Source organism: Streptomyces sp. NPDC040622, assembly GCF_055593965.1.
In genome coordinates this window covers 511,263-567,724 of sequence record NZ_JBVIXD010000006.1, presented here as the reverse complement: position 1 = coordinate 567,724, position 56,462 = coordinate 511,263, and the positions used below count along the sequence as shown (strand labels likewise).

The following is a 56,462-nucleotide window of genomic DNA, read 5'->3' as shown; positions in this document are numbered from 1 at the left end:
CCGTGTCCAGGGACGCCTGGTCGGGTGCGCGCGAGTCGAGCCAGCCGCGGACCAGCGAAGGGATGGCGTTGACGCCGTTCGGCTCGACGGAGATCTTGCCGAACGTGGCGAGCGCGCCCGCGAGTTCGGCCTCGCGGCGGGCGGCGAGGACCGTCTCCGCGTACGTCAGCATCGGGTCGCGGCGGTCCACGAGGCGGGTGGTGCCCGCGTGGTTGGCCTCGCCGCGGAAGTCGAAGCGCCAGCGGCCGTGCGGCCAGATGGCGCTGGCGATGCCGACGGCGTCGCCCGACAGGTCGAGGGCGCGGCCCTGCTCGACGTGCAGCTCCACGAACGCGCCGATGCGGGCGAGGCGTTCGGGGTCGGGGCCGATGCCGTACGGGTCGTAGCCCGCCGCCTCCATGGCCTGGGGCAGCGTCACGCCGTCGCCGTCGCGCAGCTTGTGCGCGGCCTCGATGGTGAGCTGTCCCGCGGTGAGCCGGGAGCCTACGCAGGCCAGGCCGAAGCGGGCGCCCTCCTCGTCGCCGAAGTTGACCAGCGCCAGGGGGCGGGTGAACTCGGCGCCCCTGGAGCGGAGTTCGTCGAGCGCGGCGAAGGAGGAGACGACGCCGAGGGGGCCGTCGAAGGCGCCGCCGTCGGGGACGGAGTCCAGGTGCGAGCCGGTGACGACGGCGTCCCCGGCCGCGGGGTCGCCGAGCCAGGCCCACTGGTTGCCGTTGCGGTCCAGTTCGTAGGTGAGGCCGCGGCTCTCCGCCTGGGCCTTGAACCAGGCGCGGCAGTCCGCGTCGGCGCGGGTCCAGGCGTAGCGCCGGTAGCCGCGGGAGTCCTTGTCCCTGCCGATGGGCTCCAGGTCCCGCCACATCTCCAGGAAGGAGGGGGGCGTGGACGACGGGGAGGGGGGCGTGGACGGGGAGGCCGGACTGCTCACGCCTCGCCACCTTCGCGCATCGGCACCCGTACGCCCTTCTCGGCCGCCACCGACTCCGCGATGTCGTAGCCCGCGTCGACGTGCCGGATGACACCCATGCCCGGGTCGTTGGTGAGGACGCGGCGGATCTTCTCGCCGGCCAGCGGCGTGCCGTCGGCGACCGAGACCTGGCCCGCGTGGATCGAGCGGCCCATGCCGACGCCGCCGCCGTGGTGGATGGAGACCCAGGAGGCGCCGGATGCGACGTTCACCATGGCGTTCAGGAGCGGCCAGTCGGCGATCGCGTCGGAGCCGTCGAGCATGGCCTCCGTCTCGCGGTACGGGGAGGCCACCGAGCCGCAGTCGAGGTGGTCGCGGCCGATGGCGAGGGGGGCGGCGAGGGTGCCGTTGCCGACCATGTCGTTGAACATGTCGCCCGCCTTGTCGCGCTCGCCCTGGCCCAGCCAGCAGATGCGGGCCGGCAGACCCTGGAAGTGGACGCGCTCGCCGGCCATCTTGATCCAGCGGTGCAGCGACTCGTTCTCCGGGAAGAGCTCCAGGAGCGCCTTGTCGGTCTTGTGGATGTCGGAGGCCTCGCCCGAGAGCGCCGCCCAGCGGAAGGGGCCCTTGCCCTCGCAGAAGAGCGGGCGGATGTAGGCGGGGACGAAGCCGGGGAAGGCGAACGCCCGCTCGTACCCGGCGAGCTGGGCCTCGCCGCGGATCGAGTTGCCGTAGTCGAAGACCTCGGCGCCCGCGTCCATGAAGCCGACCATGGCCTCGACGTGCCGGGCCATGGACTCGCGGGCGCGGGTGGTGAAGCCCGCCGGGTCCTTGGCGGCGTACGACTGCATGTCGTCGAAGTCGACGCCGGTGGGCAGGTACGCGAGCGGGTCGTGGGCCGAGGTCTGGTCGGTGACGATGTCGATCGGGGCGCCCTCGGCGAGCATCTGCGGCAGCAGGTCCGCCGCGTTGCCGAGCAGGCCGATGGAGAGCGGACGGCGTGCGTCGCGCGCCTCGACGGCGAGCTGCATCGCGTGCTGCAGCGAGTCGGCCTTCACGTCCAGGTACTTGTGCTCGATGCGGCGCTCGATCGCGCGCGGGTCGACGTCGATACAGATCGCGACGCCGTCGTTCATCGTGACCGCGAGGGGCTGGGCGCCGCCCATGCCGCCGAGCCCGGCGGTGAGGGCGATCGTGCCGGCCAGCGTGCCGTTGAACTTCTTGGCGGCGACGGCGGCGAACGTCTCGTAGGTGCCCTGGAGGATGCCCTGCGTGCCGATGTAGATCCACGAACCGGCCGTCATCTGGCCGTACATGGTGAGGCCGAGCTGCTCCAGGCGGCGGAACTCCTCCCAGTTCGCCCAGTCGCCGACGAGGTTGGAGTTGGCGATCAGGACGCGCGGGGCCCACTCGTGGGTCTGCATGACGCCGACGGGACGGCCGGACTGGACGAGCATCGTCTCGTCCTGCTTGAGGGTCTTGAGCGTGCGCACCATGGCGTCGAAGGAGCGCCAGTCGCGGGCCGCCTTGCCGGTGCCGCCGTAGACGACGAGCTTGTCGGGGTGCTCGGCGACCTCGGGGTCGAGGTTGTTCTGCAGCATGCGCAGGGCGGCTTCCTGCTGCCATCCCAGGGCGCTCAGTTCCGTACCGCGCGGTGCCCGTACGGGGCGGGGTCCTGACATGGCGGTGCCTCCTCGCGTGAAGCTGCTGTGAGCCTGTTCGACGTCGTTCTCGATGTGACGTTGTTATTCACATCCTGATGTTCTGAATAGGCCTAGTCAATAGCGAACGAATGCACGAGTACGCCAGCGGGGCAGGGCCCCGGATGATTGGCTGGATCACATGGGCCACGACGACGACACCGACCAGACGCAGGACCTCCGCACGGACGCCGACCCCACGGCCGACCCCACAACCGACCCCACAGCCGTCCTGGGCACCGTCCCGGCGGGCCCTCAGGGATCCGACGTGGCGACCCGCCGCGACCAGGCCGTCCGCGCCGCCGTCGACCAGGGCGTCGTCGGCCCCTCGGCCCCCGTCGCGGGCCTGCTCGACATCGCCGGCATCCGCGCGAGCGCCGCCGCCCTGCACGCCGCCTTCGAGGCCGTCGTCCCGTCCGGTACCCCCGTCCTGCACGCCTTCGCGGTGAAGGCGACCCCGCTCGTCCCCGTCCTGCGGCTGCTGCGCTCCGCGGGCATCGGCGCCGAGGTGGCGAGCCCCGGCGAGCTGGCGCTCGCGCGGGCCGCCGGGATCCCGCCCGCCGAGACGGTCCTCGACTCGCCCGCCAAGACCCCGGCCGAGCTGCGCGAGGCCCTGGCGCTCGGCATCGCCGTGAACGCGGACAACCCCGAGGAGCTGGCCCGCGTCGACGCGATGACCCAGTCGGCCCCGAGCGGCTCCCCCATCGGCATCCGCGTGAACCCGCAGATCGGCGGCGGCGCGATCGGCGCCCTGTCGACGGCGACGGCCACCTCCAAGTTCGGGGTGCCGCTGCGCGACGAGGGCGCCAGGGAGTGGGTCGTCAGGGCCTTCCTCGACCGGCCGTGGCTGACCCGCCTGCACGCCCACTCCGGATCGCAGGGCATGCCCCTGGAGATGATGGTGCGAGGCGTCGCGGCGACGTACGAACTCGCCGAGGAGATCAACGAACGCGCCGGGCGCCACCAGGTCGACACCATCGACATCGGCGGCGGCCTGCCCGTCAACTTCGGCTCCGACGAGGAGAGTCCGACCCACGCGCAGTACGCGCGCCGCCTCAAGGCACGGGTGCCGGGTCTGCTGGACGGGCGGTACGGCCTGGTCACCGAGTTCGGCCGCTCGCTGCTCGCCCGGCACGGCACGATCCTGGCGCGCGTGGAGTACGCGAAGCGGGCGGGCGGCAGGCCCATCGCCGTGACGCACGCGGGTGTGCAGGTGGCGACCAGGACCGTGTACGCGCCCGCGTCGTGGCCGCTGCGGATCTGCGCGTACGACGCGAAGGGCCGCACCAAGAGCGGCCCCGCCGTCGGCCAGGACATCGCGGGCCCCGCCTGCTTCGCGGGTGACCTGCTCGCCGAGAACCGCCCGCTGCCGATGCTCGAACAGGGCGACTACGTAGGGGCGTTGGACACCGGCGCCTACTACTTCGCCCAGCACTACTCGTACAACAGCCTTGCCAGGCCCGGCATCCACGGCTTCGCCGCGCACGGCGACACGGTGCGCTTCGCGGTGGTGCGCGAGCCGCAGACGCTCGACGAGATCGTGGCGGAGGCGGGCGGCGGCGCGGAGCGCGACGCGCTGCGGCACCTCTGAGCCGGGCCGGGCCGCGTACGGGCATGCTCTGAGGTTCCTCAACTCGCGCATAGTGACCTGGATCACGGGCAGACCCCACTCTCCAGGCCCGTTCCCGGGGGAGGCTCCTGTGACGACATCGGACACGCCCACCGCACCACCACCGGCCGAAGAACCCGCGCTGCACCGCGCCATCGGCCCCAAGCTGCTGATCCTCTTCGTGATCGGCGACATTCTCGGCACCGGCATCTACGCCACCACCGGCAAGGTCGCGGGAAAGGTCGGCGGCGCGCTGTGGCTGCCGTTCGCGATCGGCTTCGTGGTGGCCATCCTGACCGCGGCGTCGTACGTGGAACTCGTCGGCAAGTACCCGAAGGCCGCCGGCGCCGCGCTCTACACGCAGAAGGCGTTCAAGACGCCGTTCCTCACCTTCATCATCGCCTTCATGGTGATGTGCTCGGGGCTCTCGTCCGCGAGCGCGGCCGCCCGCGCCTTCAGCGGCGACTACCTGGGCGAGCTGACGGGTGACGCGCTGCCGCCCACCCTGATCGCGATCACCTTCATCGTGCTGCTCGCGGCGCTGAACATGCGGGGCGTCTCGGAGTCGGTGAAGACGAACGTGGTCCTCACCGTCGTCGAGCTGACCGGCCTGCTGATCATTCTCTCGATCGGCGCGTACGCGGTGCTGACCGGAGACGGCGAGCCCTCGCGGCTCACCGACTTCGAGGCGAACGGCACCGGCTACGCCCTGATGACCGGCGTGCTCGGCGCGACCGCGCTCGGCTTCTTCGCCTTCGTCGGCTTCGAGGACTCGGTCAACATGGCCGAGGAGACCAAGGACCCGGTGCGGACCTTCCCGCGGGCGATCTTCATCGGCGTCGCGGTGACCGGCACGATCTACGTCCTGGTCGCGCTGGTCTCGTCCCTCCTGGTCGACTACAAGACCCTTGAGGGATCCAGCGGACCCCTGCTCGAAGTGGTCAAGGCGGGCGGCGTCGACTTCCCGCACAAACTCTTCGCCCTGATCGCCCTGTTCGCGGTCACCAACTCGGCGCTGATCAACATCATGATGGCCTCGCGGCTCTGCTACGGCATGGCCAACGAGCGCATCCTGCCGCGCGCCATGGGCCGCGTCCTCTCCGAGCGGCGCACCCCGGTCGTCGGCATCGTCTTCGTCTCGGTGCTCGCCATCGGCCTGGTCTCCACCGGGGAGATCGAGGGGCTCGGCGACACCACGGCGTTCCTGCTGCTGTGCGTGTTCGCGGTGGTCAACGTGTCGGTCCTGGTGCTGCGCCGCGATCCCGTGGACCACCAGCACTTCCGGGCGCCGACGGTCCTTCCGGTGCTCGGCGCGGTCACCGCCCTGATCCTGGCGAGCCCGCTGGCCGACCGCCCGGCCGAGGTCTACATCCGGGCCGGGGTGCTCATCGCCATCGGGATCGGACTCTGGGCCGTGAACAAGGTGGTGCTCAAGGCGCGCGGCGAGGACCGCGAGGACTGACTCCCGCTCCGGCGCGCGCCGTCCCCACGGGCGACGGGCGCGCGCCGGGGCCGGCTGCCCCGCACGGGTGACGGCTCGATCGTCAGACCGGTGCATTCGGTCACGCTCAGACCGTCGCGGGGCAGGCTGCGCACCGATCCCGTCGGGCTCGGGCATGTTTCTCCGGAAAGCGCCCATCCCACCGAAAGCTTCACTTCCTCTGCGTACCTTCCTCACACCGGACGGCGGTGAGCCTCCGGTCGGGTGGTGGGGACCGCCCGGTGCAGCCCTGGGGAAGGGGAGCCGCGTGCCCGGTATCGACGAGTGTCTGCTCGAAGCGATGACACTGCCCGGCGCGCGCGGAGCCGCGATCGTCGACTGGACCAGCGGACTCTCGCTCGGTTCGGTCGGCGATTCCCCCAACGGCGATCACGAGGCGACCGCCGCAGAGACCGCGGAGGTGGCGCGGTCGGCGGCGGAGTACCGGGCGTTCGCGCCGCCGGAGGAGCCGGCGGATCCGTACGGGACCACCGGCGCCCGGGGCCCGGCACCCGCCCCGGACCGCAAGGGGCTCCCCGTCGAGGACCTCATGGTCACCACCCGGACCGGCTTCCATCTGATCCGGTTCCTGGAGACGACGTTCGACAGCAGCGTCTTCCTCTACCTCTGGCTCGACCGTGACCTCGGCAACCTCGCGCTCGCCCGCATCCGGCTGCGCGACCTCTCCGAGCGCCTGGTGCTCGTATGACCACCCCGCAGATCACCGCGCCCGCCACCTCCCCCATGCTGACGCGCCTGGCCGCCGAGCGGGCCACCGGCGCCTTCCTGCGCGACCAGGGCACCCTCTACCTCGTCGAGGGCCGCGTCGTGCACGCGGAGAGCCCCGCCGCCCCCGGCATCGACGTGCTCCTGACGGCGGGCGGGGCGCTGGCACCGCGGGGCTGGCAGGAAGCCCTCTCGTCGGCCGGGACGCGGCAGGCGGTGGGGCGGCACCTGATCGACAGCGGCCGGGTCACCGAGGGCGAGCTGGAGATGTGCCACCTCGGCGCCCTGTTCGACGCCGCGTTCTTCGTGCTCGGTCCCGCGAGCGGACCCACCCGGTTCCGCTACGGCGTCGCGCACTGGCTCGGCCGGGTGCGGCCGGTGGCGGCCTCGGCCCTGGAGCGGGAGACCCGGCGGCGCCGGGCGCTCCTCCACAGCATCTGGCCCTGCCAGGACCTCGACACGGCCCCCGTCGTGCCGCGCCCGCCCGCCCCCGGCCAGAGCGTCTCCGGGCGCCAGGACGCCCTGCTGCGGCTCGCCGACGGGGTCCGCACGCCCACCGCCATCGCCTGGACGCTCGGCCGCCCCACGTTCCACACCCTGATCGAGGTCAGACGGCTGGCCGCCGCCGGGCTCGTGGAGCCGCCCCGCATCCGGGACCCGACCCCGCGTCCGCTGCCCGCCGCCGTCCCGGACGACTGCCCCGAACCGGACATCGCCCTGCTGCGCCGGGTCCGCGACGCGCTGGAGGCCAGCCTGTGAAGTTCCGTGCCGTCCACCGGACCGGGCCCGCGTCCTCATGAAGTTCTTCGCGCTCCGGAAGCGCGCAGGGAGGAGAGAGCTGATGGCTGCCGAAGCCGACGTACTCGGTGAACTGAAGCGGCTGCGCACCAGGATTCCTCAGCTCAGGGGCGCCCTGACGGCCAGCGTCGACGGCCTCCTCCTCGCGCAGGACGCCACGGACGTGGAGGCGGAGGGCGTCTGCGCGCTCACCGCGGCGGCGCTCGGGGTGGCCCTGCGGCTGTCCGACGCGACGCACCAGGGCGGCTTCAGGGAACTCCTCATCCGCGGCGAAGGGGGCTACGTGGCCACCTACGCGGCCGGCTCCTCGGCCGTCCTGACGCTGCTCGCCGAGCCCCGCGTCAACGTGGGGCGGCTGCACCTGGAGGCCCGCCGTTCCAGCGTGCTCATCGGCGAACTGGTCGACGCCGCCGTCGAACGAGCGGAGGAAACCTGACCCATGTCCCCCACCCCGTCCTCGTCATCCTCAGCGTCCTCAGCACCTCGAACACCCGGCAGACGGAAAGGAAGTGCGAAGTTCATGGCCAACACGGAAACGGCACTCAAGGAAGCGACCACCTCGATCGAGGGAGTCATCGGCACGGCCCTCGTCGACTACACGAGCGGCATGGCCCTGGGCACGCTCGGCGGCGGAAAGGACCTTGACCTGTCCGTGGCCGCGGCCGGCAACACCGACGTGGTGCGCGCCAAGCTGCGCACGATGGAACTCCTGGGCCTCAAGGACGAGATCGAGGACATCCTGATCTCGCTCGGCAGCCAGTACCACCTCATCCGGCTGATCAAGGGCCGCAACAACAACGGGCTCTTCCTCTACCTGGCCCTCGACAAGGACCGCTCCAACCTGGCGATGGCCCGCCACCAGCTCAAGCGGATCGAGGAGATGCTGGACGTCTGAGCCCGGCCGGGCGGCGGCCGGGCCCCGGGGCGGTCCGGCCGCCCGACGAAGAGGGCTACTCGACGAAGAGCCCCCGCGCCGCCGCCCCCACGTCGAACTCCTCCAGGCGGGCCTGCGCGTCCGGCAGCCCGTCGCACATCGCCTCCAGGAGGACCCGGCCGAGCAGCATCGGCGCGCAGGCCGTGTCGAAGGCGAGGCCCGTGCCGACCGCGGCCGGCAGGAGCAGGTCGGAGTGGGCGGCCACCGGGGCGAACGCGGAGTCGGCGACGGTGACCACGGTCAGGCCCGCCGTGCGCGCGTGGGCCAGCGCGTCGACGACCTCGCGGGGGTGGCGGGGCAGTGCGAAGCAGAGCAGCGCGGAGGCGCCCGCACGGACCGCCGCGTCGATCCGGTCGGCCAGCATCGTGCCCCCCTCGTCGAGCAGGCGCACGTCGGGGTGGACCTTGGCCGCGAAGTACGCGAAGCCGTAGGCCTGGGAGGCGGCGGCGCGCAGGCCGAGCACGGGCAGCGGGCGGGAGGCGGCGAGGAGCTGCCCCGCGCGCTCGACCGGCGCCGGGTCGGCGAGGACCTCGGCGAGGTGGCGCAGGTTCTCGATCTCGGCCTCGACCGCCTGCTGGTACTCGTTGGCGGCGCTCTCGCCCGAGGTCTCCGCGGGTCCGACGTCCCGCAGGTGCTTGCGCAGCGCCGGGTAGCCGTCGAAGCCGAGGGCCACCGCGAAGCGGGTGACCGAGGGCTGGCTGACGCCGGCGAGTTCGGCCAGTTCCACGCTGGAGAGGAAGGGCGCGTCGGCGGCCCTGCGCACCATGCAGTGCGCGATGCGCCGCTGGGTGGGTGTGAGCCGGTGGCCCTCGAAGAGCACTTGCAGTCGCGCGGCAGGGCTGTCGCTCATGCCGTCCCCCTCAGAATGTCCGTGCCCGCGGTCGTCCCGGCGCCGAGCTCCGACCAGAGCCGGGTGAACCGGTCGAGCAGCCCGGCCGCCGCCGTCACATCATCCGTCAGCGGCCGGTCGGCGACCTCCTCCGGCAGGACGGAGTCGGCGAGTTCGAAGGCGCGGAAGAGCGGGGTGTCCGGGTCCAGCCGCAGATCTCGCTGCCTCAACGCCCTGATGGTGGCGACCAGTTCGCACCCCACCACCATGCGGTACGCCTCGCAGGCGCGCAGCGTCTGACGGGCCGCGAGCGAGGCGAAGCTGGCCTGTTCCTCGACACCTCGGGAGAGCACCGCGTGGCCGAGCGAGGCGGGCGCGGAGAAGGCCCGCAGGTCACCGAGGGCGGCTCCGGCCGCGTATTCGAGGATCATCACGCCCGACGAGGCCGCCTCGCCGTCCGCGAGGAAGGGGCGCAGACGGGTGAAGGCCGGTTCGTTCAGGGTGGAGAGACGTGAGGTGGACAGGCGGGCCGCCTGGGTCACCGCGAGCCTGAAGTGGTCGAGGGACAGGGCCAGTTGGGCGAGGTAGAAGCCGCCGTGGTGGTAGGCGGTCATGTCCTCGGGGGAGATCAGCGGGTTCTCCGCGGCGGCGTTGATCTCGACGGTGAGGACGTCCTCCAGGGCGTCCGCCGCATCGTGCGCGGGGCCGTGGATCTGCGGCACGCAGCGGAAGCCGTAGGGATCCTGGATGCGGCCGAGCGGCGGGGTGGGGCGGTCGGGGGCGCCGAGCAGGCGCCGCATGCGCTCGGCGACCGCGTACGAGCCGGGGTGGCGGCGCGCCTCGTGGACGGGCAGCGCGTACGCCTCGTAGGACCCGTCGACCGCCATCAGGGACAGGGCGGCGACCACCTGGGTGGCGCCGATCAGGCCGCGCAGTTCGTGCAGGGCGAGCGCGGCCTGTCCGAGGGTGAGGGCGTTGCTGCTGATCAGGGCGAGGGCGTCGTTGTTGTCGAGGGGCTGCGGCTCGGGGGGCGCGCCCGCGCCCCGCCAGGGGTGTTCGCCCGCGAGCGCGAGGCCCATCTGGGCGAGGGCGGCGATGTCGCCGGTGCCGACCGAGCCGAACTCGTTGACCGTGGGGTACGCGCCGGTCTCCAGGGCCCGGCACAGGGCGGTGACGACGCTGGGGCGCAGGCCCGCGCCGCCCGCCAGGAGCTGGTTGGCGCGGACCGCGAGCATGGCGCGGACCTGCCGGGCGGGCAGTTCGGCGCCGATGGCCCCGGCGTGCGAGCGCAGCAGCCGCAGGCCGTGGTCGGCGGCCGCCTCGGTGGGCACGTCCTCGTTCCGGTTGGCGCCGACGCCGGTGGAGCGGCCGTAGACGCGACCCCAGGCGGCGATCTCGCGGGCGGCGTTCCAGGACTCCTCGGCACGCTTCATGCCGTCGGTCGCGGGCACCGGCCGGGCGCCGGATTCGGCCAGGCGTACGACGTCTGCGACCATCAGTCCCCGGCCGTCGAGGACGACGACCGCTTCCCTGTCGCCGGCCGCCGTGTCCGCGATACGAGACGACTTCACGCGCATTCCCTCCTCAATCGGACGCCCTGTCTTGCTCAGCGGCCACTGATTGCCAGTGATCTGCGCCGGACCATTGACAAATTATTCAGACAGCGAGAACTCTGCATGACGATATACAGCCGGGCAAGGGACTCCACATGATCCAGTTCGATACGGTCCACAAACGCTTCCCGAACGGCACGACAGCGGTCCACGACCTCACGCTCGACATGCCGGAAGGCGGCGTGACCGTCCTCGTCGGATCTTCCGGTTGCGGCAAGACGACGACCCTCCGCATGATCAACCGGATGGTCGACCCGACCTCGGGCACCATCCGTGTCGGCGGCCGCGACGTCCTGGAACAGGACGCGGCCGACCTGCGCCGCTCCATCGGCTACGTCATCCAGCAGGCCGGCCTCTTCCCGCACCGCACGGTCCTCGACAACGTCGCCACCGTGCCGCTGCTGCTCGGCTGGGGCCGCAAGAAGGCCAGGTCCCGCGCGGCCGAACTCCTGGAGACCGTGGGTCTGGCCCCCGACGCGGGCAAGCGCTACCCGCACCAGCTCTCCGGCGGCCAGCAGCAGCGCGTCGGCGTGGCCCGCGCGCTCGCCGCCGACCCGCCGGTACTCCTCATGGACGAGCCGTTCGGTGCGGTCGACCCGGTCGTCCGCACCCAGCTCCAGGACGAACTGATCAGGCTCCAGCGGGAGTTGAGCAAGACCATCGTCTTCGTCACGCACGACATCGACGAAGCGGTACGGCTCGGCGACCGGATAGCCGTCTTCCGCACCGGCGGCCACCTCGTGCAGTGCGCCGAACCCGCCGAACTCCTCGCCCGCCCCGCCGACGACTTCGTCGCCGGCTTCCTGGGCGCCGAGCGCGGCCTGAAGCTGCTCTCCCTGACGACGCTGGCGGGTGTCCCGCAGGGCCCCGCCCCCGAGGGCGGCGCGTGGACGCTGCGGCTGGACCCGACGGGCGTGCCGGTGGCCTGGCGGCACAAGGACGGCGACGCGGCGGACGTCCCCGTACGCCCCCTGCGCGACACGGACTCGCTGCTCGCCGCGCTCGACGAGTCCCTGGCCGCCCCGACGGGCCTGGTGGCCCGCGTCGACGCGACGGGCCGCCTGACGGGTGTGACGTCACGGGAGGACATCCACGACACCGCCGGCGCGGCGCACGAGCGGGGCCGGTCGGTGTCGGACCGCGGGCCGGCGGGGGCCGATCGCGCGGTTCCCCCCGGCCCCGCCGAGGACGCCTCCCTCGACGACGTCGCCGCCACCGGCCCCGTCACCACGGAGCCCACCCCGTGACCGTCGACTGGTCGTGGATAGCCGACCACACCGACGACCTCACCAGCCTGACCCTCTCCCACCTCCAGGCCGCCCTCTCCGCCGTCCTCCTCGGCCTGCTGATCTCGCTGCCCCTGGCCGTCCTCGCCCACCGCGTCCGGCCGCTGCGCGGGCTCCTGCTCGGGCTCTCCAACGTCCTGTTCACCATTCCGTCCATCGCCGTCTTCGTCCTGCTCCTGCCGGTCAGCGGTCTCACCCGCACCACGACCGTCATCGGCCTGACGATCTACACGCTCGTCGTGCTCCTGCGGAACACCGTCGAAGGCCTGGACTCCGTCCCCGCGCGGACCAAGGAGGCGGCGAAGGCCATGGGCACCCGGCCCCTGCGCCAGCTGCTCACCGTCGAACTCCCCCTCGCCCTGCCGGTGATCATGGCGGGCGTACGGATCGCGACGGTCATGTCGATCTCCCTCGTCTCCGTGGCCACGTACATCGGCGACGGCGGTCTCGGACAGCTCTTCACGGACGGCTTCCAGCGCAACTTCCCCACCCCGGTGATCGTCGGCGTCGTCCTCACGCTGCTCCTCGCGCTCGTCGCGGACGCGCTGCTCGTCACCCTCCAGTACGTCCTGACGCCCTGGACCCGCCGCCGCAGGAGTGCCTGACATGTACGAACTCTTCAAGGACCTGGGCGCCTGGCTGGTCAGCGGCGAGCAGTGGACCGGCTCCGACGGCATCGGGCACCGCCTCGCCGAGCACCTGCAGTACTCGCTGCTCGCGACGCTCGTCGCGGCCGCCATCGCGCTGCCGCTCGGCCTGCTCATCGGGCACACCGGACGCGGCGCGTTCGTCGCCATCAACCTGTCGTCCTTCGGCCGGGCGCTGCCCACCGTCGGACTCGTCGTCCTGGTCTTCCTCGCCAGCGGCCTGTCGATGTGGCCCGTCTACATCGCGCTCGTCGCCCTCGCGGTCCCGGCCATCGTCACCAACACGTACGCGGGCATGACCGCCGTCGACCCCGAGGTGCGGGACGCGGCGCGCGGCCAGGGCATGCGGGGCCACCAGGTCCTGTTCCAGGTCGAGTTGCCGCTCGCGCTGCCGCTGATCATGACCGGTCTGCGGCTCGCGCTGATCCAGGTCGTCGCGACGGCCACCATCGCCGCGTACGTGTCCTTCGGCGGCCTCGGCCGGTACGTCTTCGACGGCCTCGCCCAGCGCGACCTGGTGCAGGTGCTCGGCGGTGCCGTGCTCGTCGCGGTCGTCGCCGTCGTCCTGGACCTCGCGCTCTCCGCGCTGCAGCGCGCCCTCTTCCGCCACCGCCCCGCCCCGCAGGCCTAGGAGCACCCCACATGAACCGCAGAACCCTCCTCGGCGGACTCCTCGCCACCGCGTCCGTCCCCGCACTCGCCGCCTGCAGCGGCGGCATCACCTCGCTGAACGGCGACGGGGGCGGCGGTGGCGGAGCCGGCTCCAGCAAGGACGGCGTGACCATCGGCACCGCCAACTTCACCGAGAACCAGGTCCTCGGCCACCTGTACGCCGCGGCCCTCGCGGCGGACGGCATCAAGACGAACGTCCGCCCGAACCTCGGCACCCGCGAGATCCTCATCCCCGCCCTCAAGGGCGGCGACATCGACCTCCTCCCCGAGTACCAGGGCGCCCTCCTGCACTACCTCGACCCCAAGGCGAAGGCCACCGAGGAGGGCGAGATGCAGAACGCCCTCGCCATGCGCCTGCCGCGCGGCCTGCAGATCCTGCCCTACGGGCGGGCCGAGGACTCCGACGCGTTCGTCGTCACGCGCGACACCGCGAAGGAGTACGGCCTCAAGTCCCTCGCGGACCTGGCCAAGCACAACGGCAAGCTGGTCATCGGCGCCGCCCCCGAGGTGAAGAAGCGCACGGTGGGCGCGGTCGGCCTGCGGGACGTGTACGGCGTCGAGTTCAGGGAGTTCAAGTCCCTGGACTCCTCGGGGCCGTTGGTGAAGGGCGCCCTGAAGAAGGGCGACGTCGACGTCGCGAACCTCTTCACCACCGACACCGACATCGCCGCCGAGCACTGGGTGGTCCTCACCGACCCCAAGAACCTCATCCCCGGCCAGCACGTCGTGCCGCTCGTCGCCGACCGCAAGGCCGACTCGGCGGTGCGCAAGGCACTCGCGCGCCTGGGCGCCCTGCTGACCACCGAGGACCTCACCGAGCTCAACCGCCTGGTGGACAAGGACAAGAAGGACCCGGAGGACGTGGCGCAGGACTGGGCGGAACGGCACGGGCTGGTCGAGAAGTCCGCGTAGCACGAGGCGCAAGGCACAAGACACACGGCACACGGCACACGGCAAGAGGGCAACGGACAAGAGGGGGTTCGATCGGCATGGCAGCTGAAGACCTGGTGGAGCGGCGCTCCATCGACGTCGTCCCCGACGACGAACGGCACGGCACCGCGTTCAGCCAGTTCACGCTCTGGCTGGGCGCCAATCTGCAGATCACCGCGGTCGTCACCGGCGCCCTCGCCGTCGTCTTCGGCGGCGACGTGGTGTGGTCCCTCGCCGGGCTCGTCCTCGGCAATCTGCTCGGCGGTGCGGTGATGGCCCTGCACTCGGCGCAGGGCCCGAAGCTCGGCCTGCCCCAGATGATCCAGTCCCGCGCCCAGTTCGGCGTGAAGGGCGCGGTCGTGCCGCTGCTGCTCGTCGTGCTCATGTACGTCGGGTTCTTCGCGAGCGGCAGCGTCCTTGCCGGGCAGGCCACCGCGGAGCTCACGCACACCGACGACACCACGGGCATCGTGCTGTTCGCCCTGGTCACGGCGGTCATGGCGGCGGTCGGCTACCGCGTCATCCATGTGCTGGGGCGGGTGGCGAGCGTGATCTGCGCGCTCGCCTTCGTCTACCTCGGCATCCGCCTGCTGGACCGCGTGGACCTCTCGGCGCTGCTCTCCGACGCTCACTTCGACCTGCCGATGTTCCTCCTGGCGGTCTCCCTCTCGGCGTCCTGGCAGCTCGCCTTCGGCCCCTACGTCGCCGACTACTCGCGCTACCTGCCGCGCACGACCTCGCCGAAGGCGACCTTCTGGTGGACGCTGTCGGGCTCGGCGCTCGGCTCGCAGTGGTCGATGACGTTCGGTGTCCTGGTGGCGGCGAGCGCGGGTGACGCCTTCCTCGCCAACCAGGTCGGCTACGTCGTCGGCCTCGGCGGCACCGGCCTGATCGCCTCCTTCCTCTACTTCGTGATCGCGCTCGGCAAGCTGACCATCAACGTGCTCAACACCTACGGCGGCTTCATGTCGATGGTCACGAGCATCAGCGGCTTCCGCGGCCAGAAGGTCCTCGGGCCGCGCGGGCGGGCCGCGTACATCGCCGTGATCATGGTGGCGGGCACGACGGTCGCACTGCTCGGCAAGGACAGCTTCCTGTCGTCCTTCAAGGACTTCCTGCTGTTCCTGCTGACCTTCTTCACGCCCTGGTCGGCCATCAACCTGGTCGACTACTACCTGATCTCCCGCGAGCGGTACGACATCCCCGCCCTGTTCGATCCCCACGGCCGCTACGGCGCCTGGCGCCGGGACGCCCTGGTGGTCTACGGCGTGGGTCTGCTCGCGCAGCTGCCGTTCCTCGCCACGCACTTCTACACGGGCCCGCTGGTCGATCCGCTGGGCGGCGCCGACATCTCCTGGATCGTGGGGCTCGTGGTGCCCGCGGTGCTGTACTGGGCGCTGGCCAGGCGGAACCCGCCCGCCCCTGGGGCCTGGCCCCGGACGGAAAGGGGGGTTAGCCCCACCGTCACGGAGGCGCCCGCACCGTAACGTAACCGGGTATGGAAGCCCGTGACGCCGAACTCAAGAAGGAACTCGACGCCACTCTGCACGCCCGCAGAGAACTCGGCGAAGAGTACGACTCCGCCCTGGTCGACTCGTTCCTCGGCAAGATCGAGCAGCGCCTGGACGGCACGATCGACCGCCGCATGCGCCGTCATCTCGCCGAGCAGCAGATGGTCGTCGCCCGCGGCGCCCGCTCCCCCGGCAGCTCCGTCGACTCCTGGGGCGAGCGCTTCGGGTTCGGCGTGGTCTCGCTGGTCCTCGCGATCCCGCTCTCCGCGATCGCCGTGGTCAACGCCGGCCTGACCGGACTCTTCGTGTCCTGGGCCGGCATCTTCGGGGTGAACGCGGTGCACTCGCTGCGCGGGTTCGACTTCGGCCGGCGCCGCAAGGACCGCGTCTCGGAGTGGGACGACTGATCCCGTCCCCCGCTCCCCCCGTGCCTCGTCCCTCGTCCCCGCGGCTCACGCCTGGCGCGTGGGCAGCACGATCAGCTGACGCAGGTTGACGTGGCGCGGACGGCTCGTCGCGTACGCGATGAGGTCGGCGATGTCCTGCGAGGCCAGCGACCCGACGGCGCCGAACATGCCCTCCAGCTGCCCGCTCAGCTCCGCGTTGTCGACGTGCCCGCGCAGCTCGGTGTCCGTGAAGCCCGGCTCGACGTTGGTGACGCGCACCTCGCGCGGGCCGAGCTCGGTGCGCAGGCACTCCGACAGGTAGGTCAGCGCGGCCTTCGTCGCCCCGTACACCGCGTAGTTGGTGAACGGGATGTGCGCGCCGATCGAGGAGATGTTGACCAGGTCCGCCGTGCCGCCCTCGGCGGCCGCCGCGATCAGGTCCGGCGTGAAGGCCCCGATGATCCGCAGCGCGCCCGCCACGTTCGTGTCCAGCATGCGCTGCCACTCGTCGACGCGGTACTCGGTGACCGGGTTCGGCAGCATCACGCCCGCCGAGTTCACGATCAGGTCGACCCGTCCGTACGCCTCGTGAACCCGCCCGACGGCGGCGTCCACGGAGGCCTGGTCGGTGATGTCGGCGGTGACGGCGAGCGCCGTGCCGCCGTCCGCCCCGATCTTGGCGGCCAGCTCGTCGAGCCGTTCCGTGCGCCGGGCGAGCAGGACGACCCGCGCGCCCTGGGCGGCGAGCAGCTGGGCCGTGGCCTCGCCGATGCCGCTCGCGGCCCCGGTGACGACGGCGGTGCGGCCCTGCAGCGTCTCGTACGACATGTGCGAACTCCCTTTGCGGTTCCCTGCCGTCCGGGCTGCTCCCCGGCGGCGAGAACCACTCTGCGCGGCCCGCACGCGGCTACCCAGGGCTGAGCCTTTCCTGGGTCTGCCAGTACCAGGCTGGGCCTCGACACGGGTCCTAGGATCAGACGCATGGACGGCGACCTCGGTGACTTCCTGCGCTCACGGCGTGCCCGCATGCAGCCTTCGGACGTGGGCCTCGTCTCGCACGGCCGGCGCCGGGTGCCCGGTCTGCGCCGCGAGGAGGTCGCCCAGCTGGCGGGCGTGAGCGTGGACTACTACATCCGCCTCGAACAGGGCCGCGGCCCCTCGGTGTCCGACGCCGTGCTCGACGCGATCGCGCGCGTGCTGCGCCTGGACGAGACCGAGCACGCCTACCTGCGTACGGTGGCCCGCCCGAAGGCCCGCGCCCGCCGCCCCAAGGCCGCGGCGCAGCAGGTCAGGCCCGGCCTGCGGCTCCTGCTCGACACCATCGACCGGGCCCCTGCGTTCGTCTTCGGCCGCCGTATGGACGTCCTGGCCTGGAATGACCTGGCCGACGCCCTCAACGGCTTCTCCCTCCTGTCCCCCGCCGAGCGCAACGTGCCCCGGCAGGTCTTCCTCGAAGGTCCCGGGCGGGACTGCTACCCCGAGTGGGAGGCGGTGGCCGCGGAGACGGTCGCGTACCTGCGCCTGGACGCGGCGCGCCATCCTTCCGACGACGCGCTGTGCGCGCTGGTCGGCGAACTGTCCGTCAAGAGCGAGGACTTCCTCCGGCTGTGGGCGGACCACCAGGTCAAGGAGAAGACCCACGGCGTGAAGCGGATCACCCACCCCCTGGTGGGCGAACTCGTCCTCCCCTACGAGACCCTGACGCTCCCCGGCGACCCCGACCAGCTCCTGGTCGTCTACACGCCGGAGCCCGCCTCGGAAAGCGCGGACCGCCTCTCGCTCCTGGCCAGCTGGTCGGCGGCCCCCGAGGCCGCGCGCCGCTCCTCCTAGGCCCCCCGGGCCTCCCAGCGCCTCCCAGGGACGGGTCTCCGCCCCGCTGCGGCCGGGTGGGGGCTGGCCGCGCAGTTCCCCGCGCCCCTGGCCGGTCCTCCTCACCGCCCCACCAAAGCCGCCCTCAAAGGGGCGCGAGGAACGGCGCGACAAGCCCCCACCACCCCGCAGACAAACACCAAGCGGGAGGAGACCAGGGGGCGCGAGGAACGGCGCGAGCAACCCCCGCCGGCCCGCGGAAGAGATCCGCGAAACCCAGCGGAGCGCCACCGCGGGGACCGCCGCACCCCCGGGTCTCCCCGGAGGGCGGGACGACGGCGGTCCCCGCGAGGGACGCGCACCGGGTCAGGGCCAGGCCGCGTCCAGGCGTCCGTGGAGGTCCGGGAGCCGCTCCGGAGTTCCTGACGCCGACAACCACCAATGTGCCGGAGCCGTGTTAAGCGGGTGCTGCGCGGACGTGACGTGCACGTACCACTTGCGCGAAGTCCACCCACCGGCCCCGGCCGCCCCCGGCCTCACGCGTTCTGCTGCTCCGCGAGGAACGCGAGGAGGTCCTGCCGGCTCACGACACCGGTCGGCTTGCCCTCGACGAGGACGATCGCCGCGTCGGCACGGCCGAGCACCGACATCAGGTCCGCCACCGGCTCACCGGAGCCGACCTGCGGCAGCGGGGCCGACATGTGCTTCTCCAGCGGGTCGGACAGCGAGGCACGCTGCGCGAACAGCGCGTCGAGCAGCTCGCGCTCCACCACCGAGCCGATGACCTCCGCGGCCATGACGTCGGGGTGTCCCGCGCCCGGCTTGACGATCGGCATCTGCGAGACGCCGTACTCGCGAAGGACCTCGATGGCCTCCCCGACGGTCTCCTCGGGGTGCATGTGGACCAGCGAGGGCAGTTCGCCGCCCTCCTTGCGGCGCAGCACGTCGCCGACGCGCGGCTGGTCGCCGGGCTCCTCGAGGAAGCCGTAGTCGTTCATCCACTCGTCGCTGAAGATCTTGCTGAGGTAGCCGCGGCCGGAGTCGGGCAGCAGGACGACGACGACGTCGTCGGGGCCGAGCCGCTCGGCGACCCGCAGCGCCGCCACGACGGCCATGCCGCAGGATCCGCCGACGAGCAGCCCCTCCTCCTTGGCGAGCCGCCGGGTCATCTGGAAGGAGTCCTTGTCGGACACGGCGACGATCTCGTCGGTGACGTTGCGGTCGTACGCCGTCGGCCAGAAGTCCTCACCGACGCCCTCGACGAGGTAGGGCCGCCCGGACCCGCCGGAGTACACGGACCCCTCGGGGTCGGCGCCGACGACGGTGACCGAACCCTTGGAGACCTCCTTCAGGTAGCCGCCGGTCCCGGAGATGGTGCCGCCGGTGCCGATGCCCGTCACGAAATGGGTGATCTTCCCGTCCGTCTGCTCCCAGAGCTCGGGGCCCGTGGAGTGATAGTGGGAGAGCGGGTTGTTCGGGTTGCTGTACTGGTCGGGCTTCCAGGCATCGGGGGTCTCGCGCACGAGCCGGTCGGAGACGTTGTAGTACGAATCCGGGTGGTCGGGGTCGACGGCCGTCGGGCAGACCACGACGTCGGCGCCGTACGCGCGCAGCACGTTGATCTTGTCGAGGGACACCTTGTCGGGGCAGACGAAGATGCACTTGTAGCCCTTCTGCTGGGCCACGATGGCGAGACCGACCCCGGTGTTGCCGGAGGTGGGCTCGACGATGGTGCCGCCGGGCTTCAGGTCCCCGCTCTGCTCGGCCGCCTCGATCATGCGCAGCGCGATGCGGTCCTTCACGGAACCGCCGGGGTTGAAGTACTCGACCTTGGCCAGGACGGTCGCCTGGATGCCCGCGGTCACGTTGTTGAGCCTCACCAGCGGGGTGTTGCCGACGAGGCTGATCATCGAGTCGTGGAATTGCACCGTTGTCTCCGGGCTGCGATGTAGTGCGACGAATTGGTGCGGTCAGCCTAAGGGTCGGACTCATCCGTTCACCTCCGCTTGCGATTGGCCGACCGTGCTTACGGGGCAAGGAGTGGATGTACGGCCGTATGACGCGGTACGGCACGAGGAGGTGGCTGCAGGGCATGTCGAGGGCGAGGGTGGCGAGGCGGATCGCCGCGGGCGCGGCGTACGGCGGCGGAGGCATCGGGCTGCTCGGCGCGGCCACGGTGGGCGTGGTGCTCGCCGAGGTGCAGCTGGCGAAACGGAACGTGGGCAACGGCGGGCACGCGGATCCGCCGCGGGCCGACGGGAGGTACGGCGGGGTGTTCGCGGACCGGCCCGCCCGCGCCGAACCGGTGCGGTTCGCGATGCTCGGGGACTCCACGGCCGCGGGACAGGGCGTGCACCGGGCCAGGCAGACCCCGGCGGCGCTGCTCGCCTCCGGGCTCGCGGCGGTCGCCGAGCGGCCGGTCGACCTGCGGAACGTGGCGCTGCCCGGCGCCCAGTCGGACGACCTGGAACGGCAGGTGACGCTGATCCTCTCGGACCAGGCGTGGGTGCCGGACGTCTGCGTGATCATGATCGGGGCGAACGACGTCACGCACCGGATGCCGCCGACGCGTTCGGTGCGCCACCTCTCCTCGGCGGTGCGCAGGCTGCGTACGGCCGGTTCGGAGGTGGTGGTGGGCACCTGTCCCGACCTGGGCACGGTGGAGAACGTCTACCAGCCCCTGCGGTGGCTGGCCCGCCGCGTCTCACGGCAGCTGGCCGCGGCGCAGACGATCGGCGTGGTGGAACAGGGCGGGCGGACGGTCTCGCTCGGGGACCTGCTCGGTCCCGAGTTCGCGGCGAATCCGCGGGAACTGTTCGGTCCTGACAAGTACCACCCCTCCACGGAGGGGTACGCGACGGCGGCGATGGCGGTCCTGCCCACGCTGTGCGCGGCGCTCGGCCTCTGGCCCGAGGAGGAGCGACCCGACGTCTCGCGGCGCGAGGGCTTCCTGCCGGTGGCCCGTGCGGCGGCCCAGGCGGCGTCGGAGGGCGGTACGGAGGTCACCGCGGCGATGCCTACGGGCCCCCGGGGGCCGTGGGCACTCCTCAAGCGCCGTCGCCGGCGCCGCATCCACGCCCCCGAGGCGTCCCCGCTCCCCCACTGACCTCCGCCTTCCCTGCGGGCGCGTGGGGGGGCTGGTCGCGCAGTTCCCCGCGCCCCTGAAAGCACCGGCCCGGTGGGGGCTTGGCGCGCAGTTCCCCGCCGGCCCGCGGGTGACAGCGGACGCCGACAGACCGGCGGACGCACAGAACGAAATGGCGCGTCCGGTACGGCGGGCCGCCTTGTTCCCAACGGAGCGAGCTGCTTAGGAGGGCAAGGGGCCAGTCCTCCTGCCTTCACCCCCTTCCTTGATTTGCTCTCCGGTACCATCGCCCGCTTCCGGGTTCATGGCAGTGTGCGACACAAATGAGCCAAGAGTGATCAAAGCCAGTCCAAATTCCCCCTGTATGCGCTCATACATGCCATGGCCAGGCGCCCATGCCGCTGGTGCCCCCCACCCCTCCTGGATAGCTTGGTTCACTCCAGAGAACCGTACGAACTCGGGGCCCGCCGACCACGGCCACGACTACGCCCCCCCTACGATCGAACAGGGAACCCGGACACCGACATGAGCGACCTTCGTCTCGACGGAACGGTCTTCGAGAGCCTCAAGAAGACCTTCTCCTCGGTCAGCGACCGCATGGACGCCGCACGCAGAACCCTGAAGAACGCCGACGGCTCGGTCGTCGGGGCCGAGAAGCTCATCGAGGACGTGCACGAGTTCGCCGACGAGTGGGGCTACGGCGTCAAGCAGCTCGGCAAGCACACCGAGGGTGCCGTCAAGATGATCGACAAGATCGACGAGGAATTCAGCAAACTCGACCAGGCCCTGGCCGAATCCCTCAAGTCCGCCAAGAAGAAGAGCAAGTAGCGTGAGCGGCGCCAAGCGTCCCGCACTCCCGAACATAGGCTGGGACCCCACGCCCGGAAACGTCGAGGACACCCGCGACCTCGCGAAGAAACTCGGCGGTCTCGCAGGAGAGTTGGGCAACGCGGTCACGGACTTGGAACGCATCGAATGTGGCGCCTGGAAGGGCAAGGCTGCGCTCGCGTTCACCGAGTACATCGGCGAGGACGTCACCCCGCTCATCCGCAAGAGCCACATGTCCTTCGACAAGGCGTCGCGCGCGCTGTACCGGTGGGCCAGGGAACTCAAGGAATTCCAGGACGAGACCGACCGGCTGGAGAAGAAGGCCGGGGAGAAACTCGACGCCCGCTCGGAGGCGAAACCCCACAGCAAGGAGAGCGGGAAGGCCTCGGGGGACGTCGACGAGGTCATCGCCCAGGTCCACGACCTGGAGGACCGCTTCGCCAAGGCAGCCGGGGCGATCAGCAAGGAACTGGACAAGGCGGGCGACATCGCCCCCGACGAGCCCGGCTTCTGGGACAAGCTCACCAAGGGCGTCAAGGACGCCTGGGACGCGACCGCCAAGTGGCTCGAGGACCACGCCGACATGATCAAGCTGATCGGCGACCTGCTGAGCGATCTGACGGCGGTCCTGGCTCTCCTGACCATCGTCACGCTCCCCTTCCCTCCGCTGTCCGCAGTCTTCGGCACGGCGGCGCTCATCACGAGCGGGCTCGCACTGGGGGCCCATGGGCTCGCCAAGATGGGTGGGGCGGATGTGAGTTGGGTGCAGATGGGGTTGGATGCGATGGGACTCATTCCTGGGATCGGAGCGTTCAGCAAGGGCATCAAAGTGGTCGGCAAGGGGCCGGCCGCTGCCAAGGCCCTCGCGCTCGGCAAGGGATTCGAGTCGACCAGAATCGGAACGTCTCGCCTGCTGTTGGCAACCAAGGAAGAGGCGACGAAGGTCACGGGCGGGATTCCGCTACTGCCCAACAAGGTGGTCCTCGGCGGTACGGCCAACAATGTCTACCAGGTCGCACATGCGACCAGTGGCACCATGACGCGCATGGGAGGCGTCGCCAACATGGGCTATCACTCAGGTCAGTGGCTCGGCTCCAAAGGAGCCAACATGCTTCCGGGAGTGAACATCGATCCGTTGAAGGCCGGTATCGCGATGGACGCGGGGCTGAAGATCTTCCCCAAGGTCACAAGCATTCATCAGCACGTGGGAGACGCCCTCTTCCCTGGAGACCAGTTCGAGAAGTCGGCCTCGGGCAACTGAGCGGCCGACTCCCAGAATCAAGTGCAGGAAGACGGACATGCATATCTGGCAGCCCGAACTCGGCGAGACCATCCTGGCGCGCACGCCGGTCAGCTTCGCGACGGGCGATGCCATGCCTGTCTCAGGCATGCGCTGGTTCCGCGATACCGAGCGCAATGACATCCAGGGGGAGCTCCCGGGCTGGCCGGAAGGCCCTGTGTACACAGCCCGTTCGGCAGGCAACTCACTCACGCGGAACATCGGCAAAGGAGGGTTACTCGCCCTGGGTGCCGTCATTATGGGCGTAGTCACCGGCGGCGGGGGCAGTGGACCTACCTTGCGCAAATCCGGCACGGAGAGGTCCGCCGACCGTGCCAACGAAATCGAGGACTTCCCCGTCATCTGGGCCGCTCCTGGCACCATTGCCCGCACTCTGCCCTGGCAGCTTGACCCGGCCCGCGCTCCCAGCAAGGAGCGCTACCGCACGCATGCAATCGTCACTGACCGACGAATCGTCATCGTAGGCCTTCCTGTCTTGAAAAAGGACGGGAACATGATTGACGACGAAGTTCTCTGGGAGACTCCTCGGTCCACCATCAGCAAGGTCGAGCCGTGCGATTTCCATCAGGATAGCGACGTCAGGATTCTCTTCGCCGATGGCTCTTGGTGCAGGCTGCGAGCCCACTCGCGTCCTGAGCTCACCCGGCACCTCATCCGTCCTCCCGATCTGATCCCACTGAGTTCCCTGACGCCGGAGCAGCGGACTACTGTCGACAAATTCCTTACGTCAGCGCAAGCAGAGGCACCGGATGCCGGACCTCCCGTCATCACCCGCCGCTCTTGCGGTCACTACAGGGTCGAGGTCCTGCCGCTGAGCAGATTCGACTCGTTCTTCGGTGCCTCGGAAATTGAAATAATCATGGACTCCACAGGCACCGAGGTCGAAGTCACAGCCCAGCACCCGGATGACTATTGAACTCCGACTTGAGTTCAGGGGTTTTCGACCCGTCTTCGACCCGTAGGAGATGCACTCAGATGGACATCTGGCTCACCGAGCCGGGCAAGACGTTCCTCGCGGTCGACGTGGACTTCGGCACCCCCGAATGGGACATGACCATGGACGCAGGCGGTGTGGAGGCCGAGCCGGTCGCGTACCACCCAGAAGACTTCGCCGACTGATTCACCTGATCCCGCACCCGGACCTGAAGCAGACCAGGACGGCCTCCATGACTTCCCCCATCATCAGCCAAGACCCCCCACCCATATGGTTCCTCGTCCCTGAGGGCTTCTTCGCTCTCCCCGTGGCCGCCACCCCCGAAGAGCGCGCCGAGCATTCCCAGTCCTTCGTACGACAGCTCTACTCCCGAGGCGACGACAGCATCTGGGAGCCCGCCGCCCCCTATTACGCGGCGATGGCCGAACTCATGACAGAAACGGGCGTGTCGTATGCGGCGATGGGCCTCTTCTCCACGGCAGACCAGGGAGAGGGCGAGGGCGTGAACGGGAGTGAACCGGCCGACGGCGTCGCCCAGTGCGCCCTGACCGTTGCGGCCGTCCCGACTGACCAGGCCGACGTGAATACCGACGTCGTCGCCCAAGGCATCCTCGCCGTCCTGTCCAGCGACCCCTACAACGACGCCCGCTGGCTCGACCTGCCGTGCGGCCCTTCCGTGTCGTCCATCGCGCTGAAAAAGTACACGCTCTCCCCGGAAGTGACGGCCGATGGAGAGCCGACGGATCTCCTCACCGGACAGATCCAGGTCCATGTCCCCTTCCCCACGGGCCCGTTCACCGCGGTCTTCACGCTCCACACCGCATCCACGGACTACTGGACCGAATTCTGCGACATCATGTCGGCGATACTCCGGACGGTCTCCTTCACCGAACCGGACGAAGGGCCACAGGAAGAGACGCCGTCCTGATGGGCGGGCTCACCGGCCCCGAAGAAGACGTCCTCGTCCATTCCGCGGTCACCTTCGCCACCGGCCTGGCCCCACGCTTGGTCCGGGCGGCGTTGGTTTCGCGACACCGCGCGCAACGACATTCAACAGCAGCCGGCGGATGCGGGCCGGCCGTCCGGCTCGGGCGCGCCGCTTCGACACGGCCGTCAACCTGATGGACCGGACCGGCGAACGAACCGCGCCCCGGCCAGGGGATCCGTCCGCCCCCTGGCCGGCCGACCCCTCTACCCGCCGGAGCCCGGCGTGACCTCGGCCCACAGCAGCTTCCCCGTGCGCCCTGTCCCCAGGGGACGGGACCCCCAGCTGTCCGCGCAGGCCCGCACGATGTGCAGCCCCCGCCCGCCCTCCGCCGTGTCGGGCGGCCGGCTGTCGGCGTCTCGGGTGTTCGCCCCGAACCCGGGCGGGATCCGCGGATCGGAGTCCCACACGGCCACGCGGATCCCCTCCGGGAAGGAGGAGCGGAGGCGGAGGGCGTAGGGGCCGTCGGTGTGACAGTGCGCGTTGTTGAGCAGTTCCCCTGCGAGGAGCTCCGCGGTGGGGGCGAGTTCCCTGAGCCCGTACGTTTCGAGGACGGCCCGGAGCGTGGCGCGGCCGATCCCCGGGGCGCGGGGATCGTGGGGCAGTTGGAGGGTGTAGGTCCAGGGCGGCGATACGGTTGCAGCACGCATGGAAGTCTCCGTCGCGAGTGGGTAGTTGCCGGGTGGGCCCAGTGACGTTGTCGCTCCGTCGAGCGGGGTTCTTCTGGGCGGGACGTCCACAGCGAAAGTAGCGCTACCGGATATATTCTTCACCCGTTTCCGGGTGAGATTAAAAGCAACCACTCGTGTGAGTGACGCGAGAGCACAGGAGCAGCAAGCATGGCCGTTCGGAACAACCCGACAGGTCGTCAACTCCGGCTCGGCGCCGAGCTGCGCAAGCTGCGCGAACGTGCCGGCCTGACCTCGACAGCGGCAGCTCAACTGCTCGGTATGAGGCAGGCGCAGGTGAGCAACATGGAGACCGGCAGGGTTGGCGTGAGCGCCGAGCGGGTGCGCACCCTGGCCTGCAACTACGCCTGCTCGGACAAGGCCCTCGTCGAAGCCATCACCGACATGACAGGCGACCGCAAGCGCGGCTGGTGGGAGGAGTACCGGGAGATCCTGCCTGCCGGGCTGCTGGATCTCGCAGAGGTGGAGCATCACGCCACACGCCTGCGCACCGCCATCACCGTCCACATTCCAGGCCTGCTCCAGACCACGGACCACGCTCGTGAACTGTTCCGCCAGGTCGTGCCCGAGTTCCCTCCCCCGGACGTGGAGCATCGGGTGTCGTTCCGTATCAAGCGGCAAGCGGTGCTCTTCCAGGACGTTCCCACCCCATACCTGGCAGTCATCCACGAGGCCGCCCTGCGGATGCAGTTCGGTGGACCCCTCGTGACCAAGGGGCAGTTGCAGCATCTGCTGAACATGAGCGAGCGGGAGCACGTGACGATCAAGGTGCTGCCGTTCACTGCGGGCTCCTTCCCGGGGTCGGGGCAATCGCTCTTCTACTCCTGCGGCAAGGTCCCCCAGTTGGACACCGTCCACCTCGACCAGTCACACGGCCCCACATTCCTCGACGCCGAGGCTCAGTTGGAGATGTACCGCGTGCTCCTCGACCGGATGGAATCCATCGCCCTCGACGTCACGAGGTCACGCGACCTCATCCAGAACCGGATCCGCGACCTGTGAAGGGAACCTCCATGCTTGCCCCCGCGCACGAGTGGCAGAAGTCGTCCTACTGCGGGCAGGGCGACTCCTGCATACACGTCGCCACCAACACCACCAACGCCACCGGAACCGTCCATCTCACCGAAAGCAGCGACCCCGCCGCCGCGATACTCAGCACCACCCCCCACGCCTTCGCGGCGCTCGTCCGCACCGTGAAGAAGCGGCCCGCAGGCGAGCAGGGCCCGGGGCCCTGGATCGAGATCTCCTTCGGCGAGGACGACGCCGTCCACCTCCGTGAGACCGGCGACCCGGACAACGTCGTCACGACCACCCGCGAGAAGTGGGACGCCTTCGTGCTCGGCGTACAGGCAGGCGAGTTCGACCACTTCGCGGAGGGAGCGGAGGGCCCCTGACGCCTTCAGGGGCGCGAGGAACCGCGCGACCGTCGCCCACCGGCCCGCGGGGGGGGGGGGGGGGGGCACAGACCCGCGGACGGACCCACCCGTCCGGCTCCGCCCACGGCCCCACGGCCTGAGCAACCGCTTAGAAATGCGGTCGGAGTCACATTCCCCAACCGGTGACCCGCACCACTACGTGCAGGTAACTTCCCAGTGAGTCGTGCCCCTCAGCCACTGGAGCCCCTGATGCCCGAAGCCGTGATCGTCTCAGCCGCCCGCACCCCGATCGGCCGCGCCTTCAAGGGCTCGCTGAAGGATCTGCGTCCGGACGACCTGACCGCCACCATCATCGAGGCCGCCCTCGCCAAGGTGCCGGGGCTCGACCCCAGGGACATCGACGACCTGATGCTCGGCTGCGGTCTGCCCGGCGGCGAGCAGGGGCACAACCTCGGCCGCATCGTGGCCGTGCAGATGGGGATGGACCACCTCCCGGGCTGCACCATCACCCGCTACTGCTCGTCCTCCCTGCAGACCAGCCGCATGGCCCTGCACGCCATCAAGGCGGGCGAGGGCGACGTCTTCATCTCGGCGGGCGTGGAGATGGTCTCGCGGAGCAAGAAGGGCAGCTCCGACGGCCTCCCGGACACCCACAACCCCCTCTTCGCCGACGCCGAGGCCCGCACCCTGGCCGTCGCCGAGAGCGAGGGCTCGACCTGGCACGACCCGCGTGAGGACGGCCTGATCCCGGACGCGTACATCGCGATGGGGCAGACCGCGGAGAACCTCGCCCGCGCCAAGGGCGTCACCCGTCAGGACATGGACGAGTTCGGCGTCCGCTCGCAGAACCTCGCCGAGGAAGCCATCAAGAACGGCTTCTGGGAGCGGGAGATCACCCCGGTCACCACCCCCGACGGCACCGTCGTCAGCAAGGACGACGGCCCGCGCGCGGGCGTCACCCTGGAGGGCGTGCAGGGCCTGAAGCCCGTCTTCCGCCCCGACGGCCTGGTCACCGCCGGCAACTGCTGCCCGCTCAACGACGGCGCCGCCGCCCTCGTGATCATGAGCGACACCAAGGCCCGCGACCTCGGCCTGACCCCGCTCGCCCGCATCGTCTCCACCGGCGTCACCGGCCTCTCCCCCGAGATCATGGGCCTCGGCCCGGTCGAGGCGAGCAAGCAGGCCCTGCACCGCGCGGGCCTCACCGTCGACGACATCGACCTCTTCGAGATCAACGAGGCCTTCGCCGCCCAGGTGATCCCCTCGTACCGCGACCTGAACATCCCGCTGGACAAGCTGAACGTGAACGGTGGCGCGATCGCGGTGGGTCACCCCTTCGGCATGACCGGCGCCCGCATCACCGGCACGCTCATCAACTCCCTCCAGTTCCACGACAAGCAGTTCGGTCTGGAGACGATGTGCGTCGGCGGCGGCCAGGGCATGGCGATGGTCATCGAGCGCCTCAGCTAGCCGATTTCACTGACACAGAGTTCGCCGAGCTGACGCTCCGTTCCTGCACCGCTTCGTGACCCAATCTCCCCCAGGATGTGACCTATCTCCTGGGGGAGATACATATGCCCAGCTCAGAGCACATCTGGGGTTAAACATCGGGCCCAAAGTCCTGTCCAATTCGTGACGTAATGCACTGACAGGTGGATCGTGCAGGCTTCAAGCTGATGTAGGAAGTCGGGGGTCGACTTGAAACCGGGAGTACGTCAGTGAGCGCCTTGCCTCTTGCCCTGCTGCTCTCCACGGCCGCTGCCACGGCCGTGGGCGTCGCTGCCCTGCACGCGGTGCACGGCCTGCGGAAGCAGCTCGCCGAGATCACAGCCCTGCACACCGAAATGGCCGACAACCGTGCCGTGAGCGGCCCGCACCTCACGGTGCCGGGCGCACGCGCCACGGTGGACACGGACGAGATACGCGCGGCCGTGACCGAGGCGCTCGCCGAGGAGCGGGAGCGCGAGCTCGCCGAGGCCCGCGCCTTCTGGGCCGCCCAGGAGGCCCGCGAAGGCACGGACGGGCCCGGCCTCCTCAGCGGGCTGCCCGGCATTCCCGACGGCATCGCCGACGAGCTCTTCCTGCCGCGCCAGGCCGACTTCGCGGGCCTGGAGTCCGACAGCCTCGAACCGGTGGCGGAGTCCTTCGCCGACCCGTCGGTGACCGACGAATTCGCCGGGGACTCGCCCGAGTTGGCCGCGGCCCGCCGCCGCCACCCCTCGCACCCGGACTTCGTGCCGGTGCAGTCGCCGGTCTCCGAGGGCCACGGCGACCACGAGCGCACGGTGGCGTGCCTGGAGGAGCTGGCCGACGCCCGCACCGCCCTCGCCGACGTCCGCCCCGGACCGCTGGGCACCCTGGACGTGTACGTCTTCGCGGACGGTACGACGCTGTGCATGACGCCGGGCCACCGCGAGACCGCGGAGCTCCTGGCGACGGCCCTGCACGAGGGCCGCACCCCGTTCCTGCTCGGCGGCTCCGGCATCTCCGGGGCGTACGCCCTGACCTTCGAGTGCGGCTCGGAGAACATCTACATCCTGGCCGACCGCGTCATCGCGTCGGTCTGACCGGCCCACCGGGCGGCCGCTCCGGGAACGGCCGCCGGGGGTACGGAAGATGGAGTCCTCCGGGCTCCTGGGTTCCCGGGCTCGGGGCTCCCGGGTTCCCGTGTTCCCGGTCCCTAGACTCCGGCCCGCTTCTGGGCGTCCTTCACCAGTTCGAGCGCCCGCTCCAGGTCCTCCGGCTCCGTCAGGACGAGGGCCAGGTCGCGGCCCGCGACGGTGATCTGGTCGGCCGCGGCGAACATCCCCGCGTCCGGCATCTCCCTCGGCTCCGCGTCCGGTTCCTCGATGCGCTGCGCCCGGGCCGCCAATTCCCTGGCCAGTGCGAGCGCTTCGGTCGCGGCCCCGCGCTGCAGGCGGCTCTGCGGCGCGGCCCGCAGACGGTCGGCGAAATGGTCCACTGCGGCTGTCAAAGGCGTCGTATCGAGCACCCCGCGACCTTATGCGCCTTTCCGGGACTGTTGCCAACGTCCCAACCCTCAGGCACGGTGGCGTGAAGGACGGAACACATCGCGACGCGTCCGGAGGCGCCGATGTCCCAAGTCTTCTCCCAGGAGACCCACCGCAACCTGCTCGCCCGAATCCCCCACTGCACCGGTCGTGAAGTGTCCGACTGGCTCCGCGCCGTGGACGAAGGCCCCTCTCTCTTCCGCTTCGAGGAGAAGGTCAGCTGGCTCCGCGCCGAACACAACCTCGCGTACGGCCACGCGAAGGCGATCATCCACGAGTACGACCTCAGGCGGGCTGCCCGCAAGTTCCTCTGATCCTCCTCCCAAAAAGTCCCTCACACACGGCGAAGGGCCCGCGGACCGTTCCGGTCCGCGGGCCCTTCGGCGCTGTCAGTGATCAGCGGGCGTACGTCAGTCGTTGCCCGAGAAGATCGCGATGAGGCGCAGGAACTCCATGTAGATCCAGACGAGCGTCATCGTCAGACCGAACGCGGCGAGCCACGCCTCTTCCTTCGGGGCGCCGTACGCGATGCCGTCCTCGACCTGCTTGAAGTCCAGGGCCAGGAAGCACGCGCCGAGCAGGATGCCGACGATGCCGAACACGATGCCGAGGCCGCCGCTGCGGAAGCCGAGGCCGTCACCGCCGCCGAAGACCATGAACAGCAGGTTCACCGCGGTCAGCAGCAGGAAGCCCATCGCCGCGGCCATCACGAAGCCGTAGAAGCGACGGTTGACGCGGATCCAGCCCGCCTTGTACGCCACGAGGACGCCGATGAAGACGGCCATCGTGCCGAGGACGGCCTGCATGGCCGCGCCGCTGGCGATGCGGTTGTCGACGACGCTGGAGACGACGCCGAGGAAGACACCCTCCAGCGCCGCGTACGTCAGGATCAGCGCGGGCGAGGCCTTGCGCTTGAAGGCCTGGACGAGGCCGAGCACCATCGCGATGAGGCCGGCGCCGATCGCGATGCCGTACGACTTGCTGATGTTCGCGTCGTCGACCGGCAGCAGCGCCCAGGCGATCGCGGCCGTGACCACGAGCGTGCCGAGCGTGGTGGCGGTCCGCATGACGACGTCGTCCATCGTCATACGGGTCGTTACGGGCGCCTGGGGGGCGCCGTGCTGCACGTCCTGCTGGGCGTACGGATTGGTGGCGTAGGGGTTGCCCGCGGGGGCCTGCTGACCACCGGCGTACGGATTGCCCTGCGCGTACGGGTTGCCCTGCTGGGTCTGGGTCGCGGCTGCGGGTCCCCCGGCCTGCGGCTGCCGGCCGAAGCCGGCGTAGCCGTTGTCGCGGCTGAACCCCCGTCGCGAGAAGACCGGGTTACTGCTCCTCATTTCACTCCTCCATGGCCACCGTGCGTGGCTTTGGTACAAGAGTAATGCGTAGGCAAAGGGATGAGCCTAGTGCTTGGGGAGGATCTTTCCCTCACTGTGACGGAGAACGCGTGACACAGGCCCTACTGTTCCCGGATCGGTGCCGTTCCGCCGCACGAGTGGCACCAGCGAGATCGCGACGGCGCCCAGGACCGCGGCCACCGCGAAGGTGGTGAACCCGAGCGAGGCGTCGCCGCCCGCGACCACCGCCCCGCCCAGCCAGGGCCCGACGACCGCCCCGGTCCGCCCGACGCCGGTGACCCAGCCGAGCCCCGTGGCGCGCTGCGCGGGCGGATAGACCGAGGGAGCGGCCGCGTAGACCATGACCTGCGCCGAGAAGAGCCAGATGCCGGTGACAAAGACCACGGCGTAGGCGACGCCGAGGGGCAGCTGCGCCTTGAGCAGGAAGGCGCCGCACGCGGTGAGCAGGAACCAGACCGCGGAGACCCTGACCGCCCCGAAGCGGTCTGCGGTGCGCCCGGCGACCAGCATGCCGACGATGCCGCCCGCGTTGATCACCATGAGGAAGGTGACGGAGGAGGAGAGCGAGTAACCGGACGCGCGCATCAGTTCGGGCAGCCAGGTGGAGACGCCGTAGACGAGGAGCAGTCCGGCGAAGGAGGCGAGCCACAGGAGCGGGGTCGCGAGGCGCCGCCCCGGCGCGAGGAGCGCGAGCACGGCGGACCAGCGGCCCTTCGCGCCGGCCTCGGGGGTCTCGGCGGGCGTCGGGACCGGCAGCAGGTAGCGGGCGGCGACCGCCTCCGCCTCCCCCGCGCGGCCCTTGGCGAGCAGCACGCCGGGCGACTCGGGCAGCCACTTCAGGACCAGCGGGACGGCGACGACCGCGGGGATCACGCCCGTCCAGAAGACGATGCGCCAGCCGTGGTCCGGGCCGAGCGCGAGCCCGAGGCCCGTCGCCGCCATGCCGCCCGCGTGGTACGAGGTCATCATCAGGCCGGTGGCGAGCGCGGCCCTGCGCGGCGGCGCGAACTCGGCGACGATCGCGAGCCCGATCGGCATCAGCCCGCCGAGCCCGAGCCCCGAGACGAACCGTCCCGCGCCGAAGAGGGCCGCGCTCGGCGCGAGCGCGCAGAGCGCGGAGCCCGCCGAGAAGAGGACGACGCTGCCCGTCACCATCGGCTTGCGCCCCGCCCAGTCGGTGAGGGTGCCGCAGGCGAGGGCGCCGACGAGCATGCCGAAGGTGGTCCAGGAGCCGACGGTGCCCGCGGTGGACGCGGAGAAGCCGAGGTCGGGGTCGTCGATGAGGTGCGGCAGCACGGCGCCGTAGATGTTGACGTCCATGCCGTCGAAGAACACGACGAGCCAGCACAGGGCGATGACGGGCGCGACGGACCGGAAGGTGCGCTCGGGTGGGGTCACGGGACCTTTCCTTCTGGGGCTGGGGCTGGGGCTGGGGCTGGGGCTGGGGCGGGGGCGGGGGCGAGGGCCTGGGCCGGGGGGGCGGCTAGCTCAGCGGGTCCAGCGGGTCCAGCGGGTCCAGGGGGAAGCCCGTGTAGGCCTCGGCGAAGTCGGTCTCCGCGGCACGCGCCGTGGCGATCCGGTCGAGCCCGGCGAGCTGGACGCGGTCGTCGAAGGGGGTGGCGTCGGGGGCGCGGTGGAGCAGCGCCGTCAGCGCGCAGGAGAAACGCTCGGCCTGCCAGACGCGGCGCAGACAGGTAGCGGAGTACGCGTCGAGGTGGCTCGCGTCGCCCTTGTCGCGGTACCGGATCAGCGCGCGGGCGAAGGTGACGACGTCGCCGACCGCGAGGTTGAGGCCCTTCGCACCGGTCGGCGGGACGATGTGCGCGGCGTCCCCGGCGAGGAAGAGCCTGCCGTGCCGCATGGGCTCGTGGACGTGGCTGCGCATCGGCGTGACGGACTTGGCGGTGACGGGGCCGCGCCGCAGCGTCCAGGCCGGGTCGTCGGTCTCCAGGCGGCGGTCGAGCTCGTCCCATATCTCCTCGTCGGCCCAGTCGCCGGCGTGGGTGCCGGCCGGAACCTGGAGGTACGCGCGCGTGACGGCCGGCGAGCGCAGGGAGAGCAGGGCGAAGCCGCGGTCGTGGCGGGCGTAGACCAGTTCGTCGTGGGAGGGCGGCACGTCCGCGAGGATGCCGAGCCAGCCGAAGGGGTACGTGCGCTCGAAGGTCCTGGTGAGGCCCTGCGGGATCGCCTTGCGGGCCACCCCCCAGAAGCCGTCGCAGCCCACCGCGTAGTCGCACTCCAGGGTCTCCTCGCGCCCCTCGTGGCGGAACCGGACGCGCGGGCTCGTGGTGTCGGCGCCCGTCACCTCCAGCGCCTCGGCGCCGAAGAGGAGCGGTCCGCCCCCGGCCAGGCGCAGCGCGATGAGGTCTTTGCAGACCTCGGTCTGCGCGTAGACCATCACGGACCTGCCGCCGGTCAGCGCCGGGAAGTCGACGCGGTGCCTGCGGCGGTCGAAGCGCAGTTCGATGCCGTCGTGCGGCAGGCCCTCGCGGTCCATGCGCGCCGCCGCGCCCGCCTCGCGCAGGACGTCGACGGTGCCCTGTTCGAGGATTCCGGCGCGCTGGCGCCGCTCCACGTAGGCGCGGTCGCGGCTTTCCAGGACTACGGAGGCGATGCCCGCGTCGTCCAGCAGGCGGGCGAGGAGCAGCCCGGCCGGTCCGGCCCCGATGATCCCGACGGTGGTGCGCATCGACCGTTCCCCTCGCCCGTGTCCACCCCGCGCGCCGTGCCCACTTGTTCGCCTGGTGAACTTTTGTTCATAATGTGTTGCGGGGAGTCTCCGGCCGCGCCTGTGCGCTGTCAACGGTCGTGCGGCACCCGATTTCCCGGCCGCCCGGATTGCCTGATACCGACCGGAGAGCGGCCTGCCGGAGGACGAGGAGCGGTGCCGTGCCCGAAGAGTCCGTACGCCCCCTGGAGCGCGGCCTCGCCGTGCTGCGGGCGCTCGCCCCCGCGGGGCCCGGGCAGCTGCGGGCGGGCGATCTCGTGCGCGCCACGGGCCTGGCCCGGTCCACGGTCGACCGGGTCGTCACGACCCTGGCCCACCTCGGCTACGTACGCGTGCGCGGCCAGGAGCTCCACCTCACCCCCCGCCTCATGGAGCTCGGCAACGCCTACCTGGCCGCCAGTGGCCTGACCGGCGAGGTCGCGGCCCGCACCGCCCGGCTCGCGGACGAGCTCGACGAGTCGGTGTCCCTCGCCGTGCCCGACGGCGACGGGGTGCGCTTCGTGACGCAGGCCGCGCGGCGCCGCGCGATGTCGGTGGCGTTCCGCATCGGGGACCTGCTGCCGCCGGAACGGTGCGCGCCCGGGGCGCTGTTCGCGGACGCGTGGGACGAGGAGCGGTGGGCGGCGTGGCGGGCACGGGTCGCCGCCGGGCCCGCGGAGGACGCCTTCTCGGCCCTGCCGCCGGGGCCGGCGCCGGCCGGTACCCCGGACCTCGCGGCCCGCGCGGCGCACTCCCGCGCGACGGGCTGGGCCCTGGACGACCAGCTGATCGAGCCGGGCCTGATCGCGGTGGCCGTCCCCGTACGGGACGCCGCGGGCCGGATCCGGTACGCGCTGTCGGCGGTGAGCCACACCAGCAGACACACGGCGACGGGCCTGGCCGAGGCGATGCTGCCGCGCCTGCGCGCAGAGGCGGAACACCTCGCGGGCCTGTCGGACACCCACGCACCACCCCCCGCGGCCGGGCGGACGCCCACGGACGCATCCCCGCCGGCCCCCGGACCGCCCCGCACCAACCCAACGCCACCCGCCCCAGCGCCGACCCGCACGGACACATCTCTGCCCGCCGCCGGGCCGACGCCCACAGACACGCCCCCACCCGCCCCCGGACCGACCCGCACGGACCCGACGCCACCCGGCCCAACACCGACCCACACGGACACACCTCCGCCCGCCGCCGGGCCGACGCCCACAGACACACCCCCACCCGCCCCCGGACCGACCCGCACCGACCCGACGCCACCCGCCACCGGCCCGCCCCACACCAACCCGACGCCACCCGCCCCAGCGCCGACCCGCACGGACACATCTCCGCCCGCCGCCGGACCGACGCCCACAGACACGCCCCCACCCGCCCCCGGGCACACGCGCCCGCCCGCCGCCGACACCGTCTCGCGCACGGAGACGCCACACCTCAGCGCCGGGCCGGCCCCCACGGCCGCGGCGCCCGCCCGCTTCCCCGTCCCCGACCCGCTGACCGCCAAGGCCGACCTCGGGCCCGGTTTCCTGCAGTCCCTGGCGCGGGGGCTCGCCGTGCTGCGTGCGTTGGGCGAGGCCCGGGGCGACGGGCTGCCGCTCGCCGCGCTCGCGGCGGCCACGGGACTGCCCAGGGCCACCGCGCGGCGCTGTCTGCACACTCTGGAGGCGGCGGGGTACGCGGCGCACGACGGCCGCCTGTACCGCCCGCTCCCCCGCATCCTGGAGCTGGGCCACGCCGCCCTGTCCCGGCTCACCTTCGCCGAGCTGGCCGAGCCGCACCTGCGCGACCTCGCGGACCGGGTGCACCAGTCGGCGTCGGTCACGGTCCTGGACGGGACGGACATCCTGTACGTGGCGCGGGCGGCGACGGGGCGGGTGATGAGCGTGCACATCACGGTAGGCACCCGCTTCCCCGCGTACGCCACCGCCATGGGCCGGGTGCTGCTCGCCGGGCTCCCGGGTACGGAGCGTGCCCGGCTCCTGAAGGCCGAGCCGCCGCGCGCCCTCACCCCCCACACCGTGACGGACCCCGGCGAGCTCGCGCGGCTCCTGGACCGGGTCGCCGCCGACGGCCACGCCACCGCCGACCAGGAGCTGGAGGAGGGCCTGCGCTCGGTCGCCGTGCCGGTCAGGGACGCGCGCGGCGAGGTGGTCGCGGCGGTGAACGTGGCCCAGCACGCGGGCCCCGGCCCCCTGGAGGCGACCCGCGACGCACTGCTGCCCGCCCTGCGCGGAGCCGCGGCGGCGATCGAGACCGACCTGCACACCGCGGCCCGCTTCAACGCGGTACGGCTGCCCTGAAGGCGCCGGCTGCCGCGTCCGTACGCGCGACGCAGGACAGCGGCACCGAGCCCGGCACGCCGTACCACCCGGCACGCCGTACCAGCGGCCGTCCCTGCCGTCCCTGTCGATGTCCACGTAGATCCCGCCGTCGCCGGTGCGGCTGCCGCGGGCGGAGGCCCCCGGCGAGGCGCAGGCCGCGTCCGCGTCCGCGTCCGCCCTGGTGACCGCGGACGTGCGGTCGCGGTGCCTCTTCTCGACCGTGCGGCCGTTCCTGTCCGGGCGGCTCTCGACGACGAAGGAGTCGACCTCGCGCAGGCCGCCGCCGTCCGTGACCCGGCCGTACTCCTCGGCGGGGAACGTGCCGCCGATCTTGTCGACGCAGGACGCGTACTCGATGTCGATGTTCCCGCCCGGCGTGTCCGGCTCCAGGAGGAGCGGGCCGCTGTTGCCGCGGCGTTCCGTGGCCCGGGCGTGCGGGCCCACCACCAGGGCACCCGCGAAGGCCGTCGGCATGGTCGCCAACACCGTTGCCGGACACGTGAACTGACGCACCATCAGGCCCGCGGTCTCACGATCGCCGAACTCCCGGACCGCGCCCGGTCCGGACGGTCTTCAGCGTGGAGCGGGGAGGTGGGGAGGCGTGGAGACGTGGAGACGTGGAGACGTGGAGACGTGGAGGCGTGGACGCGTGGACGCGTGGACGCGTGGACGCGTGGACGCGTGGACGCGTGGACGCGTGGACGCGTGGACGCGTGGACGCGTGGACGCGTGGACGATCATGATCGAGAGGTCACCCGGGACCGTCGCCAAGCACTCACAGGCCGCACCCGAAGGGGCGGCGGGAGTGCAGCGGAAGTGCCCGGAGCCGGACTTGAACCGGCACGCCCCCGAGGGGCAGCGAGGTTTAAGCTCGCCGTGTCTGCATTCCACCATCCGGGCAGGCCATGGGCTCCGCGTCGAGGCTTCGACCCTATCGGGAGGCATCCCCCGAACAGCGGATGGGGAGCCCGATGTTGTCTTATTTTATTGACGTCTGAGGGAGCATCAGCCACACGCACGCCCCATCGGTACTTGCCGGAGGCCTAACCCCGGGCTCAGCCGGTCTCGTGGGCCTCTGCACGGAATGACGGAATTTAGCCGCCCGGACGTTCCCGGTCCCGCTTTCTCCTCCTTTCCGCATCAGGGACGATCATCATCCCCAGGTATGACATGACGACCTCAAGTCCGACTGGAGAGGGCCTTCGGAACCGGAACTGGGGCTGACTACAGGGCGCTGATCGGCCAGGACGATGGAGTACGTCCCCACTCGTCGTCCCGACAGGAGCACCGTCCCGTGACCACCACCCCCTTCGCCGCCCGCGCCACCGCCGTGGCCGCGCGTGCCACGGATCTCTCCAAGGTGTACGGACAGGGCGAGACCCAGGTGGTCGCCCTGGATCACGTCTCCGTCGACTTCGGGCAGGGCGAGTTCACCGCGATCATGGGCCCCTCGGGCTCGGGCAAGTCGACGCTGATGCACTGCGTCGCCGGCCTGGACAGCTTCAGCTCCGGCTCCGTGCGCATCGGCGAGACCGAGCTGTCCACGCTCAAGGACAAGCAGCTCACCAAGCTCCGCCGGGACAAGATCGGCTTCATCTTCCAGGCGTTCAACCTCCTGCCGACCCTGACGGCCCTGGAGAACATCACGCTGCCGATGGACATCGCGGGCCGCAAGCCGAACCGGCAGTGGGTCGAGCAGGTCATCGAGATGGTCGGCCTCTCCGGGCGGCTGAGCCACCGGCCCACCGAGCTCTCCGGCGGCCAGCAGCAGCGCGTGGCCGTGGCCCGTGCGCTCGCCTCCCAGCCGGAGATCATCTTCGGTGACGAGCCGACCGGAAACCTCGACTCGCGCTCCGGCGCCGAGGTTCTCGGCTTCCTGCGCAACTCCGTGCGCGACCTCGGGCAGACCGTCGTGATGGTCACCCACGACCCGGTCGCCGCCTCCTACGCGGACCGCGTGATCTTCCTCGCGGACGGCCGCGTCGTCGACGAGATGCACGGACCGACGGCGGACGGGGTGCTCGACCGGATGAAGCACTTCGACGCGAAGGGCCGCACGAGCTAGTGGCCGCTTGGCCTCGGGCGGTTCCCCACCGCCGCAGAGGCCGGGCATTCGTCGGGACTGCGGGCCGCTCGTGGCTCGCCGCGCAGTTCCCCGCGCCCCTGAGAAGGCCCCTTCGGTGCGCTTCTCCCGCCTTCACCTCACCCTGGACTCACACCCATGTTCCGTACCGCCCTGCGCAACGTGCTCGCGCACAAGGCCAGGCTGTTGATGACCGTGCTCGCCGTCATGCTCGGCGTCGCCTTCGTCTCCGGCACCCTGATCTTCACCGACACCTTCGGTGACGCCTACAAGAACAAGTCGGCGAAGAGCTTCGACCACGTCTCCGTCGCCATCCGGTCCGACGGCGGATCCTCCTCCGAGGAAGAGACCGAGCAGCCCGGCCGCCTCACCGACGGCCTTCTCAAGAAGGCGGAAGCCCTGCCCGGCGCGGACTCCGCGCTCGGCTCCGTCTCCGGCTTCACCGCGCTCGCCGACAAGGACGGCAAGCTGGTGGGCGGCGAGTGGGGAACCACCGGCGCCAACTACTACCCGGGCAAGGACGGCAAGGACCCCCGGTACGACTTCACCAAGGGCGGCGCCCCGAAGTCCGCCGGTGACATCGCGCTGGACTCCCGCACCGCCGAGCGCACCGGCTACCGCGTCGGCGACACCGTCCGCTACTCCACCGACGGGCCCGTGCGCACGGCCAAGGTCAGCGGCATCTTCGACACCGACGACGGCAGCGTCGTCGCGGGCGGCAGCCTCGTCGTCCTGGACAACACGACCGCGCTCAAGGCGCTGAACAAGTCCGAGTACGACGAGATCGACGTCAAGGCCGCCGCGGGCACCACCGAGAGCGCGCTCAAGGGCTCCGTCGAGAAGATCCTGCCGAAGGACACCGACGCCGTCACCGGCGCCCAGCTCTCCGACGACCAGGACCGGATGATCGAGCAGCAGACCAGCTCCATGAGCCAGGTCCTGCTGATCTTCGCCGGCATCGCGCTCTTCGTCGGCATCTTCATCATCGCCAACACCTTCACCATGCTGGTCGCCCAGCGCACCAAGGAGCTCGCGCTGATGCGCGCCGTCGGCGCCTCGCGGCGTCAGGTGACGCGCTCCGTGCTCATCGAGGCGTTCCTGGTCGGTCTGATCGCCGCCGTGGCGGGCTTCGGGCTCGGCATCGGCGTCTCCGTCGGACTGCAGGCCCTGATGAACGCCGGCGGCGCGTCGCTGCCGGACGGCCCGCTGGTCATCGCCCCGACGACGATCGTCGTGGCCCTCCTGATCGGCGTGGTCGTGACCATGCTGGCCGCCTGGCTGCCGGGCCGCCGCGCCGCGAAGATCCCGCCGGTCGCCGCGATGAACAGCGTCCACGCGACGCCCACCACGCGCGGCCTGGTCGTCCGCAACACCTTCGGCTCGCTCGTCGTCGCCCTCGGCACGGTCATGCTGTTCATGGACGACAACTACGTGATGGCGGGCGGCGCGGCCACCATCCTCGTCGGCGTCATCGTGCTGACCCCGCTGCTCTCCCGGCCGTTCATCGCGGCCTCCGCGCCGCTCCTGAAGCCGTTCGGCGTCACCGGCAAGCTCTCCCGCCTCAACTCGGTGCGCAACCCGCGCCGCACGGCCTCGACCGCGTCGGCCCTGATGATCGGCCTGACCCTCATCACCGCGATGACGGTCGTCGCGACCTCCATGGGCAGCGCCATCAACAAGATGGCGGCGGGCTCCATGAAGGCCGACTACAGCGTCTCCATGGCGAACTTCGAGCCGCTGACCCCCGAGGTCCGCCAGAAGATCGACAAGCTCCCCGACGTCGAGGCCAGCAGCCCGCTGCGCACCGCCTACGGCGAGACCGACGGCAGCTACACCGACATCAACGGCGTCGACCCCAAGACCTTCGGCAAGCTGGTCGGCCTCGACCTCACCAGCGGCTCGGTGGCCGACCTGAAGGCCGGCACCGCGCTGGTCGACACGGACACCGCCAAGGACAAGGGCCTCAAGGCGGGCGACACCTTCCCGCTGAAGTTCGACGACGACGACAAGACGGTCCAGCTGAAGGTGGCGGGCGTCTACAAGAGCAACGAGATGCTCAGCGGCCTCTTCACGCCGACGTCCGTCGTCGACCCGCACGTCTCCAAGGTCGTCGACAAGCAGGTCCTGGTGAAGATGAAGGGCGGCGCCTCCGACCGGGCCGAGGACGCCATCGTCAAGGCGCTCGGCGACAACCCGGCCATCACCATCCAGGACAAGGACGCGATCAGCAACGCGGTCGCGGGCGGCATCAACATGGTCCTGTACATGCTGTACGGCCTGCTCGCCATGGCCATCCTGATCGCGGTGCTCGGCGTCATCAACACGCTGGCCATGTCGGTCTTCGAGCGCAAGCACGAGATCGGCATGCTGCGGGCCATCGGCCTGGACCGGGCGAAGGTCAAGCAGATGGTGCGCCTGGAGTCGGTGGTGATCTCCCTGTTCGGCGCGGTGCTCGGCATCGGCCTCGGCCTCTTCATGGGCTGGGCCGTGGGCGGCAGCATCGCCGAGAAGGTCACCACGTACTCGATGGAGGTCCCGGTCGGCCGGATCGTGATCTTCCTGGTGATCGCGGCGGTGGTCGGCGTCCTCGCGGCGGTCTGGCCGGCCCGCAGCGCCGCGCGGCTGAATCCGCTGATGGCCATCAAGAGCGAGTAGTTCAGCGAGTGGTTCCCGCCGACGGGAACGGCCGAAGGGCCCCGGACGAGGATTCCTCGTCCGGGGCCCTTCGGCCTGGCGCGCGCGGCCCGCGTATCGCCGCTGCGCGGCTCGCCCTCAAGCGCCGGACCAGTGCTCCACCGGCACCGTCATCGCCAGTCTCGTGCCCTCAGCGGCATGCCCGAGGCGCCCTCCTCCGGTGTGCGGACCGCGAGCACCTGGTTCACGCCGATGCGGTTGCGTTCGAAGGCCAGGGCGGAGGCGGCCATGTAGAGGCGCCAGACGCGGGCCCGGCCCGGCGAGGTGAGCCGCTGCCCCTGCGCCCAGTGCGCCTCCAGGTTCGCGACCCAGCGGCGCAGCGTGAGGGCGTAGTGCTCGCGGATGGACTCCAGGTCGCGGACCTCGAAGCCGGCCCGCTCCAGGAGCGCGACCGTGCTGCCCACGGGCGCGAGCTCCCCGTCGGGGAAGACGTACGCGTCGATGAACTCGTCCACGGAGTACGTCGACTCGTCGTCCTGCGGGCGCCGCGCGATCTGGTGGTTGAGCAGCCGGCCGCCGGGCTTGAGCAGGGCGTACAGGTCGTGCGCGTACTCCAGGTAGCGCTCGGCGCCGACGTGTTCGGCCATGCCGATGGAGCTGATGGCGTCGTACGGGCCGTCGCGCACGTCGCGGTAGTCCTGGACGCGGATCTCGATCCGGTCGGTCAGGCCCTCCTCGGCGATCCGCTTCCTGGCGTAGGCGGCCTGCTCCTGGGAGAGGGTGACGCCGACGACGCTCACGCCGTGCTCGCGCGCCGCGTGGATCGCCATGGAGCCCCAGCCGCAGCCGACGTCCAGCAGCCGCATGCCGGGCCGCAGGCCGAGCTTGCGGGCGACGAGTTCGAGCTTGTCGCGCTGGGCGTCCTCCAGGGTGGCGCCGGGCGACTCCCAGTACGCGCACGAGTAGACCATCGAGGGGCCGAGCACCAGCTCGTAGAAGTCGTTGCCGACGTCGTAGTGGTGGCTGATGGCCTGCCGGTCGCTGCGCTTGGTGTGCAGGTGGAGACGGCCGCGTCTGCGCATCTCCTCGGGCGGCGGTGGCGCGGGCAGATACGGCGCGGAGAGGGCGATCAGCGAGCGGACGGCGGCGCGGAACCGCGGGTCGCGCAGGGACTCCCGCAGGGTCCTCGCGTGCTCGCCGCGCTCCCAGACGAACTCGGCCATCCGGTCGAGCGTCTCGTACAGATCGCCCTCCACGTCCAGGTCACCGGCCACCCACGCGCGGGCCAGGCCCAGTTCGCCCGGACGGCGGATCAGGTGACGCAGGGCGCGGCGGCTGCGCACCACGAGGACGGGGACGCCCGGCGGCCCCGCCTCCGACCGGTCCCAGGCGCGGATGCGCACCGGCAGCGGGGCTCCGATGAGCTGCTCGGCGAGACTCTTCAGCCGCAGTGCGGCGTCCTGCATGACGCACACCTCCGAAATGAGGCGTCTCCGGCCCGCACCTGGTGGTGGGGGCGGGGACGGTTCCCGGAACGGTCCAACACCACGTAAACACCGAAGGGGCGCGTGCGCAGTCCCGTTGCCGCGTCACGGATCGGCAAAATAGATGGGGCAGGCATCTATTTGCCGGGCCGGGCCCGCACGAGGATCCGGACCCGGATGCGACGCCGGGCACGCCGAAGGGGGCCGCCCGCACCACGGATGGCGGGCGGCCCCCTTCGGGGTGGATCAGTGACGCGAGGTCAGGAGGCCTTGGCCTTCTCCTCGGTCTTCTCGCTCTGCGCCGCGGGCGCGGGCTCGGCGGCGACGGCCGGCTTCGGGGCGGGCTTGGCCGCCTCGTAGAACTCCTCGCGCGGCGTCTCCATGGCGCCGAGCGAGACGACCTCGCGCTTGAGGAACATGCCGAGCGTCCAGTCCGCGAGGACGCGGATCTTGCGGTTGAACGTCGGCATCGCCATGCCGTGGTACCCGCGGTGCATGTACCAGGCGAGACGGCCCTTGAGCTTGATCTTCATCTTGCCCATGACGATCATCGCGACGCCCTTGTGCAGGCCGAGACCGGCGACCGCACCCTTGTTGGCGTGGCTGTACTCCTTCTGCGGGAAGCCCCGCATGCCGGAGATCACGTTGTCGCCGAGGACCTTCGCCTGACGCAGCGCGTGCTGGGCGTTCGGCGGGCACCAGGCGTTCTCGTTGCCGGCCTTGCGGCCGACCATGTCCGGCACCTGGGCGTTGTCGCCCGCGGCCCAGATGTAGTCGGTGCCCTGCACCTGGAGCGTGGTCTGGGTGTCCACGTGGCCGCGCGGGCCGAGCGGCAGACCGAAGCGGGACAGCGCCGGGTTCGGCTTGACGCCCGCGGTCCACACGATGGTGTTGGAGTCGACCTCGAGGCCGTTGTTCAGCACCACGTGGCCGTCCACGCAGGAGTCCATGCCGGTCTTGAGGTAGACCTCGACACCGCGGCTCTCCAGGTGCTCCTTGCCGTACTGGCCGAGCTTGGGGCCGACCTCGGGGAGGATCTTGTCCGCGACGTCGACGAGGACGAACCGCATGTCCTCGCGCTTGACGTTGTTGTAGTACTTGGCCGCGTCGCGCGCCATGTCCTCGACCTCACCGACGGTCTCCGCACCCGCGAAGCCGCCGCCGACGAAGACGAAGGTCAGCGCCTTGCGGCGGACCTCCTCGTCGGTGGTGGAGTCAGCCTTGTCGAGCTGCTCCAGGACGTGGTTGCGCAGGCCGATGGCCTCCTCGATGCCCTTCATGCCGATGCCCTGCTCGGCGAGGCCGGGGATCGGGAAGGTGCGGGAGACCGCGCCCATCGCGATGACGAGGTAGTCGAAAGGCAGCTCGTACGCCTCGCCGACGAGCGGCGCGATCGTGGCGACCTTGCGGTCCTGGTCGATGGTGGTGACCCGGCCGGTGAGAACCTCGGCCCTCGGCAGCACGCGTCGCAGCGGTACGACGACATGCCGGGGCGAGATGTTGCCGGCGGCGGCTTCGGGGAGGAAGGGCTGGTAGGTCATGTACGACCGGGGGTCGACGACCGTGACGGTCGCCTCTCCGAAGCGCATCTTCTTGAGAATGCGCCGAGCTGCGTACAGGCCTACGTACCCACCGCCTACTACGAGGATCCTGGGACGCTCCGTGGTGCTCATGCCATCGAGTATCCACCTGCCCGGCGAGGGTCGCTCGTGCGCCCCTTCACAAGCATGCGCACCCCCTCTGCTACACTTCGCCGCCCACGTGACAGAGGTCATGGAGCCGGTGGGGAACCACGGCACCTCGTGAGTCGTTGTCCACCCCTCGTGAGCTGCACTCCGAGGCTCCGCGCCGGGACGGCGGACGGTCCGTGTCACACCCCGGACACACGGGCGAAGCGCCTCGGACACACGTTCCGGAGGCCTCCCGGGCCCTGTTCGGAGGCTCCGGACCCCCGAACCTCGTCCATCAGGGCCGTTTTCCTTGTGAAGAACTTCACGAAGTTTTCCGACGGAGTGTCGCCGGAGGGCCTTCGGACCCCCCTGGCGACCGCTCAGACGCTACAGGACGCGCTCATGCGTACCCCGTGGCGGCCCCTCGGACGCCCCTCAGGCGAGGGACCAGCCGATGCCGTCGAGGATGTCGTGCTCGCTGACGACGACCTCCCTGGCGGCGACCCTGTCCATGATCGCGAGCAGCACCAGCGCGCCCGCCGCGATGACGTCGACCCGGCCCGGGTGCATCACCGGGATCGCGGCGCGCTCGTCGTGCGTGGCGTGCGTCAGCCGCTCCACGATGGCGCTGACCTGGGCGTAGGAGATCCGGGCGTGGTGGATCGCCTGCGAGTCGTAGGCGTCGAGGCCGAGCGCGATCGCGGCGATGGTGGTCACCGAGCCCGCGAGGCCCACCAGCGTGCGCGCCTCCTTGAGGGGCACGGTCCGCTCGGCGAGGTCCAGGGCCGCCTCGACGTCGGTGCGGATGGCCTCCAGCTGCTCCTCGGTCGGCGGGTCGGTGACGACCCCGTCGCGTACGAGGTGGCGCTCGGTCATGCGCACGCAGCCGACGTCGACCGACCGCGCGGCCTCCACGCCGTCCGTTCCGACCACGAACTCCGTGGAGCCGCCGCCGATGTCCACGACCAGGTACGGCGTGTCCAGGTCGTCCCGGCCGGTCAGCTCCTTGGTGGCGCCGGTGAAGGAGAACTCCGCCTCCTGGTCGCCGGTGATGACCTCCGGCTCGACGCCCAGGATGTCCAGGACTCCGCGCACGAAGTCGGCGCGGTTCTCGGCGTCGCGGGAGGCGGAGGTGGCGACGAAGCGGACGCGCTCGGCGCCGTGCTCCTTGATGACGGCCGCGTACTCGCGGCAGGCCGCGAAGGTGCGCTCCAGCGCCTCGGGGGCCAGCCGGCCCGTCCGGTCCACGCCCTGGCCGAGGCGGACGATCTGCATCCGGCGGTCCAGGTCGACCAGTTCACCGGTGGCCGGGTCGGCGTCCGCCACGAGCAGGCGGATCGAGTTCGTGCCGCAGTCGATGGCGGCGACGCGGGTCACTCGGCGCCCTCGGCCGCGCACGGCGTGACGCAGGCGCCCTTGGCCCACCACTCGGGCAGCATCGCGAGGGCCTCGTCGCCCAGCGGGTTCACGCCGGGGCCCGCGGCCAGCGAGTGGCCGACCAGGACGTGCAGGCACTTCACGCGGTCCGGCATGCCGCCCGCGCTCGGGAAGCCCTCCAGGACCTCGATGGCGTCGCGGCGCGCGATGTAGTCCTCGTGCGCCGCGCGGTACGCGGCGGCCAGCTCCGGGTCCGTCTTGAGCCGCTCCGACATCTCCTTCATCACGCCGTTGGCCTCAAGGGTGCCGATGGCGGAGGCGGCCCGCGGGCACGTCAGGTAGTACGTCGTGGGGAACGGCGTGCCGTCCGGCAGGCGCGGCGCCGTCTCGACGACGTCCGGCTGGCCGCAGGGGCAGCGGTGCGCGATGGCCCGCAGGCCGCGCGGCGGGCGGCCGAGCTGCTGCTTGAAGGCCTCGACGTCGGCGTCGGTCGGCTCGGTGCGCTCAGTGGTCGGCGGAGGCGTGTGCATGCCTGTCTTTCCGTGTCCGTGGGTCAGTCGTCGGGGCGGTCGGCCTTGTCGACGCCGTCCCAGACGTTCGAGTACCAGGGGCGCGTCGCCGCCCCCTGGTCCGCGCGGCGGCTCTTCGCCGCGGCGGGGTCGATCACCGTGAAGCCGGTCTCGCCGGGCATCACGTAGTGCAGGCGGTCCCGGATGCGCTGCTCCGCGTACGCGTCGTCCTGCCAGCGGGCCTTCTCGTCGCGCAGCTCCTCGACGTCGGCCCGGTGCTCGGCCTTCTGCCGGCGCAGGTCGTCGATCTCGGCGCGCTGCGACACGTACTGCCTCATCGGGTACGCGAGCGCCACGACGAGGGAGCAGAGCACGAGCGCGAGCAGGGCGGCGCGGCCGGTGAGCCGGGAGCGGCGCGCCTGGCGCTTGGTCTGGGAGCGGTAGACCCGCTCGGCGGTCTGCTCGCCGAGCAGCCGCAGGCGGGTCGCGGTGGAGAACCGGTCCTTGGTCCCGGCCTTGGCCATGGTTCCGCCTCCCCAGAGCTGCCTGTGAACGTGCCTACGTCCCCGCACACGGTACGGGACCGTGTGCGGGGACGTAGGTAACCCGGCGTTACGACCGGGCTTCGCGCTGGATCAGCCCTTGAAGCGCGGGAAGGCGCTGCGTCCGGCGTAGACGGCCGCGTCGTCGAGGATCTCCTCGATGCGCAGGAGCTGGTTGTACTTGGCGACGCGCTCGGAGCGGGCCGGGGCGCCGGTCTTGATCTGGCCGCAGTTGGTGGCGACGGCCAGGTCGGCGATGGTGACGTCCTCGGTCTCGCCGGAGCGGTGGGACATCATGCACTTGAAGCCGTTGCGCTGGGCCATCTCGACGGCGTCCAGGGTCTCGGTCAGCGAACCGATCTGGTTGACCTTGACGAGCAGGGCGTTGGCCGAGTTCTCCTCGATGCCGCGGGCCAGGCGCTCCGGGTTGGTGACGAACAGGTCGTCGCCGACCAGCTGCACCTTGTCGCCGAGCTTCTCGGTGATGACGTTCCAGCCGGCCCAGTCGTCCTCGAACAGCGGGTCCTCGATGGAGACGAGCGGGTACGAGGCGACGAGCTCCTCGTAGTACTCCGTCATCTCGGCGGCAGAGCGCTCCTTGCCCTCGAACTGGTACTTGCCGTCCTTGTAGAACTCGGACGCGGCGACGTCGAGGGCGAGGGCGATCTGCTCACCGGGGACGTAGCCGGCCTGCTTGACGGCCTCGAGGATGAGGTCGAGCGCGGCGCGGTTGGAGTCCAGGTTGGGGGCGAAGCCGCCCTCGTCGCCGAGACCCGTGGAGAGGCCCTTGTCCTTCAGGACCTTCTTGAGGGTGTGGTAGACCTCGGTGCCCCAGCGCAGGGCCTCGGAGAAGGACTCGGCGCCGATCGGCGCGATCATGAACTCCTGGATGTCGACGTTCGAGTCGGCGTGCGACCCGCCGTTCAGGATGTTCATCATCGGGACGGGCAGCAGGTGCGCGTTCGGGCCGCCGAGGTAGCGGAACAGCGGCAGGTCGCTGGCCTCGGAGGCGGCGTGCGCGACGGCGAGCGAGACGCCGAGGATGGCGTTGGCGCCGAGCGAGCCCTTGTTGTCGGTGGCGTCCAGGTCGAACATGGCCTGGTCGATCAGGCGCTGCTCGGTGGCGTCGTAGCCGACGAGCTCCGGGCCGATCTGCTCGATGACGGCGAGGACGGCCTTCTCGACACCCTTGCCCTGGTAACGGTTGGGGTCACCGTCACGGAGCTCGATGGCCTCGAAGGCACCGGTGGAGGCTCCGGACGGAACGGCGGCACGACCGGTGCTGCCGTCGTCGAGGCCGACCTCGACCTCGACCGTGGGGTTGCCTCGGGAGTCCAGGATTTCCCGGGCTACGACGACGTCGATGGACGGCACGAGCATCTCCTTCTGGGATGTGACTCATTTACACGGGCCGCTTCGGCCCTGCGCCTCCTGAGCCTAACCGGCTCCGGGGCTTCGGCCAGCCGACCGCCCGTCCCGTGGGACGCGCGAAGGCCCAAATACCTGGGAAACGGGACGGAAGCCCGTGTTTCTACTGGTCGGTAGCTCGCTAGGGGCGAACACGGCCGCGGCGCCCCCGCGGCTCCGGGTGCGGACATGGCCCCGCCCCGGTGCGTACGGGGGATACGCGCACCGGGGCGGGGAGCCCGTGGGGACGGGGGCGGCCGTGCGTCCGCCGAGGCACGGCCGGGTACCGCTTCGGGGGCCGGCTCAGCTGAGGTGCAGCTGCTGGCCCGGGTAGATCATGTCGGCGTTGTCGATGATGTCGCCGTTGAGCTTGTAGACCTTGTGCCAGCCGCCCTTGACGTTCTTCGCGTCGGCGATCTTGGACAGGGTGTCGCCCGTCTTGACCTTGTACTCGCCGTCGCCCTTCTTGACCGTCTTGCCGGTCGGGGTCTCGACGGTCTTCTTCGACTCGGTCTGCGGCTGCGGCTTCGGGGCCGGCTGCGCCTGCTGCTGCTGCTGCGGCTGGGCCTGCTGCTGCGTCTGCTGCGGCTGGGGCTTGGTCTCCTGCTTGGGAGCCTGCTCCTGCGCGCCACCGCTGCTGGGCGAGGCGCCCGAGAGGCCGACGCCACAGCTCGGCCAGGCACCCTTGCCCTGGCCCGCGAGGACCTTCTCGCCGATCTCGATCTGCTGGGCCTTGGTGGCCTTGTCGGCGCTGGGCGCGTACTTCGTGCCGCCGTAACCGGCCCAGGTGGACGGCGAGAACTGCAGGCCGCCCTGGAAACCGTTGCCGGTGTTGATGGACCAGTTGCCGCCGGACTCGCACTGGGCGACGGCGTCCCACTCGGAGGCGGTGGCGGCGGAGGCGGAGCCGGCCGCCATCAGCGGGGCGGCCACGGCCGCACCGGTGACACCGGCGAGCGTGACGACACGGGTGGTCTTGGACGGACGACGGTGCTTGCCCTTGCTGGAAAACAGCATGCGTTGATCCCCTCACCGACGCCTGCGAGGTGAGCTGTCGGGTTCGGGCCGATGTGGTTGCCCGGCCGCACTTCCTTGAGTGCGACTTCACCCCTAGCCGTTCCCGTCCGTCTCCCGGCCTCCCTGCCTCTCGGCTGGTGGCCGCTCAACGGACGGACCCGGCACAAACCTTGGGTCCCCCGCTCCTGCCTACGGCGCTCGAAGCGACGACTGTTCCCGTCCGGCCGTTGGCAGGATTCGGCGTACCGACCGGCGGGGCCCACCAGTGGCGAGCGGTCACGACCGTAGACACGCGCTCCACGGAATTTCAAAGACGATCAGGGCTTCTGAGACCCATCTCTCACTCGCGCCAAATCAGACATTTAGCACGAAGTCCCCCGCCGACTCTTCGTCAACTTCCGTTACTTTTCGCCCAGATCGAGGCTCTGACCGGGGAGGATGAGGTCCGGGTCGCCCCCGACGGTCTTCTTGTTCTCGCTGTACAGCTCGTGCCATCCGCCGTCGACGTCGAGGTCGTCCGCGATGACCGAGAGGTTGTCCCCGGAGCGCACCGTGTACGTCCCGTCGGCCGCCCCGCCGGAGCGCTCCTCGCCGCGCGAGGCGTGCCGTCCGGAACGGCTGTCCGCGCCCTCGGCCTCGTCCGCGCTGCCGCCGCGGTGACGCCCCGCGGAGCCGGCGGCACCCCCGGCCGTGCCGTCGGCCTCAGCGTCGTCGGCGGGAGCGGTCGGGTCGTCGGGCGCGGGCGAAGTGGTGCCCTTCTCCCCGGACTTGTCGCCGTCACCCTCGTCGGCCGCGTGGTCCTTGTCGGCCTTGTTGCCCTTGTCGCCCTTTTCAGCCGATCTGTCGGACCCGCCAGCCTCGTCGGACGTGCCGGACCGGTCGTGATTCTTGTCTCGGGAGGCGTCGCCCGCGTCACCGGAGGGCTCGTCCGCCTTCCCGGAGTCCGCCGAGTCCTCGGCGTCCCCGGAGCCCTTCGAGCCCTTGCCGTCGGCCCCCTTGGAGTCCGCCGCGTCGCCGGACGGGCCGGTGGGCTCCGGCGTCACGGGACCGCCCGGGTCCACGTCGGCCGCCGCGCCGCCGTCGGTGAGCCCGGCGATCGGGGCGCAGCTCGGCCACGCCTGGGTGCCCCGGTCGTCGAGGACCTTCTCGGCGACGGCGATCTGCTGGGACTTGGAGGCCTCGTCGGCGCTCGGCGCGTAGGCGAGGCCGCCGTAGCCCTCCCACGTCTCCTGGGAGAGCTGGAGCCCCCCGTAGTACCCGTTGCCGGGGTTGGCGCTCCACGCGCCGCCGCTCTCGCACTCGGCGAGCTTGTCCCACGTCGCCGTGTCGGCGGCGCTGGCGCTGGTGGCGCCGAGCAGCGGGATGGCGATGGCGGATCCGGTGACTCCTGCCGCGACGATGATGGCCGGGGCTTGGCGGGGGCGTCGGTGACGACCATTGCCGGAGAGCATGCGGTTGCCTTTCGGGAGACTGCTGCGACTACCGGGGCGCCGGGGGCGCCCAAGTCGTCGTGAACGTAGCCGCAGTCGAACGCTTGTCACAAGTCGATGCAGCGGAGATCACGTGAAAGTCACAGTCCTGACGAGCCGTCAGTCAGGACGTCCTCCGGCGCCTTTTCCTGTGCGGTCGTGAACTCCACGGGCAGGGTGCGCAGTCCGCGCATGATCAGCCCGCCACGCCACCGCAAATCGTCCGGTTCCACCGCCAGTTGCAGGTCGGGAAGGCGGCGCAGCAGCGTCGCGAGCGCGGTCCTGCCCTCCAGGCGGGCCAGCGGGGCGCCCAGGCAGTAGTGGATGCCGTGCCCGTACCCGAGGTGCGGATTGTCCCTGCGGGAGAGGTCGAGCGTGTCGGGGCTCTCGAACCGCTCGGGGTCGCGGTCGGCGGCGGCGAGCACGACGAGGACGGGGTCGCCGTCCGCGATGTCCTGCCCGCCGATGGTCAGCGGCTCGGTCGCGAAGCGCCAGGTGGCGAGCTCGACCGGACCGTCGTAGCGGAGCAGTTCCTCGATGCCCGTCTCCAGGAGGGCGGTGTCCCCCGCGGCGAGGGACTCCTGCAGGCGGGCACGCTGGTTGGGGTGGCGAAGCAGGGCGTAGATGCCGTTGCCGATCAGGTTCACGGTCGTCTCGAAACCGGCGAAGAGCAGCACGAAACACATCGCCGCGGCTTCGTTCTCGGTGAGGTGCTCGCCGTGGTCCGAGGCCCGGATCAGGCCGGAGATCAGGTCGTCGCCCAGGTCCTCGCGCTTGCGGTGGATCAGCTCGGCGAGGTAGTTCCGCATCTTCTTCACCGACCGGGCGACACCGCCGCGCGGCCCGCCCCCGTGCCGGATCATCATGCCCGCCCAGTCGCGGAAGTCGTCCTGGTCCTCGCGGGGCACCCCGAGCAGGTCGCAGATGGCGTAGATGGGGAGCGGGAAGGCGAACTCGTGGATGAGGTCGGCGCTGCCCCGCGCCTCGAACCGGTCGATGAGCTGGTCCGTCAGCTCCTGCACCCGGGGTGCGAACTCGGCCACGCGGCGCGGCGTGAACGCCTTCGAGACGAGCCGCCGCAGCCGGGTGTGGTCCGGCGGGTCGATGTTGAGCAGATGCGTCATCAGGTTCGCGCTGCGCTCGCCCGGGATGCCCGTCTTGCCCTTGGCGTGCGCGGGCTCGTCGTGGTGCGCCGGGTTCTTGCTGAGCCGCTGGTCGGCGAGGGCCTCCCGGGCATCCGCGTACCGCGTGACCAGCCACGCGTCCACCCCGCTCGGCAGCGTGGTGCGGTGCACGGGCGAGTTCTCGCGCAGCCAGGCGTACGCCGGGTAGGGGTCGGTGGCGAACTCCCAGGTGAAGAGTTCGGGCCCCTGGGCCTCGGGCGGGGTCTCCGGGTCGCCCGCGGGGGCGGACGCGGCGGGCGGCTGCTCGTGCATGGCACCGACCGTATCCGGCCGCGCGACCGCGTGCGCACCCGCTTCCGGGGCGGTACGAGGAGAGGGGCGGCCCTCACCCGGGCGGCGCGAGGGGGCCCTTGAGGAGGTGCGTCGCGCCGGTGTTGCCCTCGCTCTCGGCCAGCCGGAGGTAGTGGACGGCGCGTTTCTGGTGGAGGCGGCCGAGGGTGAGCGCCACCTCGCGCCGGCCGCCTTCCAGGGCGTGCTCCAGGCGGCGGATCGCCTCCACGTCATCGCCCCGGTCGGCGAGGGTCTCGCCCAGGAAGGCGGCGGCGCCCGCGCTCCCCGCGTCCGCGCCCCTGCGCCACCACGTCTCCGCGCCCGCCTCGTCCCCGGCGATCAGGGCGAACATGCCGAGCACCGCCATGGCGTCGGCGTCGCCCCGCCCGGCGCGCGGGACCAGGGTCCGGCGGGCCGCGGCCTCCATCGCTTCGAGGGAGCCCGAGGAGTCGTCCGCCACGTCGAACGCCTGCATCCAGATGTCGAGCGGCACCGGCGGGGTCTCCGGCGAGCGCTCGGCGTCCGCGACGAGGGAGCCGTAGGCCCGCCAGGTGTGCTCGGCACGGCCGGGCACGAGCAGTCCCGCCACGCCGTGCCGGCGCGCGGCGGCCCAGTCGACCGCACGGTCGGCGGCGGACTCGTGCCCGGTGTCCCACGCCACGTCGTAGGTGCCCAGCATGTCCGCGAGCCGGTCTGCGGGGATGTCCTGTTCGATCCCGCAGCGCGCCAGGTCCACGGCCGCCCGCACCAGCACGTGCCCCAGCGGCTGCGCGGAGGGGCGCCGCGCCCTGCGCCACTCGTCCCACAACTCGGGCCCCAGGGCCAGGAACTCGGTGACCGGCCGGTCGCCGCGCCAGCGCAGCGCGTCCGCGAAGCGCGGGTCGTCGGCCGCCGCGAGCCGCGCCAGCTCCGCCCCGCTCCACTCGGCGGCGACCTCGACGGTCCGGGCGACGCTCAGGACGCGGGCCGCGGGATGGTGCCCGAAGCGGTGCCGGTCGTACGCCTCGTCCCGCATCGTCGCGAGGACGGGGACGCGGTCCTGGGTGAGCTGGGCGAGGACGCCGGGGGTGTCGTGCCCGGCGAGGTGGCCGTCCAGGTCGTCGAGCCACACCACGTGCGGGACCGCGGTGTCTCGGCCGCGCAGCAGGTCGGGGAGGCCGTGCAGGTCCGCTCCCCCGCGCGCGAGGAAGACCCGCGCGTCGTCCGGCACGCTGGCGCGCAGCGCCGCCCACGCCGTGGACGTCTTCCCCGACATCGGCTCCCCGGTGACGATGACGAGTCCGCCGTGGTGGGCCGCCTGCCGCAGCAGGACGGACAGTTCGTCGTCGCAGTCCCTGGCGACGTAGGGCGGCAGACCCGGCTCACCGGCGAACCGGCGGGCGGGACGCACGCCGAAGGCGAGGCGGCGCAGCTGCCCGGCGCGGGGCCAGCCGTCCGTCGGGGCGCCCCGCTCCGCGGGGGCGTTGATCGTGACGGAGCCGATGGAGCCGGCCATGACGGCGTGGGCGACGGTGCCGCCGGAGACCGTGTTCTCCGTGCGGGGGACGGACGGAGGGAAGACGGCGGGCGGCTGGGCGGCGTCCGGTGGGCCCTCGGAGCCGGTCTGGTTCTGCGTGTACCAGGCAGGGGGCGTGTAGTCGATGGCGAACTCACCGCTCTCCTCGGCCGTGTCGGCCCCGCCGCCCGCGAGGAAGGCGCGGAGGCGGTTCTCCCGTGGCCCGCCGCCGCTGCGGAGGCATTCGCTCAGCAGCTCGGACCACGTCCGTACCCGCTCGGCCGGGTCGGTGCGCCCCAGGCCGGCTTCCCACTGCTCGCCGTCGAGGTCGGCCTCGGTGACCACCCCCTCGCCCCACTCCCGGAAGAACCCGGCGAAGAATGCCCGGACCGGGTGCCAGCGTTCGGGCGGGGACGCCATCGCCGCCACGAGAACCCCGGCCGCTTCGGTCGCCAGCTCCTCCAACTCCGTTGCCACGCAAGCCCCCACGCCCGTCGAACCGCCTCGAGCGGCAACCGTACTAAGTTCAGGCGCCCTCGGCCCCCCGCACCGCGTCCCGGTAGGCCCGCGCTGCGGCCCGCAGCGCCGCCTCCGGGTCCACGCCCTCCGCCTCCGCCCGCAGGGCCAGCGCGAGCAGTTCGTAGCCCACGCCCTCGCCCGTCGGCACCGGCACGGCGAGTCCCGCCGTCCGCGCGCGGGACGCCAGCTTCGACACGAGGGCCAGTCCCGGCTGGCCGAGCGGGATGCCCTCCGTGACGGACGTGCGCTGCTTCTCCTGCGCCTTCGTGCGGAGCCAGTGCGCCTTGACCTCCTCGGGGGTCTGCGCGGACTCGTCGCCGAAGACATGCGGGTGGCGGTGGATGAGCTTGTCGACGATGCCGCCCGCGACGTCGTCGACGGAGAAGGGCTCGTCGTCCTCGTCGGGGCCGCCCTCCTCGCCGATCCGCGCGTGGAAGACGACCTGGAGCAGGACGTCGCCGAGCTCCTCGCGCAGCTCTTCCCTGTCGCCCTCCTCGATCGCCTCGACCAGCTCGTACGCCTCCTCGATCGCGTACTTCGCGAGGCCCTCGTGGGTCTGGCGCGCGGACCAGGGGCACTCGGCGCGGATCCGGTCCATGACCTGGACCAGGTCGAGCAGGCGGGCGCCCGGCAGGTCGTAGGAGGCGGGCAGGAGTTCCAGGTCCGGCATGGCGACGCGGCCCGAGCCCGCGAGCCGGGCCAGGCCGTCCGTGAGGGCGCGGTCGCCCTCGGCGGTGGCGACGACCAGGACCGTGCGGCCGCCCGCGCAGGCGTCCACCAGCTCCTGCGCGGTGGGGGCCGCCCGCTCGACCCGCACACCCGCCTCGCTCAGGTACGGCAGCTGGGGGTGGGCGGGGTCGGCGCACAGCACCGCGTCGGCGTCCCGCAGCGCCTGCCAGGCGGGCCAGGACAGGAGGCCCGGCGCGACGCGGTGGCTGGTGGTCAGCAGGATGACGCGGCCGACGGGCGCGGGGGAGGCGTCGGCCGGCGGCGTGGTCTCGGTCTCGTTCACCCGTCGAACGTAACCCAGTCCACCGACAGCACCCTGTCCCCTTTCCCTGCACCCCGGGGCTGTACGCCGCGGGGTGCACGCACCCTGACGACTACGCCGGCTGCTTTTGCTGGGGCGCCCCGGCGTCGGTGACCTCGCGCACCCACGGCGTCTTGGCGTCCGCGCGCTTGTTCTTCTCGACGTCCCACGTGCCATAGCGCGGGTTCAGGTCGATGTCGAGCTTCTTGGACGCGGCCGACAGGGCCTTCCAGAAGACGGCCTGGCCCTCGGGGGCGTTCATGTCCGCGTTCAGCTTCTGGGCGAGCTTCTGCGCCTCGATCTCGGTGCGCAGGCTGTCCTCGAGCCGGTCGGGGGCGACGCTGTACTGCTGCAGCCAGCCCTGCTCCAGGGCCTTCTTGCCGCCCGCCTGCTGCTCGAGACCGGCCCGCATGGTCTGGATGTCGCGGCGCGTGACGCTCACTCCGGCGTCGGTGGCCGCGCGGTGCAGGACCTTGTCGAGGACCATCGTGTGCAGCGTGCTGCGGGTGAGGCCGCCGGACTTGGCGATCGCCTGCGAGTACTGCGTGTCGTCGGGGACGGCGGCCCGCTGCGCGTCGCGCACCTCGTTCACCCGGCTCTCCAGCTGGGCGACCGTGATGCGGTCGCCGCCGACGACGGCCGCGGCGCCTGGGTGCGCCCCGCTGCCGCAGGCGGCCAGGAGGGGGGTCGCGGCGATCGCGGCCGTGGAGAGGATGAGCGCTGTGCGACGACGGCGGTGCAAGAAAGCCTCCCGTGGAGATCGTGCAAATCGCTGTGGCGCGCGAGCGCCGCCACCGGTGATCGATGTTAGGCAGTGGCCGTCGTCTCGGCCAGCCATTCGACACCTATTCGACCAACGATTTCCCGGGAGTTGAGGCACCCTCCACCCCACCGTTCGGGCGCTAGCCGCGCACTTGTCCGAGCCATTGCAGGGTGCGCCGGACCTCGGCGGGGAACGGATGACCGGGCCCGTGCAGCATCTCGGCGTCGTGCAGCAGCCGCGCCAGGGTGTCGTGCGCGGCGGGCCGGTCGCCGAGGGCGAGCAGCAGATGGCCGATGCGGCGGCGGATCTCCAGCGACTGGTGACGGTCCTGTGTCGCGTACTGGTTCTCGTAGTACGGGAGGAGCACGCGGTACTCGGCGAGGGCCGCGGCCGGCTCGCCGAGCTGCTCCAGGCACTGCGCCGCCTCGTAGCGGAACTGGAGCGAGTGCGGGTCGGCCCGGCCGGACTCGGCGGCGCGTTCGTCGGCCAGGCGCCGCAGCTCGGGCAGGGCGCGGCGGTACTGGCCGTCGTCCATGAGCGTGGCCGCGTACTGCTTGCGCAGGGTGCGCACGACGGGTGAG

General features: G+C 71.4%; 52 protein-coding genes, 1 tRNA gene and 1 riboswitch (2 of these 54 cut by a window edge). Of the genes, 28 read left to right on the top strand and 25 right to left on the bottom strand.

The window, feature by feature from the left end; all coding sequences use genetic code 11:
• Positions 1 to 859 carry the 5' portion of an allantoate amidohydrolase gene (locus tag ACZ592_RS20270; RefSeq protein WP_471583017.1) on the bottom strand. Its footprint begins 341 nt before the window's first position, so 859 of the gene's 1,200 nt are visible here — the first part of the coding sequence; it begins with the start codon at positions 857 to 859; its stop codon lies beyond the left edge, outside the window.
• A gap of 62 nt (positions 860 to 921) precedes the next feature.
• Entirely contained in the window at positions 922 to 2,586 is a 1,665-nt protein-coding gene (gene hutU, locus ACZ592_RS20265) for a urocanate hydratase (protein WP_471582946.1), read from the bottom strand.
• 160 nt (positions 2,587 to 2,746) lie between these two features.
• Here hutU and ACZ592_RS20260 point away from each other — a divergent pair, with 160 nt between their 5' ends.
• From ACZ592_RS20260 to ACZ592_RS20235, 6 genes are all read left to right on the top strand, one after another.
• On the top strand, positions 2,747 to 4,195 hold the full coding sequence (locus ACZ592_RS20260; protein ID WP_471582945.1) for a type III PLP-dependent enzyme domain-containing protein: 1,449 nt from the start codon (positions 2,747 to 2,749) through the stop codon (positions 4,193 to 4,195).
• A gap of 109 nt (positions 4,196 to 4,304) precedes the next feature.
• Positions 4,305 to 5,675: an APC family permease gene (locus tag ACZ592_RS20255; RefSeq protein ID WP_471582944.1), complete on the top strand. Its 1,371-nt coding sequence runs from the start codon at positions 4,305 to 4,307 to the stop codon at positions 5,673 to 5,675.
• Positions 5,676 to 5,961: 286 nt separating this feature from the next.
• Positions 5,962 to 6,402 carry a hypothetical protein gene (locus ACZ592_RS20250; RefSeq protein WP_471582943.1) on the top strand — a complete coding sequence of 147 codons (441 nt, stop codon included), beginning with the start codon at positions 5,962 to 5,964 and terminating at the stop codon, positions 6,400 to 6,402.
• Positions 6,399 to 7,178 (top strand): transcriptional regulator, encoded by a 780-nt coding sequence (locus ACZ592_RS20245; RefSeq protein ID WP_471582942.1) that lies wholly within the window; start codon positions 6,399 to 6,401, stop codon positions 7,176 to 7,178. Before ACZ592_RS20250 ends, ACZ592_RS20245 begins: the two co-directional genes overlap by 4 nt.
• Before the next feature lie 82 nt (positions 7,179 to 7,260).
• The gene (locus ACZ592_RS20240; RefSeq protein ID WP_471582941.1) at positions 7,261 to 7,653 is read left to right on the top strand and encodes a roadblock/LC7 domain-containing protein; all 393 of its coding nucleotides are present in this window, start codon (positions 7,261 to 7,263) and stop codon (positions 7,651 to 7,653) included.
• Positions 7,654 to 7,737: 84 nt separating this feature from the next.
• On the top strand, positions 7,738 to 8,112 hold the full coding sequence (locus tag ACZ592_RS20235) for a hypothetical protein (RefSeq protein WP_471582940.1): 375 nt from the start codon (positions 7,738 to 7,740) through the stop codon (positions 8,110 to 8,112).
• A 55-nt stretch (positions 8,113 to 8,167) separates the two neighbouring features.
• On the opposite strand, the gene ACZ592_RS20230 is transcribed toward ACZ592_RS20235, so the two are convergent.
• Together ACZ592_RS20230 and ACZ592_RS20225 are read right to left on the bottom strand one after the other, a co-directional pair.
• Positions 8,168 to 9,001 carry a MurR/RpiR family transcriptional regulator gene (locus tag ACZ592_RS20230; protein ID WP_471582939.1) on the bottom strand — a complete coding sequence of 278 codons (834 nt, stop codon included), beginning with the start codon at positions 8,999 to 9,001 and terminating at the stop codon, positions 8,168 to 8,170.
• Positions 8,998 to 10,557 (bottom strand): aromatic amino acid ammonia-lyase, encoded by a 1,560-nt coding sequence (locus ACZ592_RS20225; RefSeq protein ID WP_471582938.1) that lies wholly within the window; start codon positions 10,555 to 10,557, stop codon positions 8,998 to 9,000. The genes ACZ592_RS20230 and ACZ592_RS20225 overlap by 4 nt, the downstream gene beginning before the upstream one ends.
• 131 nt (positions 10,558 to 10,688) lie before the next feature.
• Between ACZ592_RS20225 and ACZ592_RS20220 the strand changes: the two genes are divergently transcribed.
• The 6 genes from ACZ592_RS20220 to ACZ592_RS20195 all read left to right on the top strand — a co-directional run bounded on the left by ACZ592_RS20220 (position 10,689) and on the right by ACZ592_RS20195 (position 16,046).
• Positions 10,689 to 11,840 (top strand): ABC transporter ATP-binding protein, encoded by a 1,152-nt coding sequence (locus tag ACZ592_RS20220; RefSeq protein ID WP_471582937.1) that lies wholly within the window; start codon positions 10,689 to 10,691, stop codon positions 11,838 to 11,840.
• Positions 11,837 to 12,484: an ABC transporter permease gene (locus tag ACZ592_RS20215; protein WP_471582936.1), complete on the top strand. Its 648-nt coding sequence runs from the start codon at positions 11,837 to 11,839 to the stop codon at positions 12,482 to 12,484. The genes ACZ592_RS20220 and ACZ592_RS20215 overlap by 4 nt, the downstream gene beginning before the upstream one ends.
• A gap of 1 nt (position 12,485) precedes the next feature.
• Entirely contained in the window at positions 12,486 to 13,157 is a 672-nt protein-coding gene (locus ACZ592_RS20210) for an ABC transporter permease (protein WP_471582935.1), read from the top strand.
• Between the two features lie 11 nt (positions 13,158 to 13,168).
• On the top strand, positions 13,169 to 14,110 hold the full coding sequence (locus ACZ592_RS20205) for an ABC transporter substrate-binding protein (protein WP_471582934.1): 942 nt from the start codon (positions 13,169 to 13,171) through the stop codon (positions 14,108 to 14,110).
• A gap of 77 nt (positions 14,111 to 14,187) precedes the next feature.
• Positions 14,188 to 15,615 (top strand): purine-cytosine permease family protein, encoded by a 1,428-nt coding sequence (locus tag ACZ592_RS20200; RefSeq protein WP_471582933.1) that lies wholly within the window; start codon positions 14,188 to 14,190, stop codon positions 15,613 to 15,615.
• A gap of 11 nt (positions 15,616 to 15,626) precedes the next feature.
• Entirely contained in the window at positions 15,627 to 16,046 is a 420-nt protein-coding gene (locus ACZ592_RS20195; RefSeq protein ID WP_471582932.1) for a hypothetical protein, read from the top strand.
• Positions 16,047 to 16,091: 45 nt separating this feature from the next.
• Here the strand turns inward: ACZ592_RS20195 and ACZ592_RS20190 are convergent, their stop codons facing one another.
• Complete coding sequence (locus tag ACZ592_RS20190; protein ID WP_471582931.1) at positions 16,092 to 16,853, bottom strand: SDR family oxidoreductase; 762 nt, start codon at positions 16,851 to 16,853, stop codon at positions 16,092 to 16,094.
• 153 nt (positions 16,854 to 17,006) lie between these two features.
• On the opposite strand from ACZ592_RS20190, the gene ACZ592_RS20185 reads away from it, so the two are divergent.
• Positions 17,007 to 17,855 (top strand): helix-turn-helix transcriptional regulator, encoded by an 849-nt coding sequence (locus tag ACZ592_RS20185; RefSeq protein WP_471582930.1) that lies wholly within the window; start codon positions 17,007 to 17,009, stop codon positions 17,853 to 17,855.
• Positions 17,856 to 18,370: 515 nt separating this feature from the next.
• On the opposite strand, the gene ACZ592_RS20180 is transcribed toward ACZ592_RS20185, so the two are convergent.
• Positions 18,371 to 19,762: a cystathionine beta-synthase gene (locus ACZ592_RS20180; protein ID WP_471582929.1), complete on the bottom strand. Its 1,392-nt coding sequence runs from the start codon at positions 19,760 to 19,762 to the stop codon at positions 18,371 to 18,373.
• A 164-nt stretch (positions 19,763 to 19,926) separates the two neighbouring features.
• Here ACZ592_RS20180 and ACZ592_RS20175 point away from each other — a divergent pair, with 164 nt between their 5' ends.
• The 6 genes from ACZ592_RS20175 (at position 19,927) to ACZ592_RS20150 (ending at position 24,909) form a co-directional block, all read left to right on the top strand.
• Complete coding sequence (locus ACZ592_RS20175) at positions 19,927 to 20,940, top strand: SGNH/GDSL hydrolase family protein (protein WP_471582928.1); 1,014 nt, start codon at positions 19,927 to 19,929, stop codon at positions 20,938 to 20,940.
• A 504-nt stretch (positions 20,941 to 21,444) separates the two neighbouring features.
• Complete coding sequence (locus ACZ592_RS20170) at positions 21,445 to 21,747, top strand: hypothetical protein (protein WP_471582927.1); 303 nt, start codon at positions 21,445 to 21,447, stop codon at positions 21,745 to 21,747.
• Between the two features lies 1 nt (position 21,748).
• Positions 21,749 to 23,008, top strand: coding sequence for an enoyl-CoA hydratase/isomerase family protein (locus ACZ592_RS20165; RefSeq protein WP_471582926.1), 1,260 nt, complete (start codon positions 21,749 to 21,751; stop codon positions 23,006 to 23,008).
• Positions 23,009 to 23,045: 37 nt separating this feature from the next.
• Positions 23,046 to 23,963 (top strand): hypothetical protein, encoded by a 918-nt coding sequence (locus tag ACZ592_RS20160; RefSeq protein WP_471582925.1) that lies wholly within the window; start codon positions 23,046 to 23,048, stop codon positions 23,961 to 23,963.
• 59 nt (positions 23,964 to 24,022) lie between these two features.
• A complete protein-coding gene (locus ACZ592_RS20155; RefSeq protein WP_471582924.1) occupies positions 24,023 to 24,166 on the top strand; it encodes a hypothetical protein in 144 nt (47 codons plus the stop codon).
• Between the two features lie 47 nt (positions 24,167 to 24,213).
• Positions 24,214 to 24,909, top strand: coding sequence for a hypothetical protein (locus ACZ592_RS20150; protein WP_471582923.1), 696 nt, complete (start codon positions 24,214 to 24,216; stop codon positions 24,907 to 24,909).
• Between the two features lie 263 nt (positions 24,910 to 25,172).
• Here the strand turns inward: ACZ592_RS20150 and ACZ592_RS20145 are convergent, their stop codons facing one another.
• A complete protein-coding gene (locus ACZ592_RS20145) occupies positions 25,173 to 25,616 on the bottom strand; it encodes an ATP-binding protein (RefSeq protein ID WP_471582922.1) in 444 nt (147 codons plus the stop codon).
• Positions 25,617 to 25,805: 189 nt separating this feature from the next.
• Here ACZ592_RS20145 and ACZ592_RS20140 point away from each other — a divergent pair, with 189 nt between their 5' ends.
• From ACZ592_RS20140 to ACZ592_RS20125, 4 genes are all read left to right on the top strand, one after another.
• Positions 25,806 to 26,657: a helix-turn-helix domain-containing protein gene (locus ACZ592_RS20140; protein ID WP_471582921.1), complete on the top strand. Its 852-nt coding sequence runs from the start codon at positions 25,806 to 25,808 to the stop codon at positions 26,655 to 26,657.
• 11 nt (positions 26,658 to 26,668) lie between these two features.
• Entirely contained in the window at positions 26,669 to 27,049 is a 381-nt protein-coding gene (locus ACZ592_RS20135; protein ID WP_471582920.1) for a DUF397 domain-containing protein, read from the top strand.
• Positions 27,050 to 27,280: 231 nt separating this feature from the next.
• Entirely contained in the window at positions 27,281 to 28,501 is a 1,221-nt protein-coding gene (locus ACZ592_RS20130; RefSeq protein WP_471582919.1) for an acetyl-CoA C-acetyltransferase, read from the top strand.
• Between the two features lie 248 nt (positions 28,502 to 28,749).
• Positions 28,750 to 29,598, top strand: a complete 849-nt coding sequence (locus tag ACZ592_RS20125) for a hypothetical protein (RefSeq protein ID WP_471582918.1) — start codon at positions 28,750 to 28,752, stop codon at positions 29,596 to 29,598.
• Positions 29,599 to 29,711: 113 nt separating this feature from the next.
• Here the strand turns inward: ACZ592_RS20125 and ACZ592_RS20120 are convergent, their stop codons facing one another.
• Positions 29,712 to 29,993: a hypothetical protein gene (locus ACZ592_RS20120; protein ID WP_471582917.1), complete on the bottom strand. Its 282-nt coding sequence runs from the start codon at positions 29,991 to 29,993 to the stop codon at positions 29,712 to 29,714.
• A gap of 132 nt (positions 29,994 to 30,125) precedes the next feature.
• Between ACZ592_RS20120 and ACZ592_RS20115 the strand changes: the two genes are divergently transcribed.
• Positions 30,126 to 30,356 (top strand): DUF4287 domain-containing protein, encoded by a 231-nt coding sequence (locus tag ACZ592_RS20115; protein ID WP_471582916.1) that lies wholly within the window; start codon positions 30,126 to 30,128, stop codon positions 30,354 to 30,356.
• Between the two features lie 96 nt (positions 30,357 to 30,452).
• Here the strand turns inward: ACZ592_RS20115 and ACZ592_RS20110 are convergent, their stop codons facing one another.
• From ACZ592_RS20110 to ACZ592_RS20100, 3 genes are all read right to left on the bottom strand, one after another.
• Positions 30,453 to 31,379 (bottom strand): Bax inhibitor-1/YccA family protein, encoded by a 927-nt coding sequence (locus tag ACZ592_RS20110; RefSeq protein WP_471582915.1) that lies wholly within the window; start codon positions 31,377 to 31,379, stop codon positions 30,453 to 30,455.
• 66 nt (positions 31,380 to 31,445) lie between these two features.
• Complete coding sequence (locus ACZ592_RS20105; RefSeq protein WP_471582914.1) at positions 31,446 to 32,798, bottom strand: MFS transporter; 1,353 nt, start codon at positions 32,796 to 32,798, stop codon at positions 31,446 to 31,448.
• 85 nt (positions 32,799 to 32,883) lie between these two features.
• Positions 32,884 to 34,089, bottom strand: a complete 1,206-nt coding sequence (locus ACZ592_RS20100; RefSeq protein ID WP_471582913.1) for a 4-hydroxybenzoate 3-monooxygenase — start codon at positions 34,087 to 34,089, stop codon at positions 32,884 to 32,886.
• Positions 34,090 to 34,289: 200 nt separating this feature from the next.
• Here ACZ592_RS20100 and ACZ592_RS20095 point away from each other — a divergent pair, with 200 nt between their 5' ends.
• A complete protein-coding gene (locus ACZ592_RS20095) occupies positions 34,290 to 36,407 on the top strand; it encodes an IclR family transcriptional regulator domain-containing protein (RefSeq protein WP_471582912.1) in 2,118 nt (705 codons plus the stop codon).
• A gap of 136 nt (positions 36,408 to 36,543) precedes the next feature.
• A complete protein-coding gene (locus ACZ592_RS20090; protein WP_471582911.1) occupies positions 36,544 to 36,936 on the top strand; it encodes a hypothetical protein in 393 nt (130 codons plus the stop codon).
• 309 nt (positions 36,937 to 37,245) lie between these two features.
• On the opposite strand, the gene ACZ592_RS20085 is transcribed toward ACZ592_RS20090, so the two are convergent.
• Positions 37,246 to 37,328: transfer RNA gene (locus ACZ592_RS20085), tRNA-Leu, on the bottom strand.
• 394 nt (positions 37,329 to 37,722) lie between these two features.
• Here ACZ592_RS20085 and ACZ592_RS20080 point away from each other — a divergent pair.
• The gene (locus ACZ592_RS20080; protein ID WP_471582910.1) at positions 37,723 to 38,493 is read left to right on the top strand and encodes an ABC transporter ATP-binding protein; all 771 of its coding nucleotides are present in this window, start codon (positions 37,723 to 37,725) and stop codon (positions 38,491 to 38,493) included.
• A gap of 156 nt (positions 38,494 to 38,649) precedes the next feature.
• On the top strand, positions 38,650 to 41,166 hold the full coding sequence (locus tag ACZ592_RS20075) for an ABC transporter permease (RefSeq protein WP_471582909.1): 2,517 nt from the start codon (positions 38,650 to 38,652) through the stop codon (positions 41,164 to 41,166).
• Between the two features lie 149 nt (positions 41,167 to 41,315).
• Here ACZ592_RS20075 and ACZ592_RS20070 read toward each other — a convergent pair whose 3' ends face one another.
• The 13 genes from ACZ592_RS20070 to ACZ592_RS20010 all read right to left on the bottom strand — a co-directional run.
• The gene (locus ACZ592_RS20070; protein ID WP_471582908.1) at positions 41,316 to 42,611 is read right to left on the bottom strand and encodes a class I SAM-dependent methyltransferase; all 1,296 of its coding nucleotides are present in this window, start codon (positions 42,609 to 42,611) and stop codon (positions 41,316 to 41,318) included.
• A gap of 278 nt (positions 42,612 to 42,889) precedes the next feature.
• Positions 42,890 to 44,302 (bottom strand): NAD(P)/FAD-dependent oxidoreductase, encoded by a 1,413-nt coding sequence (locus ACZ592_RS20065; RefSeq protein ID WP_471582907.1) that lies wholly within the window; start codon positions 44,300 to 44,302, stop codon positions 42,890 to 42,892.
• Between the two features lie 432 nt (positions 44,303 to 44,734).
• Positions 44,735 to 45,676, bottom strand: a complete 942-nt coding sequence (locus ACZ592_RS20060) for a Ppx/GppA phosphatase family protein (RefSeq protein ID WP_471582906.1) — start codon at positions 45,674 to 45,676, stop codon at positions 44,735 to 44,737.
• Positions 45,673 to 46,206: a DUF501 domain-containing protein gene (locus ACZ592_RS20055; RefSeq protein WP_471582905.1), complete on the bottom strand. Its 534-nt coding sequence runs from the start codon at positions 46,204 to 46,206 to the stop codon at positions 45,673 to 45,675. Before ACZ592_RS20055 ends, ACZ592_RS20060 begins: the two co-directional genes overlap by 4 nt.
• 23 nt (positions 46,207 to 46,229) lie before the next feature.
• Positions 46,230 to 46,709, bottom strand: a complete 480-nt coding sequence (locus ACZ592_RS20050) for an FtsB family cell division protein (RefSeq protein ID WP_471582904.1) — start codon at positions 46,707 to 46,709, stop codon at positions 46,230 to 46,232.
• A gap of 111 nt (positions 46,710 to 46,820) precedes the next feature.
• Positions 46,821 to 48,107, bottom strand: a complete 1,287-nt coding sequence (eno, locus tag ACZ592_RS20045; RefSeq protein ID WP_471582903.1) for a phosphopyruvate hydratase — start codon at positions 48,105 to 48,107, stop codon at positions 46,821 to 46,823.
• A 330-nt stretch (positions 48,108 to 48,437) separates the two neighbouring features.
• Positions 48,438 to 49,151 (bottom strand): transglycosylase family protein, encoded by a 714-nt coding sequence (locus ACZ592_RS20040; protein ID WP_471582902.1) that lies wholly within the window; start codon positions 49,149 to 49,151, stop codon positions 48,438 to 48,440.
• Between the two features lie 4 nt (positions 49,152 to 49,155).
• Positions 49,156 to 49,358, bottom strand: a riboswitch (cyclic di-AMP (ydaO/yuaA leader).
• Positions 49,359 to 49,552: 194 nt separating this feature from the next.
• Positions 49,553 to 50,602, bottom strand: coding sequence for a transglycosylase family protein (locus ACZ592_RS20035; RefSeq protein ID WP_471582901.1), 1,050 nt, complete (start codon positions 50,600 to 50,602; stop codon positions 49,553 to 49,555).
• A gap of 119 nt (positions 50,603 to 50,721) precedes the next feature.
• Positions 50,722 to 52,056: a cytochrome P450 family protein gene (locus ACZ592_RS20030; protein ID WP_471582900.1), complete on the bottom strand. Its 1,335-nt coding sequence runs from the start codon at positions 52,054 to 52,056 to the stop codon at positions 50,722 to 50,724.
• A 73-nt stretch (positions 52,057 to 52,129) separates the two neighbouring features.
• A complete protein-coding gene (locus tag ACZ592_RS20025; protein ID WP_471582899.1) occupies positions 52,130 to 54,046 on the bottom strand; it encodes an SCO5717 family growth-regulating ATPase in 1,917 nt (638 codons plus the stop codon).
• Positions 54,047 to 54,095: 49 nt separating this feature from the next.
• Complete coding sequence (locus ACZ592_RS20020; RefSeq protein ID WP_471582898.1) at positions 54,096 to 55,100, bottom strand: nucleoside triphosphate pyrophosphohydrolase; 1,005 nt, start codon at positions 55,098 to 55,100, stop codon at positions 54,096 to 54,098.
• Positions 55,101 to 55,191: 91 nt separating this feature from the next.
• Positions 55,192 to 55,860 carry a SurA N-terminal domain-containing protein gene (locus ACZ592_RS20015; RefSeq protein WP_471582897.1) on the bottom strand — a complete coding sequence of 223 codons (669 nt, stop codon included), beginning with the start codon at positions 55,858 to 55,860 and terminating at the stop codon, positions 55,192 to 55,194.
• A gap of 160 nt (positions 55,861 to 56,020) precedes the next feature.
• Positions 56,021 to 56,462, bottom strand: partial view of a serine/threonine-protein kinase gene (locus ACZ592_RS20010; RefSeq protein WP_471583016.1) — the end only. Its footprint extends 1,073 nt past the window's final position; only the last 442 of its 1,515 coding nucleotides appear in the window; its start codon lies off the right edge, out of view; it ends in the stop codon at positions 56,021 to 56,023.

Coding starts and splice junctions, on each gene's coding strand:
- ACZ592_RS20155 (WP_471582924.1), top strand. CDS start 24,023: ATGGACATCTGGCTCACCGAGCCGGGCAAGACGTTCCTCGCGGTCGAC.
- ACZ592_RS20030 (WP_471582900.1), bottom strand. CDS start 52,056: ATGCACGAGCAGCCGCCCGCCGCGTCCGCCCCCGCGGGCGACCCGGAG.
- ACZ592_RS20040 (WP_471582902.1), bottom strand. CDS start 49,151: ATGCTGTTTTCCAGCAAGGGCAAGCACCGTCGTCCGTCCAAGACCACC.
- hutU (WP_471582946.1), bottom strand. CDS start 2,586: ATGTCAGGACCCCGCCCCGTACGGGCACCGCGCGGTACGGAACTGAGC.
- ACZ592_RS20055 (WP_471582905.1), bottom strand. CDS start 46,206: ATGCACACGCCTCCGCCGACCACTGAGCGCACCGAGCCGACCGACGCC.
- ACZ592_RS20100 (WP_471582913.1), bottom strand. CDS start 34,089: ATGCGCACCACCGTCGGGATCATCGGGGCCGGACCGGCCGGGCTGCTC.
- ACZ592_RS20220 (WP_471582937.1), top strand. CDS start 10,689: ATGATCCAGTTCGATACGGTCCACAAACGCTTCCCGAACGGCACGACA.
- ACZ592_RS20035 (WP_471582901.1), bottom strand. CDS start 50,602: ATGCTCTCCGGCAATGGTCGTCACCGACGCCCCCGCCAAGCCCCGGCC.
- ACZ592_RS20070 (WP_471582908.1), bottom strand. CDS start 42,611: ATGCAGGACGCCGCACTGCGGCTGAAGAGTCTCGCCGAGCAGCTCATC.
- ACZ592_RS20140 (WP_471582921.1), top strand. CDS start 25,806: ATGGCCGTTCGGAACAACCCGACAGGTCGTCAACTCCGGCTCGGCGCC.
- ACZ592_RS20145 (WP_471582922.1), bottom strand. CDS start 25,616: ATGCGTGCTGCAACCGTATCGCCGCCCTGGACCTACACCCTCCAACTG.
- ACZ592_RS20160 (WP_471582925.1), top strand. CDS start 23,046: ATGCATATCTGGCAGCCCGAACTCGGCGAGACCATCCTGGCGCGCACG.
- ACZ592_RS20260 (WP_471582945.1), top strand. CDS start 2,747: ATGGGCCACGACGACGACACCGACCAGACGCAGGACCTCCGCACGGAC.
- ACZ592_RS20075 (WP_471582909.1), top strand. CDS start 38,650: ATGTTCCGTACCGCCCTGCGCAACGTGCTCGCGCACAAGGCCAGGCTG.
- ACZ592_RS20245 (WP_471582942.1), top strand. CDS start 6,399: ATGACCACCCCGCAGATCACCGCGCCCGCCACCTCCCCCATGCTGACG.
- ACZ592_RS20190 (WP_471582931.1), bottom strand. CDS start 16,853: ATGTCGTACGAGACGCTGCAGGGCCGCACCGCCGTCGTCACCGGGGCC.
- ACZ592_RS20115 (WP_471582916.1), top strand. CDS start 30,126: ATGTCCCAAGTCTTCTCCCAGGAGACCCACCGCAACCTGCTCGCCCGA.
- ACZ592_RS20170 (WP_471582927.1), top strand. CDS start 21,445: ATGAGCGACCTTCGTCTCGACGGAACGGTCTTCGAGAGCCTCAAGAAG.
- ACZ592_RS20205 (WP_471582934.1), top strand. CDS start 13,169: ATGAACCGCAGAACCCTCCTCGGCGGACTCCTCGCCACCGCGTCCGTC.
- ACZ592_RS20130 (WP_471582919.1), top strand. CDS start 27,281: ATGCCCGAAGCCGTGATCGTCTCAGCCGCCCGCACCCCGATCGGCCGC.
- ACZ592_RS20200 (WP_471582933.1), top strand. CDS start 14,188: ATGGCAGCTGAAGACCTGGTGGAGCGGCGCTCCATCGACGTCGTCCCC.
- ACZ592_RS20235 (WP_471582940.1), top strand. CDS start 7,738: ATGGCCAACACGGAAACGGCACTCAAGGAAGCGACCACCTCGATCGAG.
- ACZ592_RS20240 (WP_471582941.1), top strand. CDS start 7,261: ATGGCTGCCGAAGCCGACGTACTCGGTGAACTGAAGCGGCTGCGCACC.
- ACZ592_RS20150 (WP_471582923.1), top strand. CDS start 24,214: ATGACTTCCCCCATCATCAGCCAAGACCCCCCACCCATATGGTTCCTC.
- ACZ592_RS20225 (WP_471582938.1), bottom strand. CDS start 10,557: ATGCGCGTGAAGTCGTCTCGTATCGCGGACACGGCGGCCGGCGACAGG.
- ACZ592_RS20230 (WP_471582939.1), bottom strand. CDS start 9,001: ATGAGCGACAGCCCTGCCGCGCGACTGCAAGTGCTCTTCGAGGGCCAC.
- ACZ592_RS20050 (WP_471582904.1), bottom strand. CDS start 46,709: ATGGCCAAGGCCGGGACCAAGGACCGGTTCTCCACCGCGACCCGCCTG.
- ACZ592_RS20185 (WP_471582930.1), top strand. CDS start 17,007: ATGGACGGCGACCTCGGTGACTTCCTGCGCTCACGGCGTGCCCGCATG.
- ACZ592_RS20210 (WP_471582935.1), top strand. CDS start 12,486: ATGTACGAACTCTTCAAGGACCTGGGCGCCTGGCTGGTCAGCGGCGAG.
- ACZ592_RS20135 (WP_471582920.1), top strand. CDS start 26,669: ATGCTTGCCCCCGCGCACGAGTGGCAGAAGTCGTCCTACTGCGGGCAG.
- ACZ592_RS20110 (WP_471582915.1), bottom strand. CDS start 31,379: ATGAGGAGCAGTAACCCGGTCTTCTCGCGACGGGGGTTCAGCCGCGAC.
- ACZ592_RS20195 (WP_471582932.1), top strand. CDS start 15,627: ATGGAAGCCCGTGACGCCGAACTCAAGAAGGAACTCGACGCCACTCTG.
- ACZ592_RS20175 (WP_471582928.1), top strand. CDS start 19,927: ATGTCGAGGGCGAGGGTGGCGAGGCGGATCGCCGCGGGCGCGGCGTAC.
- eno (WP_471582903.1), bottom strand. CDS start 48,107: ATGCTCGTGCCGTCCATCGACGTCGTCGTAGCCCGGGAAATCCTGGAC.
- ACZ592_RS20065 (WP_471582907.1), bottom strand. CDS start 44,302: ATGAGCACCACGGAGCGTCCCAGGATCCTCGTAGTAGGCGGTGGGTAC.